Raw genomic sequence first — 54260 nt, forward strand, 5'->3', positions numbered from 1 at the left:
AGGATCGCATCGACCGCTTCCTTGTCGCCGTTCACCACCTGCAGCACGCCATCGGGCAGGCCCGCTTCCTTGGCGAGTTCCGCCAGACGCAGCGCGGTCGAGGGGCAGCGTTCCGAGGGTTTCAGCACCATCGCGTTCCCGGCCGAGAGCGCCGGGCCCATTTTCCACAGCGGGATCATCGCCGGGAAGTTGAAAGGCGTGATGCCGGCGACGACGCCGAGCGGCTGGCGCATCGAATAGATGTCGATGCCCGGGCCCGCGCCATCGGTGTATTCGCCCTTCAGAAGCGCCGGGGCGCCCATGCAGACCTCGATCACCTCAAGGCCGCGTTGCACGTCGCCGCGGCCATCCGCCAGCACTTTGCCATGCTCGACCGAGACGAGTTCGGCCAGCTCGTCCATATGGGCGTTGATCAGATCGGCGAATTTCATCATCACGCGCGCACGGCGCTGCGGGTTCGTCGCGGCCCAGCCCAGTTGCGCCTTTTCGGCCTCGGCGACGGCGGCGTCGAGTTCCGCCTTGGTCGCCAGCGCCACTTTCGCGCGCACTTCCCCGGTGGCCGGGTTCATCACATCGGTGAAACGGCCCGAGGTGCCCGCAACCATCTTGCCGTTGATCCAGTGTCCGATCTCTTTCATGTCGTCCTCCCTGACAGGTTTGCGGCATTTTACCCTTGCGAAAATGCCGTCAAAAGAGGAAGTCAGGCAAAAGCGTTTTGCAGTATTGCAAAGGGTGCGACGATGGACTGGGATGATCTGCGGGTGTTTCTGGCGGTGGCGCGGGCGGAAAGCCTGTCGGGCGCGGGCCGTCAGCTCAAATGCGATGCCGCCACCGTCGGGCGGCGGGTGGCGCGGCTCGAAGAAGCCGTGGGCGCGAAGCTTTTTGCGAAATCCCCGCAGGGCTATGCGCTGACCGCCGAGGGCGCGCGGCTGATGCCCCATGCCGAGGCGGCGGAAGCCGCCTTTGCGGGCGCGGCCGAGGAGCTTTCGGGCGGGGCCGGGCAGATCACCGGGCAGTTGCGCATCGGTGCGCCGGATGGCTGCGCAAATTACCTGCTGCCGCAGGTCTGCGCCGCGATCTGTGACGCGCATCCGGGGCTTGAGATTCAGATCGTCGCGCTGCCGCGGGTCTTCAACCTCTCGAAGCGCGAGGCGGATATGGCGATTGCGGTGTCGCCCCCCTCGGCCGGGCGGCTGACGGTGCAAAAACTGGTGGATTATCAACTGCATCTGGCCGCGCACGAGGCCTATCTGCGCCGCCATCCGCCGATCACCGAGCGGGCGCAGCTGAAGGGGCACCGGATCGTCGGCTATATTCCCGACATGATCTTTGACAAGGAGCTCGACTATCTGGCGCAGACCGGGGCGGACAAGGTCGAGCTCGCCTCGAATTCGGTCTCAGTGCAGATGCAGATGCTGCGGGCAGGGGCGGGGCTGGGCATCGTGCATGATTTCGCGCTGCCCTTCACGCCCGGGGTCGTGCGGGTTCTGCCCGAGGATATCGCGCTTTCGCGGGCGTTCTGGCTCATTCGCCATGCCGATGACCGCCGCTCCGAGCGGCTCGACCGGCTGGCCGAGGCTTTGGGGCGCGGCATGCGGCGCGAGGTGGCGCGGCTCGAAGCCCTGGCCGTCGCGGGCGAGGGCGTCGGCTCGCCCACGCGCGCGCTGTGACGCTGCGGCGCGGCAGGGGGTGCTTGCAAATCCCGCGCTGATGCTGTTGCTTGCGCTCACCTTTCGGTGAACGCGGTCTGAGGAGGACTGGATGCGGATCGGCCTTTACCCCGGAACCTTCGACCCGGTGACGCTTGGGCATATCGATATCATCGAGCGCGCTTTGGCGCTGGTGGATCGGCTGGTGATCGGGGTGGCGATCAACCGCGACAAGGGGCCGCTGTTTTCGCTCGAAGAGCGGGTGGAAATGTTGCAGGCCGAATGCGCGCCGATCACCGCGCGGCGCGGCGGCGAGATCATCGTGCATCCGTTCGAGAACCTGCTGATCGACTGTGCCCGCGATGTCGGCGCCGGGGTGATCGTGCGCGGGCTGCGGGCGGTCGCGGATTTCGAATATGAATTCCAGATGGTGGGGATGAACCGCGCGCTGGATGCCAGCGTCGAGACGGTGTTCCTGATGGCCGATGCGCGGCGGCAGGCGATCGCCTCGAAGCTGGTCAAGGAAATCGCCCGGCTCGGCGGTGACGTGTCGAAATTCGTCACGCCGATGGTGGCCGAGCGGCTCTCGTCGCGTCTGCACCGCTAGGCGGCCCGGTGTCGGGCGCGCGCGGATTTCATCAGATCTCCGGCCGCTTCTATCGCATCGTTCCGGCGGCTCATGTCGAAACCGCCCTCGATCCCGCCCCAAGCCGCGAGGGGCGGTTTCACCATGACTTCCAGCCGACGCTTTATGTCTCGTCACGGCGCGACTGGGCGGAGCATGCGGTGCGGGTCTATGTCGGCCCCGACGATCCGCCCCGGGTGATCTGCGAGCTGATCCTCGAACCGACCGCGGTGCTGGATCTGCGCGACGCCCGCCAATGCGCGGACTGGGGCCTTGATCCGCGGCTTGCGGCGGTGCCTTGGCTGCCCGAGCGCGCACTGGGCCTTGCGGCGTCAAGCTGGCAGGTGGCCGATGCGGCCCGCGCAAGTGGCGCGGCGGGGATGATCTACACCGCCCGCACTGCGCCCGAACGCTGGCATCTGGTGCTGTTCCATTGGACTGCGTGCGGGATCCGGGCGCGGCTGACGGGGCGGCGCTGGCCTGTCGATTTCGGCTGAGGCGATCAGCTTCACCGCGGGCCTCGGCGAGGCTCCTTTGGGCTGTGCTTTTATCTTGCCTTAAATATCTCGGGGGTCCGGGGGCAGAGCCCCCGGCTTGCCCGAGGCGAAAGACGTTCTCAGCCCTTCATCTTGAAGCCCTTGCCGATCTGATCGGAGGGTTTCACCGGATAATCGCCCGAGAAACAGGCGTCGCAATATTGCGGGCAGGCGTTGTCACGCCCGGCCTCGGCGCCTGCGGCCCGGTAAAGACCGTCGAGCGAAATGAATTCAAGGCTGTTCACCCCGATCCAGTCGCGCATCTCCGCGACCGACATCCGCGCCGCCAGCAGTTTGTTGCGGTCGGGCGTGTCGACGCCATAGAAGCAGGGCCAGGCGGTCGGCGGCGAGGCGATGCGGAAATGCACCTCGGCCGCGCCGGCCTCAAGGATCATGTCCTTGATCTTGCGGCTCGTCGTGCCGCGCACGACCGAGTCGTCCACCAGCACCACGCGCTTGCCCTTGATCAGGCATTTGTTGACGTTCAGCTTCAGACGCACGCCCATGTTGCGGATGTGCTCGGTCGGTTCGATGAAGGTGCGGCCCATGTATTGGTTGCGGGTGATGCCAAGCGCAAACGGGATCCCCGATTCCTGACTGTAGCCGATCGCCGCGGGCGTGCCGCTGTCGGGCACCGGGCAGACCAGATCCGCCTCGACCGGGGCCTCGCGGGCCAGTTCCACACCGATCTGACGGCGGGTTTCATAGACCGAGCGGCCGCCGATGATGCTGTCGGGACGCGAGAAATACACATGTTCGAAGATGCAGAACCGCGACTGCGCCGGATAGAACGGCCGCGTGCTTTCGATCTGGCCTTCGTGGATGATCACCATCTCGCCCGGCTCGATTTCACGCACCAGTTCCGCGCCGATGATGTCGAGCGCACAGGTCTCGGAGGCGAGCACATAGCCGCTCTCGCCCAGACGGCCGAGCACGAGCGGGCGCACGCCGAGCGGATCGCGCACGCCGATCAGTTTCGTGCGCGTCATCGCGATCACCGAGAAGGCGCCCTCGACGCGGCGCAAAGCATCGGCGATGCGGTCGGCATGGTTCGTCTGGATCGAGCGCGCCATCAGGTGGATGATGCATTCGCTGTCCGAACCCGACTGGAAGATCGCGCCGCGGTCGATCAGCTCGCGGCGCAAAGCATCGGCATTCGTCAGGTTGCCGTTATGGGCGATCGCACAGCCGCCCATCGAAAACTCGCCGAAGAAGGGCTGGATGTCGCGGATCACCGCGGCTTTCGAGCCCGCCGTCGAATAGCGCACATGGCCGATGGCCAGGGGCCCCGGCAGCGTTTCCATCAGCGAGGCCTTGGTGAAATTGTCGCGCACATAGCCGAAGCGATGCGCCGAGTTGAAGCCCTTGGCGGGATCATGGGCGACGATGCCGCCCGCTTCCTGACCGCGGTGCTGCAGCGCATGCAGGCCAAGCGCCACGAAGTTCGCTGCATCGGCCACGCCGATCACGCCAAAGACGCCGCATTCCTCCTTCAGCTTGTCGTCGTCGAACGGATGCGACAGGAAGGTCTTTTCGGCAGCGGTCATGGGAAGGCTCCAGAGGGTCGGGGGCTTGGCGCGGCTTTAACGCGAAACGGGGGGGCTGTTAAGCCCTCCCGCTCGGATTTCCTTACAAAGCTGTCACGATTTCGCGCGGGAGCCTCAGTTCGAGGCGGGCGGGGTCACGGCACCTGGCAGAACCGTGTCGGTCGCGGGAGCGCATTTCGCCACCAGCGCCTCGTAGCGGCCGACGATCCAGCCCGGCGCATCGTCGGGCATGGTGTCGTCCATCTGCCCGCTCAGCTTCGAAAACACCTTTGCCGAGCGCGAGTTGTCGACGATCGGCATCGCCTGCGCGGCAACGAGCTTGTCATAGACGATGAAGGCCACCGCGACGAGGATCACGCCCCGCGCGACGCCAAAGAGAAAGCCCAGCCCCTGATCAAGCCCGCCCAGAGCCGACCGCTGCACCAGCGTCGCAAAGAGCGGCGTCAGGATCGAGAACAGCACGAGCGACAGCGCGAAGACCGCGGCGAAGCCGCCGATCGTCGCCAATTCGCAGCTGTCGGCCAGAAACTTGTTCAGCACCGGCAATTGCGCGATCAGCGGCTTTGCGGCATCGGCGAAGGTGTAGGCCATCACCGCAGCGGCGATCCAGCCCATGATGGCAAGACCTTCGCGGACAAAACCGCGGCTGTAGGCGAGGATCGCCGACAGGATGATGGTGACCGCCACGATGGCGTCGACAATGGTGAACCCTTCCATGGTCCCGAACCCCCTGCGACGCTAGCCTGCGCCGAACATGTCCCCAACGAATGTCACGAGGTCGGGCAGCTTGCGCAGCACCATCCCCGCCCCGCCTTCAAGCTTGGTACCCACCGGCAGGATCGCCTGTGAGAAACCAAGTTTCTCGGCCTCTTTCAACCTGTTTTCCGCCTGTCCCACCGGGCGCAGCGCCGCAGAGAGCGAGATTTCCCCGAAAATCACCAGATCGGCCGGAAGCGCCACATCCTCGCGCGCGCTCAGAAGCGCGGCGGCGAGCGCCAGATCGGCGGCGGGTTCGAGCACCTTCAACCCGCCCGCGACGTTCAGGAAGACATCAAGCCCGGCAAAGGGAATGCCGCAGCGGCTTTCCAGAACGGCCAGAATGGTCGAGACGCGGCCCGAATCGAGGCCCACGACGGTACGCCGGGGGCTCGCGAGCGAGGAGGGCGCGACCAGCGCTTGAATTTCCGTCAAGACCGGGCGCGTGCCCTCGATGCCTGCGAACACCGCCGAGCCGGGCGCGGGCTGGCCGCGTTCACTGAGAAACAGCGCCGAGGGGTTGGCGACTTCGGCCAAGCCCCCGCCGGTCATCTCGAAAACGCCGATTTCGCTGGCCGGGCCGAAGCGGTTCTTCACCGCGCGCAGGATGCGGAACTGATGGCCGCGCTCGCCCTCGAAATAAAGCACGGTATCGACCATGTGCTCGACCACGCGCGGCCCGGCGATCTGGCCTTCCTTGGTGACATGGCCGACAAGGATCACCGAGACGCCGCGGGATTTCGCGAAAGTCACCAGCTCATGCGCGGCGGCGCGGACCTGAGAGACCGAGCCCGGCGCGGCTTCGACCATGTCGGCCCACATCGTCTGAATGGAATCGATCACGACGAGATCGGGCCGCTCGGCCTCCAGCGTCGTCAGGATGTCGCGCAGGTTGGTTTCGGCGCCAAGGCTCACCGGCGCATCGGCGAGACCGAGCCGCATCGCCCGCATCCGCACCTGCGCCGAGGCTTCTTCGCCCGAGATATAAAGGCATTTCAGGCCTTTGCGGGCGAAGGCGGCAACGGCCTGCAAGAGCAGCGTCGATTTCCCGATGCCCGGATCGCCGCCGACAAGGATCGCCGAGGCGGGCACAAGGCCGCCCCCCAGCACCCGGTCGAATTCCGCCATGCCGCAAAGTGTGCGCGGCGGCGGCGCCTCTTCATGGGCGAGCGTCGTCAGATCGATGCGCCGCCCCTTCGCCCCGCCCAAGCTTTTGCCCGCCGGGCCGGCCGACAGCGGGGCTTCCTCGACGATCGAGTTCCACGCGCCGCAGGCGTCGCAGCGCCCCGACCATTTGCGATGGACGGCACCACAGTCGGTGCAGGTGAATTGTGCGGATGCCTTGGCCATGCGCCCTTGTGGCAGAGGCCCGCGCGGGCGGCAAGCGCCGCCTGCAGGCGTCAGCGGATCGCGGCGATCGGGCCCTCGGCGCGGCCGTGAATGAATTGCGTCACGTAAGGGTCTGACGTTTCATCCATTTCTGCAATCGAGCCATGCCAGCGAATGAGCCCGTCATGCAGCATCGCCACCCGGTCGGCGATTGCCCGGACCGAGGACATGTCATGCGTGATGGTGATCGCGGTCGCGCCCATCTCGCGCACGACCGAGTTGATCAGATCGTTGATGACGCCGGACATGATCGGATCAAGGCCGGTCGTCGGCTCGTCAAAAAAGATCACCGTCGGATCGGTGGCGATGGCACGCGCAAGGCCGACGCGTTTTTGCATCCCGCCCGAGAGCTCGGCCGGGAACAGATCTGCGACCTCCGGGCCAAGGCCGACGCGGGCGAGTTTCTCGACCGCCACGGCACGGGCCTCGGCCTTCGCGCGTTTCTGCGGACCGCGCAGCAGCCGGAAGGCGACGTTTTGCCAGACGGTCAGGCTGTCAAACAGCGCGGCACCCTGAAACAGCATGCCAAAGCGCGACAGGAACTCCTCGCGCGCTTCGATCACGGGGGCGCCGTTGACCCGGATTGTGCCCGCATCCGGCGCCACAAGGCCAAGGATGCATTTCAGCAGCACCGACTTCCCGGTGCCCGAGCCGCCGATGACGACAAGGCTTTCACCACGCTCGACCCGCAGCGAGACGCCGCGCAGCACCGTCTTCGACCCGAAGGATTTGTGGAGGTTTTCGATCTCGATCATTTGGAGAAGAACACCTCGGTCAGCAGGTAGTTGGAGGCGAGGATCAGCACCGAAGCCGCGACGACCGCGGATTTGGTGGCCCGGCCCACGCCCTGCGCGCCGCGGCCCGAATTCATGCCGTAATAGCAGCCCATCAGCGCGACCAGAAAGCCGAAGGCCGCGCCTTTGACGAGGCCCGAGCCGACATCCCAGCCCTCGAGATATTCCCAGGTGTTGCGGATGTAGCTGGCCGAGTTGAAGCCCAGCCGTTCGGTCCCAATGAGCCAGCCGCCCATGACGCCGATCACATCGCCCACGGCGACGAGCAGCGGCACCGAGAGCGTCGCCGCCAGAACGCGAGGAACAGCAAGATATTTCAACGGGTTGGTGGACAGCGTCACGAGCGCGTCGATCTGCTCGGTCACCTTCATCGTGCCGATCTCGGCGGCGATGGAACTGGCCACCCGCGCGGCAACCATCAGGCCGCCCAGCACCGGGCCAAGCTCACGCACCATCCCGATTGCGACGATCGAGGGCACGACGCTTTCGGCCGAAAACCGCGCCCCGCCCGCGTAGATCTGCAGCGCCAGCGCCGCGCCGGTGAAGAGCGCGGTCATGCCGACGACCGGCAGCGACAGCCAGCCGATCTGCAGCATCGCCTGCAGGAATTCGCGGCTGTAAAACGGCGGGCGCGCCAGATGGCTCAGCACCGCGCCGGTGAAAAGCGCAACCCGGCCCGCGCCCGCAAGCGCCGAAAGAACGGTGCGGCCAAGCGCGGCCAGAGCAGACAGGATCACACCAATCCCCCGGCATAGACGCGCTGGTAGCGATGGCCGAGCGAGGTCAGGATTTCATAGCCGATCGTGCCCGCGACATCGGCGAGCGCATCGACGCCCTGATGCGGCCCGAGGATATCGAGGCTGCGCGGGGGCTCGGCCAGATCGGTGACATCGACGGTGATCAGGTCCATCGAGACGCGGCCGACAAGCGGGCAGGGGGTGTCGTCGGCCCAGAGCGTCGCCTTGCCCGAGAGCCTGCGCGACAGCCCGTCGGCATAGCCCGCGGCGACGGTGGCGATGCGGCTGACCCGCGTTGCGGTCCAGCTGTTCGCATAGCCCACGGTCTCGCCCGGTTCGACGGTGCGGATCTGCACCACCGGCAGCGAGAGCCGCACGACCGGGCGGGCTTTCTCGAAGGGCTGACCGCCATAAAGGCCGATGCCCGGCCGGGTGACGTCGAAATGATACTCGGGGCCCAGCAGGATGCCGCCCGTGGCCGAAAGCGCGCGTTTCAGCCCCATCCCGTCGGTCATGTCGCGGAAGGTCTTCAGCTGCAGCGCATTCATCGGGTGATCCGGCTCATCCGAACAGGCAAGGTGACTCATCACAAGCTTCGGCCCGGCGGCCAGAATCTCGGTGGAAACCGCGGCCCAATCGGCGGGCTCGAGCCCGAGCCGGTTCATGCCCGTGTCCAGTTGCACGCCGAAAGCCGCGCCGGGCAGGGCGTCGAAATGGCGCTTCACCTGTTCGGCCGAATTCAGCATCGGCGTCAGGGCCAGATCGCCGATCATCTCGGTATCGCCCGCCATATGGCCGGAGAAGACGAAGATCTCGGGGCCTTCGCCAAGCGCCTGGCGCACGGCCGCGCCTTCCTCGGCGGCGGCGACAAAGAACTTGCGCACCCCCGCCTGAGCCAGAACCCGCGCCACCTTGGCGGCGCCAAGGCCGTAGCTGTCGGCCTTGACCACCGCCCCGGTCTCGGTGGCGGCGGAAGTCATTGCGTCAAGCGCCCGCCAGTTGGCAAGCACGGCGTCAAGATCGATGCGGAGCGATGCTGTGGTCATGCGGTTTTCTTGAGCCTGAGGGGCAGAAGGTCAAGCGCAAACATCCGTGAGCGGATGCGCCTGCGGCAGATGTGGCAGGGGGGCTCTGCCCCCCGTCCGCAAGCGGACTCCCCCCGGGATATTTGTCGCAAGATAAAACCAAAGGTTTCCCTTTATCTTGCCACAAATATCCCGCGGGGGTCCGGGGGCGCGAAGCCCCCGGCTTTGGCTCAGAACCCGTCCGAACCATCGCCCTGCCAGGGCCGGGCCAGGTCCGAGAACCGGGTGAAGCGGCTTTCAAACGCGACTTCGACGGTGCCGATCGGTCCGTGGCGCTGCTTGCCGAGGATCACCTCGGCCTTGCCATGCACGCGCTCGGCCTTTTGCATCCATTCGGCGAATTTCGGATCGTCTTCCGGCGGCTTCAGGCGTTCGTGGTAATATTCATCGCGATAGACGAACATCACCACGTCGGCGTCCTGTTCGATCGAGCCCGATTCGCGCAGGTCCGACAGCTGGGGCCGCTTGTCTTCGCGGCTTTCCACCGTCCGGCTGAGCTGCGACAGCGCCATCACCGGAATGTTCAGCTCTTTCGCAATCGCCTTCAGGCCCATCGAGATCTCGCCGATTTCCTGCACCCGGTTGTCGGTCCGCCCGGAACCGCGCAAAAGCTGCAGGTAGTCGACGATCACCACGTCGAGCCCATGCGTGCGCTTGAGCCGCCGACAGCGCGCCGCCACCTGCGAAATTGGCAGGGCGGGGGTGTCGTCGATGTAAAGCGGGCAGGTTTCGAGCGCCTTCGCCGCCTCGACGAAGCGGCGGAACTCGGCCTCGGTCATGTCGCCGCGGCGGATCTGTTCCGAAGGCACTTCCGAGGCTTCCGAAAGCACCCGCGCGGCGAGCTGCTCGGCGCTCATTTCGAGCGAGAAGAAGCCGACGACGCCGCCCTCGACCGCGCCTTCGGTGCCGTCATGGCGCATCCCGCGCTTGTAGGCCTTGGCGATGTTGAAGGCGATGTTGGTGGCGAGCGAGGTCTTCCCCATCGAGGGACGACCGGCCAGGATCAGAAGGTCGGAGGGGTGCAGACCGCCCAGCTTGCGGTCGAGATCGCGCAGGCCGGTCGAGACGCCCGCGAGCCCGCCCTCGCGCTGGTAAGCGGCGTTGGCCGATTGCACGGCCTCGGTCACAGCCTTGAGAAAGCTCACAAATCCCTTGTCCGCCGTGCCCGATTCTGCAAGCTTGTAAAGCGCGCCCTCGGTTTTCACGATCAGGTCTTCGGGTTCCAGCCCGACCTCGACCTTCTGCGCCGAGGCAGACAGATCCTTGCCCAGCCGGATCAACTCGCGCCGCAGCGCAAGGTCATGGATCATCTGCGCATAGTCGCGCGCCGCATAGGACGAGATCGCCGCCCCGGCCAGACGCGCCAGATAGGTGGCGCCGCCAAGCGCCTTGAGCCCCTCGTCGTCCTCCAGATAGGCCTTGAGCGTCACCGGCGAGGCGAGCGCGTTCTTTTGAATCCGCGCCGCCGCCACTTCGAAAATCGTGCGGTGCACGGGTTCGAAGAAATGCTCGGCCCGCACCACCGAAGCGATGCGGTCCATGACGTCGTTGTTCGTCAGGATCAGCCCCAGAAGCTGCTGTTCCGCCTCGATGTTATGCGGCAGCGCTTCCTCTTCGGGAAGGGCAGGCAGGTCGGATTTGATCGGTGCAAGCGTGTTCATTTCTGCCTCGTGACCCAACACCCGGGGGGTCTTCTAACGGGAGATGGGAAGAAAGCATACCCGAGCGCGGGATCGGATAAGCCTGGGGATAAGCCGGGCGGGATGGCCCAGCTTAGCGCATTCATAGGTGAAAACACAGCGGCAACCCCAAGATACGGTGCAAAGAAACCGGCCTGCGCGAGTCGCCGTGACCTGTCCCCAATTCATCCACAGCCGTATCCCCGGGGTTGTCCCCGGAAATCTCAGGCCTTCTTGTGGGCGTCCTGCCAGGCGCGCGGGGCGCTGAGAAACGCCTCGACCTCGTTCAGGGTCGCGGCGTCAAACGCGCCCTGCGCGCGGGCCTCGGCCAGCACGTCCCACCAGGTGCAGAGGTGGTGCAATTGCACCCCATGCGCGGCAAGCGTCGGCACGGTTTCCGGGAAGATGCCATAGTAGAAAATCACCGCGGTATGGGCGCAGGAGGCGCCGGTTTCGCGGATCGCATCGACGAAGCTCAGTTTCGAGCCGCCATCGGTGGTCAGATCCTCGACCAGCAGCACGCGCTGGCCCTCGGTCATCGCGCCCTCGATCCGGGCATTGCGGCCGTAGCCCTTGGGCTTCTTGCGTACATAGGTCATCGGCAGCGCCAGCCGCTCGGCCACCATCGCGGCGAAGGGAATCCCCGCGGTTTCGCCGCCGGCGATGTTGTCAAACGCCTCGAAGCCCGCATCGCGCAGCACGGTGACAGCAAGGAAATCCATCAGCGTCGAGCGGATGCGCGGGTAGCTGATCAGCTTGCGGCAGTCGATATAGGTCGGCGAGGGCAGGCCCGAAGCCAGCGTGAAGGGCGTCTCGGCGTTGAAATGCACCGCCTTGATTTCCAGAAGCATCCGCGCGGTCAGGCGGGCGATTTCTTCCTTGGCGGGATAGGAGGAGGGGATCATGTGCGTGTCCTCATGCTGTTTTTCCTGGCTCAAATACGCCTCTTTTCGACCGTGGCGCCGTGTGCGCGGGTGGAAAAGAGCGTATTTGGGCCAAGAAGAAGGATCAGTCGATTGCGTGCCAGAAGACCGGGAAACCCGGGTCGAAGACGGTGACGGGACCGGCGCCGGTCTCGATCTTGGCGGGCCAGGTCGCGGCGCTGGCGGTCTTTTCGAGCGTCAGCGTTTCTTTGTTCACCGGCAGGCGATAGAAACGCGGCCCGTTTTCCGAGGCGAAGGCGGCGAGATTGGCGAGCTTGCCCTCTTCCTCGAAGACATGGGCGAGAAGGCTCATCGTGTTCGTCGCGGTGAAGCAGCCCGCGCAGCCGCAGGCACATTCCTTCAGCGGGTCGACATGCGGCGCGGAATCGGTGCCAAGGAAGAACCGTGCCTCGCCGCTGGTCGCCGCTGCGCGCAGGGCAAGGCGGTGATGTTCGCGTTTCGCCACCGGCAGGCAGTAGTAATGCGGCTTGATGCCGCCAACCAGAATGTGGTTGCGGTTGATGATCAGGTGATGCGTGGTGATCGTCGCGCCCAGATCGTCGCCTTGCGAGCGGGCATAGTCCACGCCGTCCTTCGTGGTGATATGTTCCATCACCACGCGCAGGCCGGGGGTCGCGCGGCGGATCGGATCAAGGACGGTCTCGATGAACACCGCCTCGCGGTCGAAGATGTCGACGGCGGGATCGACGACCTCGCCATGCACGCAAAGGGGCAGGCCGATCTCGGCCATTTTTTCCAGCACGCCGCGGACCTTGTCGAAGTCGCGCACGCCCGAATGCGAATTCGTCGTCGCCCCGGCCGGGTAAAGCTTCACCGCTTTCACCAGCCCCGAAGCCGCCGCCGCCGCGACATCGGCCGGATCGGTGGTCTCGGTCAGGTAAAGCGTCATCAAGGGGTCGAAGGTCGCGCCTTCGGGCATCGCGACCAGGATGCGGTCGCGATAGGCCGCAGCCTCGGCCCCGGTCACCACCGGCGGCACCAGATTGGGCATCACGATGGCGCGGGCGAAATGGCGCGTGGTTTCGGGCAGGACACCCGAAAGCATCGCGCCGTCGCGCAGATGCAGGTGCCAATCATCGGGGCGGGGAAGGGTGATGCGGGTCATGGCTTCCGATACACAATCGGGTCCGGCATTTCCAGTGCCAAGCGGCGCAGGCGGCTTCGCGCTGATGTGACCGCGGGGCTCTGGACGGCGGCTTCCCCATGCGTCACCCTGCAGGGGCCTCGGGGGAGGATGGAGAGACATATGACGACACGGTTCATCGCTTTGGCGGGCCTTGCCGCCGCCACCGCCCTTGCGGGCTGCAACGACCCGGGCTTTCGCGGCGTGCCCGAAGTGCGCATCGCCACCTCGGCCGAGGTGATGCAGTGCAGGATGACAAGCACGATCACCAACGAGCCCGGGCTTTATGGCCCGCTCGTCGGGCACGAGGCAGAGCGCTACGCCCGCAACAAGATCCTCGACATGGCGAAGGGCGACGGCGCCAACACCGTCGTCTTCGATCCGGTGATCCCGGGCGAGCCGGTCTATCAGCTTTCGGCCAAGGCCTATCGCTGCTGAGGCGCGCGGCGGCTCACGCTGCGTTGCAGAAAACGCAGGGCGGGGTTTCGGCAATCGCGATTGTCGGGCCTCGGCCCGCCCCCTATGGTGCCGCGATGGGAGGAAACATTCTGTCACCCTGTCAGGAGGTTTCCATGACTTTTGTCGAACTGCACGACGCGCCGGCCAAGACACCGTTCAAGGGCATCGCCACGCGTCTGAGCCGTCTCCCCGCGGCCTTGGGCGAGGGGCTCGTTGATGTGCTTGAAACCGGCGCGCGTCTGCGCGAGGTGTCGCGCCTGCGCGCGATGTCGGATGCCGAACTGGCGCTGCATCACATCACCCGCGAGGAGATCGTGCCGCACGTCTTCCGCGACCGCTACTGCTACTGAGCCCCCCTGCGGCGGCCAATCCTCTTGCGCGGGGCTCGCGCGCGGTCGATACTGGCCGCGATGAAGATTGCGGAAGGAGCGGGCGATGTCGCAGGAAACCCTGACCGAAGTGCGCGGTGATCTGGTTTTGGCGGCGCTTTGCGTGGGACAATTCCGGGCGCCCTGCCAGATCGAGGCGGAACGGCTGCTGGTGCGGGCCGATGAAGCGCTGATGCAGGCGCTGCGCGCGCTCGGGCTCGATACCACCGCGGTCTTCGAAGCCTTCACCCCCGCGCCGCTCTTCGCGCCCGACGATGTGATCCTGGATCAGGTGGCGCGTGGCATCATCCGCCGTCAGGTCACGACGCATGTCTTCCGCCCGCATGATGACGAGACCGCCGAGGAAGACAGCGATTCCGTGGTGGCCGCGGTCTGAGACCCGGCACCTGAGGTTCGCCCAGCCTCAGGCCGGGGTGCGCCCCACTGCGGGTCCGGGCAGGGGATGGCCCGATTTTTCCAGCTGATCCTCGAGCGCGACCAGACGGTTGCGGAACCGCGGACCGCCGAGGCGTGTCACCACATTGCGGCACAGGAGCGCCTCGAGCCAGGGGCGGCCGGAGCTGTCGAGATAGCCCGCCAACCGGCGCAGATAGCGCGTCGCATTGCGCCGTCCGCGCCAGAGTCGCCAGAATGCCGACGCCGTGAACGTGCCCGCGCAAGCCTGCGCCAGCAACGGTTCGATCGCGTCGATCTCGGCCAGCGCGGTTTCGGGCGTGCTGCCCAGATTGCGGCAGGGCAGCAGCGTCACATGCGGACGCGCCATCAGCGCGGCGTGCATCGCGTCTTCGGCGATCAGCGGATCGTAGATCACATAGGCAGCCCCGGCCCCGTCAAGCATGTCGGGGGCAAAGCCGTAGCGATCGGTGAAATTCTGCCGCCGCCGCCGCCGGAAGCGGTCGTCCCAGGCGGTCAGCCGCGCCTCGAGCGTGGCCTGCGGGGCAAGCATGATCACCGTCGCCCCGGGGGCCGTCACGGAATAGGCCGCCGCCGCATAGCCGCAGCTGCCCGCGCCGTAAAACACGACGCGGTCGAAATCTTCGAAGAACGCCTCGTCCACGAGACGGTCGAAATAGGCATAGACCCTCGGATCGCGAAACCAGCTTTCGTCATGACCGATGATCGTCAGGCTGGAATGGCCATTTGCCTCGGCAATGGAAAAGCCGATTGGCAACTGTTCCTCCGACCGGGCGCGGATCGCGGCGCGAATCTCGAAGCTGACCAGAAGCACCGGGCCGCGATCGGCAAAGAGCACCGAATGCGCTTGACCGAGCGGCTCGCAATAGCCCTCGAGATCGCCGAGTTCCTCGATATGGTGCAGCCAGTCGCTGTCGCTGAGATCCCGCATGGCTTTGGTTTCCAGTTTTCCCGCGTCCATTGCAGCCCTCCCGCGCATCGCTGCAAGAGAGTGACCTGAACAAGGTTAATCTATCATTGCTCCAGCCTGTCGGAAATGCAGGGAGGCCGGGAAAATGTGTCGGATTGTAACGGATCGCGCGTCAGTGCCGTTTTGCGGGGCGCTTTGTTTCCATGCAGTTTACACTGGCGCCGACTTCGCTGCGGCCGCAAGGCCGAGCGCCTGCATCCGCGCCGCCAGCGGGGCGGGCAACGGGCGCGAGGGCGGCGTCAGCATCAGCCGCCCGAAAAGCGCGCGGAAGGGTTCCTCGGCCATCAGGTCGGCAAAGCGTCTCTGCCGCCAGACGACGCCCGCGCGGTGCAGCCGGTCGACCTCGGGATCGGCGCGCAGCCGGGTGATCGCTTCGGCGGTGGCGGGGGCATAGCGGGCGATGCTGCGATCTTCGATGTCGCAGAAATTGCGCTCGACCCAGTAGCTCAGATCGAAGGTCGAGGCCTCGCGATTCGCCCGGCCGCGGTCGCATTTGAGCACATAGCCCTGCATCGACCCAAGCGCGTAGTGATTGAGCTGCACGAGCTGCCAGGGGTCCTCGCCCAGCGGCGTGAAGAGCCGCCCGGTGCGGTAGGTCTCGGGCAGCGCCCGGCCGCTGCCATCGACCCAGACCGCCTGCTTCAGCCGGTCATGATCCGGCGCGCGGGGGCGGTGCACGCCCAGCTTGCCGTAGACGCCATCGTTGCGAAAGAGCGTCTTGATCAGGCTTGCGCGCCAGGGCCAGGTCATGCCCGGGGGCGCGGCACGGGTGAATTGCGCGGTCACCGGGGCATCGCGAAAATCGACCACGCCCGCATTGCCGAAAAGCCGCCAGGTCAGCGCGATGGCGGTGGCCTGTGGCAGCGCGGTCCAAAGCGCCGAAAGCGTGCCGTCGCCCGCATGGATGTTGACGAATTCGTCGATATCCGCGACCAGAATCCAATCGGCGGCGCGGGTGAGCGGGTGTTTGTCGGCTAGCTTCAATGCCGCCCATTGCGGCCCCTCGCGCCATGGCCCCGGGTTGCGGACATGGGTCAGTTCTCCCATCGCCTGCAGCCGGTCCAGAAGCGCATCGGTGCCATCGCTGCAATCGTTCGAAAACACCAGAAAATCTGTGAAGCCCACGGCGCGGTGATGGGCGAGCCATTCGAGCAGGAACGCCGCCTCGTTCTTCACCGTCAGGATGGCCAGCGCGCGCATCAGTGGTTTGCCTCGCCCTCGTGCTCGACGGTGAAGAAGAAGCCGGGCGGCAGGTTGTCGAGCGGCATGTCGACCGGGATCACCCCGGGACCGGCGTTGAACACGGCCGAGCCGAAGACATGGAGAATACGCGAGAGCTTCTCGAACCGCTCCGAACACAGCTCGGCGTAGAAATTCGCGTAAGCCTCGGTCGCGCGCAGCTCCGCGATCTTTGCCCGATGCGCGGCGACGGAAAACTCATGCGCGGCGCGGATTTCCGGATCGGCCAGAAGCCGGTCGAACTCGGCCCGGGCTTGCGGGATCATCCGCTGGATCGAGCGATCTTCCACCGCGTTGTGGTTCATCCGGAACCAGTAATTCAGCCCCTGATCGCGATCGACATGGTTCACCCGGCCGCGGTCGCGCTTGACCAGAAAGCTTTCGGCCGAGCGCACGGCGTAATGGTTGAGCTGCACCCAGTCATAGCCATAGGTCGTCGCGGTCGAGCGCCAGCCGTTGCGATACATCTCGCGCGGCATCGGCTTGCCCGATCCGTTCAGCCAGATCACCTGATCCCAGAGGTCGGGCAACAGCCCCTTCGGCCGGTGCACGCCCAGCTTCTTGTAGATGTCGATGTTGCGAAACAGCGTCTTGAACCCCCAGGCCTGATGCGGCTTGCGCACGATCTCGGGGGCGCAGGTGGTGAATTGCTCGATCAGGAAGCGGTCTTCGTAGCCGTGCACGTCGCAATTGCCGAAAAGCCGCCAGGTGAGGGCGATCATGTTCGCCTCGCCCATCGCCTCATACAAAGCGCGCAACGTGCCGTCGCCGATCTTCACGTCGATGAATTCATCGACATCCATGCAGATCGCCCAGCCGCAATTCTGAATCAGCGGCTCTTTCTCGGCGCTTTCCAAGGCCGCGTGCTGGGGCGGCATGTCCATCGTCCGAAACGGGTTGTCGCGGTGCTGGCAGATCCCCTTCCTTTGCAGCAGGTCGAGCATCGTGTCGGTGCCGTCGGTGCAGTCATTGGTGTAGATCAGGAAATCATCAACGCCGATGGCGCGGTGATAGGCGATCCATTCGAGGATGAACGGACCCTCGTTCTTCATCGTGGTGACGATGCAGGTGCGTCCGGCCTCGGTGGCGCGTTGGGGCGCGGGGCGCGGTTTCGAGATCGGCGGGCGGATCGGTTTCGCGCCCCAGATCCCGGTTGCGGCCTGCAACAGTTCGGGGTCTTCGATCAACGAGGTTTTCGGCGCCAGTTCCGAGGCCGCCCGTCCCGGCACCCGCAGTCCCATCGCCCGCCAGAACGGAAAGAGGCTCGCCGGATCGGGCTTCGTATAGGCGATGCGCAGAAGCCGCCACGTCGCGTCAAGGCCGGTCTTGCCGGGCGCGACACCCCAGCGGGCAATGCCGCGCGTCGCATCGAATTGCCGGCACAGGTGATCGGAAAACCGCGTTTCGGCCCCCGCGCGCACCCGCCACGGATAGATGCGCCGCCCGACGAGCGTGACCATGCCGGTGGGGGCAGCCAGACAGGCCTCGAAGGCCGAGGGGGCGCCTTCGGGGCGTGGTTGCAGGATGTCGGTCACGTCCAGCTGCAAGACGACGCGGGCGCGGGCGAGGAAGCGCCATTTCGCCAGTTCCAGAACGATCCCCTGACCGAGCGGCGCCCGCCACGGGTCGTTCGGCGGCACCTCCATCCGGTCCTTGCCGGGCGCGTCGGGGGCGTGGAAGGGATGGTTCTCCGGCCCGTGGTCGGGTTTGCCCAGAGGCACGGGGGAGTGCAGCACGACGACGGTCATCGCCATCTCGCGCGCCTCAAGCGCGCGCGCCACTGCCGCTGCCAGATCGGCGCCATGCAGGGAAGCGCTGTCGGGCGGCGAGCGGTCAAGGATCAGCGCCGCCTCGGCCCCGTGCAGGTCGTGATGCCAGCTCAGCCAATCGGCGATGCAGAGCGCGCTTTCCTCAAGCCGTTGCGCGAAAAGACAGAACTTGCCCGCGAAGAGATCGGTCTCGGCCACGGCGGGGGCGATCTCGACCGGCAGCACCGGGCCTTGCGGCGCCTCGACGGCGGCGGGGGCGTCGCTCTCGCCCTCGACCTTCACCGGGCGCTGCGCCTCGGGGCATAAACCAAGCACCAGCGGGCCTTCCGGCGCGGCGCGACCATGCACCATCAGGCCGCCCGCCACTTCGCGCCGGTCGATCACCTCGATCCCTCCCGCGGGGGAAATGGCGGCAATCTGCCCGGCAAAGGCGGGATGGGCGAAAAAGAGCCGCAGCGTGCGCCCCGGACGGCCGTTGCGCAGCTCGGGCCAGATCACGGCGTCGAGCAGTCGCAACCCCTCGGGGCCGCCCTCGAAGGGGCTTGTCTGCATCTGCCGCGCGACGACCGTCGATCCCACCATCTGCACTCCGGGTTTTTCCCTGTCTTATCAGGGCCGCGCCAGTTTTCAAACAAGGGCTGGGCGCGGCGGCAACTTTGCCCGGCGGTTCGGGCGATTGTTGTGCATGGGTCAACAGCGATCCAAAATTGTCGCGCATCTGGGGATGCCCGGAAATTGCCCGAAAATCGCTGCCGTTTCGGCCAATGCCCGTGGTTTCACCGGGCCAAGGGCGCTCTCCTTGCCAAGCCATGGGGAGCGGATAGAATGCGAAAGCAGAAAACAAGAGGGTGGGCAGCATGGACGAGTCAGGCAAACCGGTGGGATTTCGCCGCAATCCGGGGCAGAAATACAGCCTGTTTCTGGACGATCTGCACAGCCGCATGGTCTTTGACTGGTATATGGAGATCGGCTGCCGCGCCGGGCGCAGTTTCGCGCCGGTGACGGGCAAGACGATTGCGGTGGATCCCTTCTTCAAGGCCGAGGCGAACATCATCGGCGCCAAGCCGCAGCTGTTCATCTTCCAGCAGACGAGCGACGATTTCTTTGCCTCCGGCATGCTTGAACGCATGGGGATCAAGCTGTCGCTGTCGTTCCTTGACGGGATGCATCTCTTTGAATTCCTGCTGCGCGACTTCATGAACACCGAGGCACTTTCGGACCCGAACGGGGTGATTGCGCTGCATGACTGTGTGCCCTTCAACGAAAAGATGCTGACGCGCGATCTGAAGAACCTGCCGAAGGGACCGTGGACGGGCGATGTCTGGAAGCTGATCCCGATCTTGCGCAAATATCGCCCGGATCTGGAGCTGACGGTGCTGAACTGCCGTCCGACCGGGCTGGTGTTCGTCTCGAACCTTGATCCGACGAATACCGTGCTGCGCGACAATTACGAGGCGATTCTGGCCGAATGGACCTCGGTCGATCTGGTGCCCTATGGCGTCGGGCGGTTCTACGATGCCTTTGAAAGCGTCGATGCCGAGGCTTTTGCCGCTGCAGATTACCCGATCTTTTCGAAGATCCGGCAGGCGCCGACGACGATTCGCAAGCCGACCAAGGTCACGAAGTAACCGCGGGGGGTCAGATGGTTGCCCACGAAGACGATCCTTGCAGCGCCCCGCAGCCGCTTGGTGGCTGGTCCACGAAGATCGTGACCGTGCCGCAGGCGCTGGTCGTGCCCGCGACCGTGTCCGACATGGTGCAGCCGATGGGCATCTTCGACGCCGACGGCGCCTATGTGCATGAGGGGGTGCTTTGGCGCGGCCGTCGCCTGATGGTCGAGCCGGAGCCGCGCCCCGAGCCCTTGGCCGCGTTGCCCGGGCGCTGGATCTGGGCCGGTGTCCTGCTCAATCACTTCGGCCATTTTCTCGTTGAAAGCACGCCGCGGCTCTGGGCGCTCGATGCGCTGAAGGGGGCGGTCGATGGTCTCGTCTTCACCGTCAAGCGCGAGACGCTCGAGGTCGCGGGCGAGCTGAAGCTGCAGCCGTTCCAGCGGCTTTTCTTCGATCTTCTGGGGATCGACGTGCCGATCCGCATTCTTGCACAGCCGACGCGGGTCGAATGTCTGGAAGTGCCCGGACAGGGCTTCGGCCTTGGCGCGATTGCAGCCGGGACCGAGCCGTTCCGCGCCTTCTTCCAGTCCCGCTTCGCGCGCGATATCGCGCCGCAAGGGGCGGAAAAGCTTTACATTTCCCGGTCCGCGCTGGGCGCCAGTCGGGGTGGCGTGCTGGGCGAGGACCGGATCGAGGCGGCGCTGGCTGCCGCTGGCTACGAGATTTTCCACCCGCAGAAACACAGCCTTGAAGCGCAGATCGCCCATTACAAGGCGGCGCGGCAGGTGGTGGCGCTCGACGGCTCGGCGCTGCATATGGTGGCGATGGTGGGGCGCCGCGATCAGCAGGTGGCGATGATCCGCCGCCGGGTCAGTGACGTGTCCGACAGCATCGTCACCCATCTGACCGCCTTCACCGGGCAGGCGCCGCTGGTGATCGACGTGATCGAACAGGATTGGGTGCGCTCGGACCGCAAGCGCGCGGATCGGCATTCGGTCGGTCAGCTTGATCTGCCCGCGCTGGGGCGCGCGCTGGTCGCGGGCGGCTTCCTGCCCGAAGGCACCGAGATCCCGGCGATGTCCGAGGCCGACATTCAGGCGGGCGTGCATCTGTTCGAAGATGCGCTGAGCGGCAAGCTCACGTTCGAGCCGCTGGCGCGCGGCGCCCGGCGCGAGTTGCCCGAGGCCGACAACGGTGCGCGGCGGCGCAAGGACAAGCCCGGCACGAAGCCGGGCAAGGAAGGCAAGCTCAAGGGCGAGGAACGCCGGGCGGCGCGGATGGCGCGGCAGGCGGACAAGACCGAGCGACGCGAAAAACGCGCGGCGGCCCGGCCCGAGGGCTGAGGCCGCCTGAGCCTGTTTCCGCCTTTATTTTCGGCGCTTTGCCCGGCGTTCTTCGCGCGCGGCCTTGCGTTCCTGACGCTCGGCCCGGCGCGCGGCGCGGTCTTCGCTCGGGGTCTCCTCGACGGCCTCGATCGGCGCGGCCGCGTCCCCCAGATGCGCGCGGGTAAAGACCGCCATCACCTGCGCCACCGACGCCTCGCGCACCGAGCGCAGGTTCGGCTCGAACCACGCCCCCCCGGCCTTCACCGAGGTGACCAGTTCATAGGAGGGGAAATAATCCACCTCCGGGTGATCGGCCTGCATCTCGCCCGCGACGGCGCGCAGCACGGATTTCGAGAGCGTGGTGGCCGTCAGCACATGCGCCTCCGAAGCGGTCGCGGTCAGCGGCACCGGCGAGACGGTGAGCAGCACCCGCAGCGCCGGGTTCAGCGCCTTGAGCCGGGCGAGCGCGGCTTCCAGATCGGCCTTCACCTCGGCCGTGCGGAAATTCGCGAAAGCATGGATCTCGGGGTCGTAGCTGCCCGCGATCGTGCCGGGCGCGGTCGCATAGACCTGACCCGAGGGCTTGTGCAGCCAGGCCTCGGTCAGGCCCAGCGTGAAGATGAAGACATCGGCTTGGCCGAAGACCTCGCGCACCTTTTCAAGGTGCTTTGCCCGCTCCGCCTTGACCGCTTCGGCGCTGGCAAAGCCGCTCGGTTCGATATTGGGGCGCAGCGCGTCGTAGAAGCGGCCGTCCTTTTCCCAGATCGCATCGAAATCGCGGGGGCTGCCCCAGGCCTCCTCGATCAGCTGGCGCAGCTGGCGGGTGGTGTAGAGGTTGCCGTACCGCGCCGAATACATGTCATAGCCGTGGTTCGGCCCGTCTTCGGGGGCGATGTGGCCCGGGCGCGGCTCGGCGTCAAGCACGTTGAAGCCGTTTCTGCGCAAGGCCCGGCCGACATGCTGGGCAAAGCAGGACCCCGCGGTGACGATGCGGTCGGTCTTTGTCAGCTCCCAGCGCGGGCGATAGAGGTCGGGCGGCGGATAGGCGGCCTCGGCCATGCCGGTGCGCCAGAAGGCGCGGGCGTCGATGCCTTGATAGGGCGAGCGGGTCATGCGGGCACTCCTTCAATATCGCAGGCCGCGGTCAGGGCGGGATGGATCGCCGCCCAGCAGGCCAGTCCGAAATCGGCATTCATATGCGAGGCGTCGGTGCCGCCGCCCTCGCCGGAAATCAGCCGCGAGGCCTCCTTGTTATAGGCGCCGCGGGTGGTCACGCCATCGGCGACGGTCTCGGGCGGTTGCGGCACGAAGATCGCATGGGGCGCAAGCGCCGCACCGACCGCGCGCAGGAACATCTCGCCGATCGCCGGACCGTCGCCCGCGCGGATCGCCTTGTCCCAGCCGTAATCCGAGACCCCCTCGGGCGCCTGTCGCGCCCAGTCGGCCCAATGCGGCTCGGCCAGCGCCAGAACCGGTTTGTCGGTGGCGCCGCGCAACCGCTCCGCATGCTCGAAAAGCTGCGTGCTGCGATAGCGTTCGGTCAGGAACGCCTCGGCGAAGGCCGGATGCACCAGTGTCTTGCCCGCCGTGCCCGAAAGCCCGACCCAGGCGTGGCTCTTGTAAAAGCGCAAGATGCGCTTCGAGGACATGTTGAGCCCGATCAGCAGGAAGGCGTCGAAGCGCGCCAGATCGATCCGGTCATAGCCGCCCGACAACTGGCGGAAATGGCTGGTGATCTTTTGCCGCGTCGGCACGAGCGCGCCGTCTTGCAGCGCGACATGGCGCATCCCGTCCGAGGGCGCGCCGAAGAAGGTCGGCTCGATGGCGTCCCAGCCCGGAACCGCCTCGGCCATCAGCCGGTCCCAGCCCAGTTTGATCGCCCCGATATGGGAATTGCCGATCACGCACAGCCGCAGGGTCATTTCGAAAACGCCTCCAGCAGCTCGTCTTCGCACATCACTTTCGCGGTTCTTCCCTTGTCCCTTGCTTCGGCTTTCGCCTTGCGTTTGGCGCGGCGCTCGGGGTCTTTCTGCCGGGCCTTGCGGTCTGTCTCGGGCGGGGGGGCGAGCGGTGCCGCCGTGCCCTCGACCAGATCGAGCAGATCCGCCCCGCCACAGAGCCGCGTGATCAGCGTGGCAAGGCGGTCGAAATCACGGCCCTCGGCGGGCAGAGTGGCAAGCCGCGCCACCAGCGCATCCAGCACCGGGTCCTGTGCGACACGGTCTTCGGCGCGCGCCCAGGCGGCGGCCCGGGACGCGACAAGGGCATGGGCGGCCCGCGTCTCGCTCGAGGCCTCCGCCGGGGCGGGCAGCACGATCAGCCGCAGCGCCGCCTTCGGGGCCAGTGTCGTCAGCGCCGCTTGCAGCCGGGCAAAGCCCGCGTCAAGCGCGTCGGCTGTTCCCGGCGCCTCGGGCCAGCCGGGGGGGACGACGCCCGGCGCCGGGCGGGGCGCGAGGCGCCCGCTCTGCGGATCGCACAGAAGCACGGGGGCGGAAAGCGGCAGGATCAGCGTTTCAGTCTCGCCCAGAAGCTTCGCCAGCGCATCAAGATGCGCCGCGCGATAGGCGGTGGCGGCCGCCACATCGGGCAGGCCCGCCGGATCGACTTCGGGACGGGCGGCATCGATCTGCGTGCCATCGGGCTGCGGCCAGAGGAGCGGGGCAGGGCGAGCCGCGACCTCTTCAAGCAACTGCGCGATCAGCCGCACATCGCCCAGACGCCCGGCGCGGGCCGAAGCCAGCCCATAGTGAAACCGCGCCAGAAGCTCTGCCGAGGCCTGTTTCGGCCCGGGTTCGGCATCGGCGAGCGCGGCCCCGCCGCGTCGCAGCGCCTGCGCCAGCGGCAGGGCGGGATCGGCGCCCAGAAGGCTGAGCCGGATCGTGCCCGCCACCACAGGCGCTGCCGGCGCGTCCACGGCGTCGGTGTCGGGCTCGTCATCTGCGTCGGTCATCTGTCCTGCCTTCTTTTCGCTGCAGAGTATGCGTCGTGCCCGCAGTTTGAAAGCCAATCATGGACAATTCAGGGCAAAGCCGGGGTTCTTTGCGACGCTCTGCGGGGCGTCGCGATGCTGCGCTGCCAAAATGTCGCAGCGATCGTTAACGGCGTATTGACCTATGTCAAAGTAGTTTCGCCCCCGAAGCCGCTAGAAACGGCCCATCAGGTTCCCGATCTCCCTGAAACGGCGCAAGCCAGCGGAACCTGAACAAAGAACCCGGACGTTCTCCCTCGTCGGGTTCCAAATAACGCGCTGCGGGCCTCCCTCCCGCAGCGCTTTATTTTTGGCCCATCGCTTTCGGGACGGGGTCAGAGCACCTTCACCTGCGTGCCGACAGGGCAAAGCGGATAGAGCACCTCGACCTGCGCGTTGAAGAGCCCGATGCAGCCCGACGAGCTTTTGCGGCCGATCTTGCGGGTGTCGTGGGTGCCGTGGATGATGTAGGCGGGCCAATCGAGATACATCGCCCGCGTGCCCAAGGGATTGTCCGGCCCCGGACCCATCGGATGCAGGCTCGGATCGGCGGCCATCATCGAGGCAGTGGGCGTCCAGCTTGGATTTTCGCGCTTGCGCACGATCTCGGTATAGCCGGTGCGGGTCAGTTCCGGGCTTTTCGGCACCGAGGTCGGATAGACGCGGTAATCCGCCCCCTCGGCCGCCCAGTAATGCAGCGCCTTCGACACCGTGTCGGCGATCAGCGTCACCCGGTCGAGCCGGTCGAAATGCTCGCGCCAGTCGATCGTGCGGAAGGCCGAGACATTGGCGCGCGTCGGCGGGGCCACGATCGCGGGCTGGGCGGCCATCGGCACGTCCTGCGTGCCCGCCCGCAGAACCGACGGCGCGAACAGCGCGACGGCGCCGGAACCGATGAGCAGACGACGGGTGAGACGGGGCATCCTTGCCTCCTGAATTATGAATATTGCAGATGCATAATTCGAAAAAGGCGGGGCGGGTTCCAGTCAATTCCTGTCACGAGCGAGTGAGAGGGGGACGAGATGAAAAAGGCCCCCCGGACGGGAGGCCGTTTTTCGTGCCGAGATCGCAGCGCTTATTTCGGCGCGATCATCATCACCATCTGGCGGCCTTCAAGCTTCGGCATCGATTCGACCTTGCCGGCATCGCCGACATCGCCCACGACCCGGTTCAGAAGTTCCATGCCAAGCTGCTGGTGCGCCATCTCGCGGCCGCGGAAGCGAAGGGTGACCTTCACCTTGTCGCCTTCCTCCAGGAATTTCATCACCGAGCGCATCTTGACCTCGTAGTCATGCGTATCGGTGCCCGGGCGGAACTTGATTTCCTTGATCTCGATGACCTTCTGCTTCTTGCGAGCTTCGGCCTCTTTCTTCTGCTGTTCGTATTTGAACTTGCCGAAGTCCATGATCTTGCAGACCGGCGGAACGGCGGTCGGCGAGATTTCCACGAGGTCGAGCCCGGCCTCTTCGGCCATCTGCATCGCACGGGCGGGCGTGACCACGCCGACGTTCTCCCCATCCGCCCCGATCAGGCGGATTTCAGGCGCGCGGATGCGGTCGTTGATCCGGGGGCCGGTCTCGCGTTGCGGCGGGGCATTGTGCGGTCTGCGGGCTATGGCTCTGATCCTTTTGTGGTGAGCGAATGGCGCGCAAAATAGGGGCAGGGGCCTTGTCTTTCAACCGGATTCCGCAGCCGTCTCGGCGGGAATCGGCTTGTGCTTCGAAAAAGGCGGCAATGCGACACGTTTCCTTATTCCCAAGTGCAGGCGATAGTTGGAATTGTTGATCGTTCCCATGAGAATCCCAACATGAAAAGGGGGGAAGAATGACCGAAGTGAAATGGAAAGACCTGCCGCAAAATGCCAAGGCGACGCTTGGCATTATCGGCGGGGGGATCCTGCTGGCCCTGATCCTTGGCCTGATGTCGCCGGGTCGCACCGTGGTCACCGTGCCCGTTGACGAACTGCCGCCGGGTGTTCCGGCGACCCCGGCCGCCGCGGCTCCGGCTCCGGCCGCTGAAGCTGCTGATCCGGCCGCTGAAGCTGCTGCTCCGGCCGCTGAAGCCGCTGCCCCGGCCGCTGAAGCTGCTGCTCCGGCCGCTGAAGCTGCCGCTCCGGCCGCTGAAGCTGCCGCTCCGGCCGCTGAAGTTGCCGCTCCGGCCGCTGAAGCTGCTGCTCCTGCCGCTGAAGCCGCCGCTCCGGCTGCTGAAGCCGCTGCTCCGGCCGCTGAAGCCGCCGCCCCGGCCGCTGAAGCTGCTGCTCCGGCTGCTGAAGCTGCTGCCCCGGCTGCTGAAGCCGCTGCCCCGGCCGCGGAAGCCGCCGCCCCGGCCGCGGAAGCCGCTGCCCCGGCCGCTGAAGCCGCTGCTCCGGCTGCTGAAGCTGCCGCTCCGGCCGCTGAAGCCGCTGCCCCGGCCGCTGAAGCCGCTGCCCCGGCTGCTGAAGCCGCTGCCCCGGCCGCTGAAGCCGCTGCCCCGGCCGCTGAAGCCGCTGCTCCGGCCGCTGAAGCCGCTGCTCCCGCCGCTGAAGCCGCTGCCCCGGCTGCTGAAGCTGCTGCTCCGGCCGCTGAAGCCGCCGCTCCGGCCGCTGAAGCTGCCGCTCCGGCCGCTGAAGCCGCTGCCCCGGCCGCTGAAGCCGCTGCTCCGGCCGCTGAAGCCGCTGCTCCGGCTGCTGAAGCTGCCGCTCCGGCTGCTGAAGCTGCTGCCCCGGCCGCTGAGGCCGCTGCCCCGGCCGCTGAAGCTGCTCCGGTTGCCGAAGCTGCTCCGGTTGACCCGGTCGCCGCTGCGCTCGCCGCTGCCGAAGCTGCCAAGGTTGCCGCTGCTGCCGCCACTGCTGCCGCTGCCGCTGCCGAAGCCGCCGCTGCCGCCGTCGCGAAATAAGCGCCACGCGCTTGACCTCGGAAACGCCGCCCTTCGGGGCGGCGTTTTCTTTTGCCCCGCCCGAACCCGGCCAAAGAAAAAGGCCGCCCCGAGAGGGACGGCCCGTTTCGATCCTGTCGTCAGGCTCAGATGCCTTCGCCGACGAAGGCCTTTTCCACAACGAATTCGCGCGGCTCGGAATTGGCGCCTTCGCGCAGGCCGTAGCTTTCCAGAACCTTCATCACGTCGACGTTGAAGGCGAGCGAGCCGCAGACCATCGCGCGGTCGGTTTCCGGGTTCATCGGCGTGATGCCCAGATCTTCGAACACCTTGCCCGAGGCGAGGTTGTCGGTGATCCGGCCCATGTGATGGAAATCTTCCCGCGTGGTGGTCGGGTAGTATTTCAGCTTGCCCTCGACCATCTCGCCGATCAGCGGGTCATCTTGCAGCGCCTCGACCAGTTGGCGGCCGTATTCCAGCTCGGCCACGGTGCGGCAGGTGTGCATCATGATGACTTCATCGAATTTCTCGTAGGCCTCGGGCTCGCGCATCAGCGAGGCGAAGGGCGCAATGCCGGTGCCGGTGGCCAGGAACCACAGCCGCTTGCCCGGAAGCAGCGCGTCGATGACGAGCGTACCGACGGGTTTCGGGCGCAAGATGATCTGCTCGCCCACCTGGATGTGCTGCAGACGCGAGGTCAGCGGGCCATCCGGCACCTTGATCGAGTAGAATTCGAGTTCCTCGTCCCAGGCGGGCGAGGCGATCGAATAGGCACGCATGATCGGCTTGCCGTTGTCGTCCAGAAGCCCGATCATCACGAACTCGCCCGAGCGGAAGCGCAGCGTCTGCGGACGCGTCACGCGGAACGAAAACAGCGTGTCGGTCCAGTGCCGGACAGAGGTCACCGTCTGCGCATCGGGCAGGACTTTCGCGGGGGCAATCGGGGTGGTCTCGTTCACGGTCGTCTCGTCTTTGAGGCCCGAAGGGGCGATGAAGAAGCGCCGCACCGGCGCGAAGGCGGCGCGGCAGGAAACATGTGCCGCAATTACCACAAAAGGCGGCGGCGTGCCATGACTATGGGCAAATGCCCCCTGCGACCTTTCGCGTCAAGCGATCACGCTGTCGCAACCGAGCCGAAGAGGCGTGCGCGATAGTCATGCGCCTGCCAGTCTGCGCGGGCGAGCCATTGCGCCTCGCCCTGACGCGCGGCCAGATCATCGGGGATTTCCACCTCGTCAAAGCCAGACCGCCGCGCCATGCCGTATTGATCGGCGATGAGCGGCCCGGTGGCGCGCAGACGGCCGGTATAGCCCGCATCGCGGATCAGGCGACCAAGGGTGAAACCGCGGCCATCCGAGAAGCTCGGGAACAGCACCTTCACCAGCGCGGCCCCCGCGACCAGATCGGCCAGCGCCTCGGGGGCGGTGGTCGGGGGGATCTCGATCGCCACCCCGGTGAAATCCTCGGGCGCAAAGCCCGTGTCGCGCACGATCACACTCATGCCACCTTGTCCTTGTCGCTGCTGTCGGCGGTTTCCTCGGCTTCGGCCGGTTTGACCCGCACCATCTTGCCGCCGATGAAGTGGATGCCGCATTCGGTCTTTTGCGAGCCGCGCCAACGGCCTGCGCGCGGGTCTTCGCCCGGTTTCACCGGCGAGGTGCAGGGCGCGCAGCCGATCGACGGGTAGCCCTTGGCCACCAGAGGATGCCGCGGCAGGCGGTTTTGCACCATGTATTCTTCCAGATCCTCGCGGCCCCAATGCGCCAGCGGATTGATCTTCATCCGCGTGGGCGTTTCGACTTCGAAGAAGTCGATATCGGCGCGGGTCGAGCCCTGATAGCGCTTGCGCCCGGTGATCCAGGCGTCAAAGCCCGAAAGCGCGGCTTCCAGCGGCACCGTCTTGCGCAAATTGCAGCAGGCGTCGGTGTTGAACTGATGCAGCGTGCCATCGGGGTCGTCGATCGCGAGCGCGGCTTTCGTCGCACGGATGGTGCGGATCTCCGACAGGCCGAGCTTCGAGGCGACCTCCTGCTGATAGGCCAGCGTCTCGGGGAAAAGCATCATCGTGTCGACGAAAAGCACCGGCGTCGCCGGGGCGATCAGCGAGACCATGTGCAACAGCACGACCGATTCTGCGCCGAACGAGCTCACCATCGCGACGCGCCCGGTGTCGGGATCGGCCAAGGCCTTCTCCATCACCGAGATGGCGGCATGGTGGCGGTAGCGCTCGTTCAGCCCCGCAACGCGGGGGCCGATGTCAGGCAGCATCTTGGGCCTCTCCATATAGCGCCAGGCGGAAGGGCTCGCGGCCAAGCCGGTGGAGCGCCGCAAGGAAGGTTTCGTCCGCCGAAAGCCTTTGCGCCAGATAGGCGCGCACCAGCCGTTCGATCGCGGGCACGACGGCGTCATAGGCAAAGCCCGGCCCCATCTTTTCGCCGATCGAGGCCTCGGGCCCTTCCGAGCCGCCAAGGGTGATCTGGTAGTTTTCCGCCCCGGCGCGGTCGAGACCAAGGATGCCGATCGCGCCCAGATGGTGATGGCCGCAGGCGTTGATGCAGCCCGAGATCTTCAGCGGCAACGGGCCGATCTCTTCGACCAGACCCAGGGTCTCGAAATGCTGCGCGATCTCTTGTGCGAGCGGGATCGAGCGCGCGGTGGCCAGTGCGCAGTAATCCATGCCCGGACAGGCGATCATGTCGGAGATCAGCCCGATATTCGCTGCGGCGAGACCAACCTTGATCAGCGCCGCATGCAGTGCGGGCAGATCGGCGCGGGCGACATGGGGCAGGACGATGTTCTGCATGTGGCTGATGCGCAATTCGCCATAACCGTAAAGGTCGGCAAGGTCGGCCACCGTGCGCATCTGGTCGGCCGAGACATCGCCCGGTTCTTCGCCCGGGGTCTTGACCGAGATCGTCACCACCGCATGATCGGTGGCCTTGTGATCGGTGACCGAGTGCTTCGCCCAAGCCGCGAAGAGCGGATCGGCCGCCAGCGTCGCGGCATAGGGGGCCGGGTCTTTCGACACCAGATCGGGCAAAGCGAAATGCGGGGTGATCTCGGCCAGAAGCGCCTGATCGGCGCCGCTGAACTGCGGCTTGATGCGGGCGAATTCCTGCTCGACCAGATCGCGGAAGGGCTCGATCCCGGTCTCGAAGACGGTGATCTTGATGCGCGCCTTGTATTTGTTGTCGCGCCGCCCGATCAGGTTGTAGGCGGCAAGGATCGCTTCCAGATAGGGCAGCAGATCGGCCTTGGGAAGGAAGTCCCGCAGCTCGGGCGCCAGCATCGGCGTGCGGCCAAGCCCGCCGCCGACCAGCACGCGGAAGCCGGTCTCGCCATGACGGCGGATCAGTTGCAGACCCACGTCATGGGCGCGGATCGCGGCGCGGTCGTCGGGGCTGCCAGTGATCGCGATCTTGAACTTGCGCGGCAGGAACTGGAATTCGGCGTGATCCGAGGACCATTGCCGGATGAGCTCGGCATAGGGGCGGGGGTCTTCGATCTCGTCGGCGGCGGCGCCGGCAAAGGCGTCGGTCGTCACGTTGCGGATGCAGTTGCCCGAGGTCTGGATCGCATGCAGCCCGTCCTCGGCCAACCGTTCCAGAATGTCGGGCGTGTCGGTCAGCTTGATCCAGTTGAACTGGATGTTCTGGCGCGTGGTGAAATGGCCGTAGCCGCGGTCAAAGCGCTCGGCCACATCGGCGAGCGCCCGCATCTGGTTCGACGAGAGCGTGCCATAAGGGATCGCCACGCGCAGCATGTAGGCGTGCAGCTGCAGGTAAAGCCCGTTCATCAGCCGCAGCGGGCGAAATTCGTCTTCGGTCAGACTGCCGTCGAGCCGTCGCGCCACCTGATCGCGAAACTGCGCCACGCGGTTGCGGACGAAGGCTTCGTCGAAGTCGGAGTATTCATACATGTGCGGCTTCCTTGGCGGCGGCTTCTTTCGTCGGGCGGATCGAGGGGCCCTTGGCGCGGAACTGCTCGCGCAGGGCGACCGGAACCGGGCCCTGCGGTCCGGGCGTCACATCGACCAGATAGACGCCCACCGCAACCGTCTTGTGACCCATCGCGGTGAGCAGGCGCAGCTGCGCCTCGGCCTCGTCGGTCAGGACCTCGGCTTCGGCAATGTCGCGCACCCAGTCTTCGGCGGCCGAGAAATAGACGACGTGACCGGCGCGCAGATCATTGGCGCTGACGACTTTGGGAACGAAGGAACGACTCATATCACGGCCTCGAGCGATTGGGCGGCGGCCAAGCGGGGCGCGAGGCCGAACAGGATGACGGCGGGACCTTCCAGACGCACGGCGGCGGCGGGCAGATCGGCAAGGGTTGTGGCAAGCACGCGCTCCTCGGCGCGGGAGGCGTTTTCTACGAGTGTGACCGGGGTCGTGGCAAGGGCGCCGTGCATCATCAGACGCCCCTGAAGGAAACGTGCGGCTTTCTTGCCCATGTAGATCGCGGCCACGCTGCCCGGACGGGCGAGGCTCGCCCAGTCGGCCTCGTTGAAGCCCTCGGCATCATGGCCGGTGACGATGCGCAACTCCTTGTTGCGGCCGCGCTCGGTCAGGCTCTGGCCAAGGCTCGCCGCGGCGGCCGAGGCGGCGGTGATGCCGGGCAGGACGGTATGAGCGACCCCCGCCGCATCGAGCGCATCAAGTTCTTCGCCCAGCCGTCCGAAGATGCCCGGATCGCCGGATTTCAGCCGCAGCACGTTGCGCCCGTCGCGCGCGAAGCCCAGCATCAGCGCGATGATCTCGTCTTGCGGCATGTGCGCGCCAAAGCCGGTCTTGCCGGTCTCGATCAGCAGCGCCTGCGGCCCGGCCAGCGCCAGCACCTCGGCCGAGACGAGCGTGTCGTGCAAGATCACATCGGCCGACGCCAGCGCCCGCGCCACCGCAAGCGTCAGATGATCGACGGCGCCCGGACCTGCCCCGGCCAGCGTCACATGTCCAAAGCCCTGAGTCTCGGAAGCGGTCTGGGTCATGGCGGTCTCCTTTGGACGCCAATATAGGAAATTCTTCCCCTCGAACGCCATGCCCCCTTGCGAATAAGGAACTTCGTTTCCTATTCTGGCCGCGGCAGAGGAGATTTCCTGCAAAATGGGGGAAAAGACGAATGGCAGTCCGGCTCGACGAGATGGATCGGAAGATCCTGTTCCAGTTGCAGGACGATGCGAGCCAGTCGCTGGATGAAATCGCCCGCAAGGTCGGCTCGTCAAAGACCCCGGTCTGGAACCGCATCCGCAAGATGAAGGATCTGGGCGTGATCGGGCGGCAGACGGTGCTGCTTGATGCCGAGGCGCTGGGGCTCGAAGCCTGTTTCTTCGTGCTGATCCGCACCTCGGAACACGAGGCGGACTGGCAGCGCCGGTTTCTGGCGACGCTGCGGGCACGGCCCGAGGTGCTCGAGGCGCATCGGCTGGCGGGCGATATCGATTACATCCTGAAGGTGCGGGTGAAGAACGCGCGCGCCTATGACCTCTTTTATCAGGCGCTGATTTCCGAGGTGAAGATCTACAACGTCACAGCACTTCTGAGCATGGAAGAGATCAAGTCGACGACGATCCTGCCGGTCTAGGCGGGGAGAGGCCCACCGTCGCGCCCGGTGCCTTGCGACACGGCCGATGCGCAGAAAACCGCGCACCGGCCGTGTTGTGCCGCAAGCCAGGGCGCCAGAGCGCCGCGTCAGCTTGCGCGGCGCCGCGCCCGCAATGCCCCCAGCAGACCGAGCGCACCGACCAGAAGCCCGCCCGCTGCCGGAACGGGGGCTGGCGTCGGCGTGATCTCGGTGATCGTGAAATCGCTGACGATATGCATGATCGTTCCGGGGTCGAGCGGATCGAAATACAGATTGATGTAGTGATATCCGCCCTCTGTCCGACGCGTCACGCGCAGGTTTTCGGGGGGGATGCTGGTGACAACGATGATATCGTTGAGCTCGTCCGGACCGGCGGTGGCTGCACCAACCGGAATTCGAAAGTGCAGATCGCCCCACCAGAAGGTCGTGACGAAATACTCATCCCAGTCGAACAGAAAATATCCTACCCCCGGGGTGGTCCAGACATGTGGCGATGCATCCCCGGTTCCCGAAGCGCCTTCAACGGTGATGGTGGAGGCCTGCGCTGCGGACGGGTTGGTGCCAAGGGCTGCAATGCCAAGGGCCAGCGCACAAGCAAGTGTCGTTCTCAACTTCATTTGAGGTTCTCCCAAATTGTGCCTGTGATGTGAAACGAAATGGGCCGGGTGATTTTCACCCGACGCAAAACTCCCATGCCCGCTACCGCTTGGCAAGAAAAGACACACCTTAAAGTTGTGCGCCGACAAACAGTGCATCACGAAGTTGTGCCTTGCGGCGCCAAGCACGGCTCATGCAGTCGCCCTGTGCAAGGCACAGCGCGCGCCGACGCGAGGCGAAAACGAAAGGGCGCCCGAACCGAGCGCCCTTGGGCTTCATCTTGCCGAAAATACCTCGGGGGTCTGGGGGCGGCGCCCCAAGCCTGCCTCAGGCCGCCCCCAAGGCTTGCCTCAGGCTGCGTCGAGCGCGCTCAGGATCGCGCCGAAATCGGCGGCCTTGAGCGAGGCGCCACCGACGAGCGCGCCATCGACGTTCGAGGTCGCAAAGATCTCGGTCGCGTTCGAGGGTTTCACCGAACCGCCGTAAAGAAGCCGCATGCCTTCGCCCTCGGTGCCGAAGCGCGCGACGAGTTCGGCGCGCAGGAAATCATGCACTTCCGCGATCTGTTCCAGCGTCGGCGTGCGGCCGGTGCCGATCGCCCAGACAGGTTCATAAGCGATGACCGTATTCGCGGCGGTGGCGCCGTCGGGCACCGAGCCCGCGAGTTGCGCGCCAACGAGCGCCAGCGTCTCGCCCGCATCGCGCTGCGCTTCGGTTTCGCCCACGCAGATCACCGCGACGAGACCGGCGGCGCGGGCCGCGGCGGCCTTGGCGCAAACCATGTCAGAGCTTTCGCCGTGATCGGCGCGGCGTTCCGAATGGCCAAGGATCACATGGCTCGCGCCGCAATCGGCCAGCATCTCGGCCGCGATATCGCCCGTATGCGCGCCCGAGGCCTTCATGTGGCAATCCTGACCGCCGACGGCGATCTTGCCCGCAGCCGCCGTCGCCATCGCGGCCACAAGGGTGGCGGGCGGGCAGAGCAGCACCTCGGATTTCGGACTGGGATGCGCCGCGATCAGCGCCGCCACTTCGGCGAGGCTCGCCTTCGTGCCGTTCATCTTCCAGTTGCCCGCGGCCAGTTTTCTGCGCATCGACGCCTCCTTGTCAAAGTCGGGCGCAGATTAGGCGGGCGCGCGGCCCGTGCAAGCAAGAAATGGGCCTCAGCCCGCGGGGGCGTCGCGGAATTTTACCGACTCGCCGCAGCCGCAGCTTTCGACGACATTCGGGTTGCGGAATTTGAAGCCCGATTCGAGCATCGTTTCCTCGTAGTCGATTTCGGTGCCGATCAGGAACATCTGCGCCAAGGGCGCGATCAGCACCCGCGCCGGGCCTTCCTCGACGACGATATCCATCGGATCGGCCTCGGCTGCGATGTCCATCGTGTATTCCATGCCCGCGCAGCCGCCCTTCTTGACGCCGATGCGAAAGCCTGCCGCGCCCTCGCGTTGCATCAGGGCGGCGATCTGCTCGACGGCGGCGGGGGTCAGGGTGACGGGCGGTTTTCCGGGGATGGCGAACATGGGAAACTCCTTTCGCCTCAAGATAGGCGGGCGGGGGCGGTCCGGCAAGCGCGCCGGGCCGCCCGGAAGATCAGGCGAGGAACGGATAGTCGGTGTAGCCCTCGGCGCCGCCGCCATACATCAGCGCCAGACGCAGCGGGTTCCACTCGGCATCGCGGTCAAGCCGCGCCACCAGATCGGGGTTGGCGATGAAGGGTTTGCCGAAGGCGATGGCCGCCGCCTGACCGCCGGCCACCGCGGCCAGCGCGCTCGCGCGGTCATAGCCGTTGTTGGCGATATAGGGGGCGCGGATCGCCTCGCGCAGCGCTTCGAGTTCGCCCGCGGGCCAGTCGCGCGGACCGCCGGTCTGGCCCTCGACCATGTGAACGTAAGCCAGCGGCCGGTCGTTCAACGCCGCGATCGCCGCGCCGAACAGCGCGGGCGTGTCGCTGTCGAGGCCGACATTGTTGGCGTTGGAATAAGGCGAGAGCCGCACGCCGACCCGTCCCGGGCCCCAGACCGCGACGCAGGCATCGATGGCGCCTGCGAGGAAGCGGATGCGGTTCGCGATCGGGCCGCCCCAAGCGTCGGTGCGCTTGTTCGCGGTGTCGCGCAGGAACTGGTCGATCAGATAGCCATTCGCCGCATGCACCTCGACCCCGTCAAAGCCCGCCTGTTTCGCCAGCTGCGCGGCATGGCCGTAATCGAGGAAGGTGCGCTCGATGTCTTCCTCGGTCATTTCGCGCGGCATCCCGGTTTCGACGAAGCCGGTGCCGTCGAAGGTCTTCGAGGCGGCCGAAATCGCCGAAGGGGCGACCGGGGTCACGCCGTCGATGATCGAGGCGTGCGAGACGCGGCCGACATGCCAGAGCTGAATGACGATCTTGCCGCCCTCTGCATGGACGGCCTCGGTGACCTTGGCCCAAGCCGCCGCCTGCGCCTCGGTATGGATGCCCGGCGTCCAGGCATAGCCCTGGGCCACGGGCGAGATCTGCGCGCCCTCGGTCACGATCAGCCCCGCCGTCGCGCGCTGCCGGTAATACTCCACCGTCAGATCGGTGGGCATCCGGTCGGGGGCACGGTTGCGGGTGAGCGGCGCCATGACGACGCGGTTGGCGATGGAAATATCCCCGAGCTTGCCGGGGGAAAACAGGGTGTCGGTCATCTGACCCTCCGTTCGAGAAGACCCTCAGCCTAAGCGATCGGCAAGGTCAGGCAAGGGCCGGGCTGCACAGAGGCGCTGTCCGCCCTGCACAATCACATGAAGCCGAGTTCGAGCCGGGCTTCGTCGGACATCATGTCCATGCCCCAGGCGGGGTCGAAGGTCATCTCGATCTCGCAGCGCTGCACGCCCTCGACCGCCTCGACCGCATCTTGCAGCCATTGCGGCATCTCGCCCGCCACCGGACAGCCCGGCGCGGTGAGGGTCATGGTGATGGCGACGACGCCATCTTCGCCGATCTTGATCGTGTAGATCAGGCCCAGATCGAAGATGTTGACCGGGATTTCCGGGTCGAAGACGGTGCGACAAGCTTCGACCACCGAGGCGTAAAGCGGGTGCTCGAGGTCGGAAGGCGCAATCAGCGGGGCCCCTTCGGGGAGCGTCTGTTCGGTGCTGGTCATGACTCTCTCGGACGATTTCCTAGAGTTTATATAGGGTATCTGGGGGCGAGGTAAAGGCCGACAGTGCAGAGCGCAGAGGGTGTGCCAAGTGGTGTTTCGCCGAGGCCTTGCCTCGGCGACCCGGCGGGGGGCGCTGCCCCCCGCACCCCCCGGGCGTATTTTGCCAAGGAAAAGCAGGGCGTTCAGCCTGTTGCCGGGGCTCACATGCAAACACATGCGGCTGCTGCGTCCGGTTTTTCTTCTTGGCGCAAATACGCCGGGGGTGCGGGGGCGGAGCCCCCGCCCCGGTCGCCTCGGGCTTGCCTGAGGCGAAACCCCTGCCGCCGCTGAAACCCTGCTTGCGCGCCTCGCTTTCCCTTTTGGCGCATCACTGCTACATGCGCGGCAAAGGAGCGCCCGATGACCCAGTTCAGCTTCAGCCTTTCCGCCACCGATGGCGCCGCCCGCGCCGGGGTGATTCATACGCCGCGGGGCGAGATTCGCACCCCCGCCTTCATGCCCGTCGGCACCGCTGCGACGGTGAAGGCGATGATGCCTGAAAGCGTGCGCGCGACCGGCGCCGACATCCTGCTGGGCAACACCTACCATCTGATGCTGCGCCCCACCGCCGAGCGCATCGCGCGGCTGGGCGGGTTGCACAAGTTCATGAACTGGGAGCGCCCGATCCTGACCGACTCGGGCGGGTTTCAGGTGATGAGCCTGGCTTCCTTGCGCAAGCTGACCGAGGAAGGCGTGACCTTTTCCAGCCATATCGACGGCTCGAAGCACCATCTGAGCCCCGAACGCTCGATGGAGATCCAGAAGCTTCTGGGCTCCGACATCGTGATGGCCTTTGACGAATGCCCGGCGCTGCCTGCCGATGATGCGACGGTGGCGAAGTCGATGCGGCTTTCGATGCGGTGGGCCGAGCGAAGCCGCGATGCCTTTGGTGATCGGCCCGGGCATGCGCTGTTCGGCATCATGCAGGGCGGTGTCACGCGCGAACTTCGTGAGGAAAGTGCCGAGAAACTCAAGGAGATCGGCTTTGACGGCTATGCGGTCGGCGGCCTTGCCGTGGGCGAGGGGCAGGAGGCGATGTTCTCGGTTCTCGACTATGCGCCGGGGTTCCTGCCCGCAGACAAGCCGCGCTATCTGATGGGCGTGGGCAAGCCCGACGACATCGTCGGCGCGGTCGAGCGCGGCATCGACATGATGGATTGCGTGCTGCCTTCGCGTTCGGGGCGGACCGGGCAGGCCTGGACCCGGCGCGGCCAGATCAACATCAAGAACGCGCGCCACATGGACGACCCGCGCCCGCTCGACGAGGCTTGTGGCTGCCCGGCCTGCCGGAACTATTCCCGCGCCTATCTGCACCATGTCTTCAAGGCGCAGGAGATGATCTCGGGCATGCTGCTGACCTGGCACAACCTGCATTACTATCAGGATCTGATGGCCGGTCTGCGCGAAGCGATTGCGGCCGGGCGGCTCTCGGCCTTCGTGGCCGAGTTCCATGCCGCGCGCGCGGAAGGCGATATCGATCCGCTTTAATGCCCGGCGATCAGGATGACGGCGGCGTAATGCGTCGCCGCCGCCGCGATCACATGGCCGTGCCAGATCGCGCGGGAAAACGGCATCCGCTTCAGCTTGTAGAACACCGTGCCGATCAGATAGACCGCGCCGCCGATGCCGAGAAGGATCAGCACGGCGAGCGGCAGCCGCTCGATCAGCGGCCAGATGGCGACGAGGCCCAGAAGCCCCATCACGAGGTACAGCAGAAATCCGGCCTTTTCGGCGGTGTGGAAGAAGCCGAGCTTCATCACCATGCCGATCACCGCCAGCGCCCAGATCGTCACGGTCAGCGCGATGCCGACCTTGCCGCCGAGCCCGATCAGCGCCATTGGCGTGTAGGTTCCCGCGATCAGCAGATAGATCGCGGCGTGATCGAAGCGGCGCAGCACCGCGCGGGCGGGGGCGTAAAGCGTCAGGTTGTAGCCGGCCGAAAAGCCGAAAGAGGCGATCAGCCCCACCGCATAGACGACGAGCGGCCAGATCTTCGGCCCAAGCCCCGCCATCGCCGCCCAGACCATCAGCGCCGAGACGGCGGCGACCGCGAAGGTCACCCCCAGAACATGCATCACGCCATCGGCGAAATGCTCGCGAAAACTGTGGGCCAGCTGGTGTCGGGTCATGGTTGCCTCCGGGGATCGAGCCAGTCTAGCACCCGCCGCGGGCACACCAAAGGCTGACGCGGCGTAATCTGGCAAAGGGGCAGGGGGGCGCTGCCCCCCGTCCCTGCGGGACTCCCCCCGGGATATTTGAGGCAAGATAAAACAGTCCCGGCTTTTATCTTGTCTCAAATATCTCGGGGGGCCGAGGCATCGCCTCGGCGGGGGCAGAGCCCCCTTTGCCTCAGAGCTTGTAGATGGCGGCGTATTTCGTTTCGAGATAGTCGAGCAGCGGCTCTTCGGTGGGCTCGAACCCGCAGGCGGTCACGATCGTTTCGCGCGGGGGGCGCAAGCCGCCGTGGCGTTGCAGCGTGTCGCGCAGCCAGTCGGTGGCGGGTTTCGCCGACCCCCCGGCCAGCGCCGCGTCGATCCCCGGCACGGCCGCGCGCATCGCCTTGTTCAGGCAGCCTGCATAGACGTTGCCCAAGCTGTAGGTCGGGAAATAGCCGAAGAGGCCACAAGACCAGTGCACATCCTGCAAGAAGCCCTGCGAGGGCTTTTCGACCGCGACGCCGAAATCGGACAGGAACCGGGCGTTCCAGGCCGCTTCCAGATCGGTGACCTCGAGCTTGCCGGTGATCAGATGCCGCTCCAGATCGAAGCGCAGCATGATGTGCAGGTTGTAATGCAGCTCGTCGGCCTCTGTGCGGATGAAGCCCGGATTGACCCGGTTCACCACCGCATGGAAGGCCTCGGCGCTGGTCACGCCGAAATCGCCGAAGGCGTCGACCATGCGCTGATAGAGCCAGCCGGTGAAGGCGGCCGAGCGGCCGAGCTGGTTTTCATAGATCCGGCTCTGGCTCTCATGCACCCCCATCGAAACGCCGCGGCCCAAGGGCGTGAAGGCATACTCGGGCGAAATCCCCTGTTCGTAGCAGGCGTGGCCGACCTCGTGGATGGTCGAATAGAGGCAGTTGAAGGGCTCGCTTTCGCACACGCGCGTGGTGATGCGCACATCGCGCCCCGAGCCCGAGCAGAACGGATGCACGACGAGATCCAGCCGCCCCTGCGTCCAGTCGTACCCGAAAGCCGAGGCGCAGATGCGGGCGATGCGCAGCTGCGTCGCCTCGGGGAAGACATGGGTCAGTTCGGTCGGCTGGTGTTCCGATCCGAGCACCTTTTCGCGCAGTGCGACAAGGCGCGGCCGCATCCGGTCGAACATCGCGCCGATTTGGCGATGCGTGGCGCCCGGTTCGTAATCATCCAGCAGCGCGTCATAAAGATCGCCCTCGGAGAGGCAGGCGGCTTCCTCGCGCTTCAGCGCCACCATCTGCGCCAGCGTCGGCAGGAAGGCGGCCGGGTCTTCGGCGGCCCGCGCCTCAGCCCAGACGCCCTGCGCCAGCGAGGTCAGGCGGGCAAGTTCGGTGGCGAGCCGCGCCGGAATGCGGGTCGCGCGGTTGTAATTGCGCCCGGCGAGATCGAGCAGCCGGGCCTCGGCCGGGGTCGTCGCCTCGGCGCGGGCGAGCCAATCCTCGATCCGCGGATCGGTGCGGCGCGCATGCAGGATCGATTCCATCGCCGCCAGTTCCTCGGCCCGCTGTTCGGCGGCGCCCCGCGGCATCATCGTTTCCTGATCCCAGCCCAGACGCTCGGCCACATAGGTCAGCGCCTCGGTTTCGCGAAGGTAAGCTTTCAGGTCGGCCAGAGCACTCATTTGATCCCCCGGATCGATTGCACGCGCGGATAGCGCGCGAGGAAGCGCGCGCGAATGAGGAAGAGCCACAGCGCCAGCGCGCCGCCCAGATGCGCAAGGCGCAGGTGCAGCGGATCACCATGCAAAAGCGTCACGACGCCCAGCACCGCCTGCAGCCCGATCCAGACCGTGGCGAGCACGAAGGCCGTGCGCGTCACCCCATGCACCGAGCGGCGCGAGCGGAGCAGCGCGAAGAGCCCGAGCGCCAGAAGCAGATAGCCGAGCGCTCGGTGGCTGAACTGCAAAAGCCCCTGATTTTCCAGCGCATTGCGCCACACAGGTTCAAGCGAAAGCAGATCGGGCGGCAGCCAGGCCCCGCCCATCATCGGCCAATCGGTGAAGACCGCGCCCGCGCCGATGCCGGTGACAAGCCCGCCGACGAGCAGTTGCAGGAAGCTCAGATGCATCAGACCCGTGGCCAGCCCGAACAGCCCCGGTTCCGCCTGACGACGGGCCGAGATCAGCGCGGCCTCGGTCCGGGCTGCCAGAAGCGCATACCAGAAGGCAAAGCCCACGAGCGCGAAGGCAAGGCCAAGGCGCAGCGTGGCGAAGGGGGCGGTGCCGATCGTGGTCTTGGCAAGATTGATCTTTGCCACGGCGAGGTCTGCGGCCTTTGCCACCTGCTCTTGCGGGGTGGGCGGGGCGACCACGGGGGCTGCGACAGGCGCAGGCGTCGGCGGCGTTGCGGGCAGGAGTTGCAGCGGCGGCAGCGCGCCCGTCTGCGGCAGCACCTCGGCCGCAGGTTCGGGCGACAAGGCCTTGGAAAGCTGGGAGATCGGCGTGGGGTCCGAGGCCGCGAGCAGCAGGCAGCCAAGGCCCAGCCCGGCGACGCGCATCCCCCAGCCGGGCGGCAGGCGGCGGCTGACAGCCAGACCGAGCGCGCCAAGCGCCCAGACCGCGAAGAGCGCCAGCCCGGTGTAGGGCTGGACCAGATCGAGTTCGGCAATGCCGAAGCCCGGCGTCGCATCAAGGCCGAGTTGCAGCACCGCCAGCACGATCAGCGAAACCATCCAGAGCATCAGCGCCTTGCGCGCGCCTTTCGGCCGCGCGTCGATCATGCCGCCTTTCGGCGCCACGGGCATCTGTTTCGGGGTCTCGACGCCCACCTCTTCGAAGATCGCACGAGAGCGGTTCTTGGCGGGTTTCATCCCCATGCGCGGGCCTCCTGTCGCTTTGGCGCGACACTAGGGCGCGGCACGGGCGGGGGCAAGGGGATTGGCGGGCGGCTCGAGCGCGCGCGTGCCGTCGATCACCGCCCAAGCCCCGCTCCAGCCGTCATTTTTCGCCATCCATCCCAGCATGGCGCAGGCCGCTTCGGCGTAAATGTCGCGCTCTTTTGCCGCCCGTCGCAGCCAGTCGCCCGCGGTTTCGGGCAGATCGGGGCGCGGAGGTTTATGGCAGCGCGCGGGACCGGTGCCCGGGGCCAGATAGCGCGGATCGTCCGAGACGATGACCGCCAGACCCTCGTCGGCCCAGGCGGGCAGGCGGTCGGCCAATTGTCCGGTGAAGCCCATGCGGGCGTGCACGGCGACATGGGTCAGCTCATGCGCAAGGATCGTGGTCGAGAGCCCGCGCGGCGAGAGGCGAACGACGGCAACGGGGCCAAAGGAATAGGTCACGGCTGCCGCGCCGCGCCCGCCAAGGCTGCGGTCGCAGGGCGCGGATTGGCAGGCAAGCAGGCGCAGATGGCCCCGGGTCGGGCCAAGGGCCTGCGCCACCTGCGCCTCGGCGGTGGTGATCTGAGCGATCAGGCGCAGCCGGTCGGGGGCGGGCATCGCGGCCTCGACCCAGAGCCTGTCGCTGACTTGCACGAGCCCGAAGCAGCTGGGGCAGAGCGCGGCGCGCAGCGCGGGCAGGACCGCGAGCAGCGCCACAAGACCCAACAGGCTGCCCAGTCCCAGCGCCAGAAGCGATCGCGTCAGAAGGTGTCGCATCGGCGCAGGATGGCGGGAGAGCGGGGGCGGCGCAAGTCTGCCCTTGCTTGGGTCGGGCGGAAAAGGAAACGCGATCCGCGTTTCCCCGCCCGCTGTGCAACGGCGGTCGCAAGACCGTTTCCATCAAGGGCAACAGAGGCCGGCGCATGCCCCGGCGGGCGAGAAGCGCCCGCCGATGGCGGGGCGGGCGCAGGCCGAGTGCCTGTGGGCCCTCGGCGGTCATGGGGCCAATCTTGCGCGTGACCTCGGCGATGGCCTCGGTCAAATCTGCGTCCGCCTCAATCCCGGTTGCGCAGAAGCTGCCGCAGCATCCCGTGCAGCGTCTGCACATCCGCCCGCGTCAGGCCGAACCGGCTCCACATGTTGCGCAGATTGCGCTTCATCATCGGTGCCTTGCCCTCGGGGAAGAAGAACCCGGCCGCCTCGAGCCTTTCCTCGTAATGATCACCGAGTTTCTCGATTTCGAGCGCATTGGCCAACTCGGCCCCGGCCAGACCGGGGTCGATCGCGGGGGCCGCATTGCCCTGACGGGAAAATTCGTAAGCGGTCAGCAGCACCGCTTGCGCAAGGTTCAGCGAGAAGAATTCGGGGTTCACCGGCACGGTGATGATCGCATTCGCCCGGATGATGTCGTCGTTTTCAAGCCCGGTGCGCTCGGGGCCGAACATCACGCCGACGCGCTGACCGGCGGCGATCCGCGCCCGCGCCTCGGCCATCGCGGCCTCGGGGGTGTAAATGGGCTTCGTCAGTTCGCGCCCGCGCGCCGTCGTCGCAAAGACGAAGTCGCAATCGGCAATCGCCTCGGCGGTTGAGGCGAAGACCCCGGCATGATCCAGCACCTTGCCCGCCGCACCCGAGGCCATCGCAACGGCTTTCGGGTTCGGCCAGCCATCGCGCGGATCGACCAGCCGCAGCACGGACAGCGAAAAGTTCAGCATCGCCCGGGCGGCGGCGCCGATGTTTTCGCCCATCTGCGGACGGATCAGGATGAAGACGGGAGGCAGCTTCTGGGTCATGCCCCCCGATACAGAAGCGCAAAGCCGCTGGCAAGGCGGGGCCGCCTGCGCTAGAAGGCGCGAAACCCGAAAGGAGGCCCCATGTCCGAGGATCGCCCGCAGCTTTACCTGCTTACCCCGCCGAGCTTCGATCTCGAGGTCTTCCCGCAGCTTCTCGCCCGCGTGCTGGGCGCGCAGGAGGTGGCCTGCATCCGTCTGGGTCTCGCGACGAAAGACGAGGACAAGGTGATGCGCGCGGCCGATGCGGTGCGCCAGATCGCGCATGAATTCGACGTCGCGCTGGTGATCGAGAACCACATCGCGCTCGTGGAACGCCACGGCCTTGACGGCGTGCACCTGACCGACGGCGCCCGCACCGTGCGCTATGCCCGCAAGGAGCTCGGCACCGAGGCGATCGTCGGCAGCTTCTGCGGCGCCTCGCAGCATGATGGCATGAGCGCGGGCGAGGCCGGGGCGGATTACATCTGCTTCGGTCCGGTGGGCGAGACCGGGCTTGGCACCGGCACCCGGGCCGATCGCGATCTCTTCCAATGGTGGTCCGAGGTGATCGAGGTTCCGGTCGTTGCCGAAGGCGCGCTGACCGAGGCGCTTGTCCGCGACTTCGCCCCGGTCACCGATTTCTTCGCCGTGGGCGAAGAGATCTGGACAACCGAAGATCCGGTGGCCGCGCTTGGCCGCCTTGTCGCGGCGATGGGCTGATGGCGGAATTCTGGCTCGGTGATTCCAACGGTCCGATGGGCGACGTTGGCGCCTTCATGGGCTCGGAGCTGCGGGTCGACCGCGCCGATCTGGCGGGCCATATCGGGCAGCTCGGGGACGAGCGCGTGCTGGTGGCGCTGGTCGGCGCCCCCGGTTCGGGCAAGTCGCATCTGGCGGCGGAACTGGCCGAGGCACTCAATGCCCGCATGCCGGGCCGCGCCGCGATCCTGCCGATGGACGGGTTTCACCGCGACAACGATTGGCTGGAGGCGCAGGGCCTGCGCGCGGTGAAGGGCAATCCCGACACTTTCGACGTTGCGGGCTTCGCCGCCTGCCTGTCGGCGGTCAAGGCCGCGACCGGCGATTGTCCGGTGCCGACCTTTGACCGGGAAGCCGATGCCGTCGTGCCCGCGGGTGCGGTGATCCCGGCTGCGGCGCAGGTGATCCTCGTCGAGGGCAATTACCTGCTGCTGACCCGCCCGGGCTGGCGCGATCTGGCGCCGCTTTTCGATCTTTCCGTCCGCCTCGCCGTGCCCGAGGCCGAGCTGCGCCGCCGCCTGATGGCACGTTGGGCCGATCTGCCGCTTGCGGAAGCCACGCGCCGGACCGAGGAAAACGATCTGCCGAACGGGCGGTTGCTGATCAGCGAAAACCGGGCCGCCGATCTGGTGATCTTCGGCTGAGCGGGGAGAGGGGGCAGAGCCCCCTCATCCGGTGCTGGTGAACCTGTTCGCCGGAATTTCGATCACGCTTTTCGAGGGCGGCGTCTCGGCAAACCGCGCCTTCAGCGTCAGCGGTCCCGCGGTGATGCGGAAGTAGTCGTAGACCCCGGGCCGGTCGAAGGCGCAGAGATACTGGAAATGCAGCCGGAAGAAGCGCCAGCGCAGCTCTTTCCAGCGTTTGGGCGAGAGCGTCTTCGTGAAGGCGGCCGAGAGGATCAGCGGCTGGATCTGGCCCGCGGGGCCGACGCCCGAGACCTTGACCGGATCGCACAGCGCAAAGGCGCAGCCATCGCCCGGCGCGGTGACATCGACCCACGCAAGCTCCGGTCGGGTGCAGAGCCAGGCCAGATCGCCGCGCAGCCGTTTCGCTTCCGGCAGGAAGCTCACCATCGGCACGACATGGCCGAGCGACAGGAAGCCGAGGCTTGGCCCCGTCGCGGGCACGCGGCCCGCCCGGATCAGATCGGCAAGGATCGAGACCGCCAGATGCGCGCCCGAGGAATGGCCGACGACGAGCACCTCGTCCCAGTCCTCGCTCAGCGCCTGGGCGATCGTGTCGCCAAAGGCCGCCATCCGGGTTTCCAAAGCCTCCGGGTTGGCGCCGCCCCAGCGCGCGGTGAAGGCGTAGTCGTGCATCAGGTAATAGGCGTAAAACTTGCCGTCCTGCTTGCGAAACCATCTGAGCACCGCCCAGGTCATCCCGGCGCAAAGCGCAAGGCCGAGCCCCCGGTCGAAGGGGAAATCAGGGAGCGGCCAGAGCAGCAGGGCGGCCAGCGCCCAGCCAGCGCCCAAGCCCGCAAGCGCCTGCGCGATCAGCGCCAAGATCGGATAGAGCGCCGCGATCACCGGGCCTTTCCGTAGCCGCATCAGCCGGAACAGCGCCCCCGAGCCGATATAGGCCGAGGCCGTGCGGACGAGCTGCAGATAGGTCGCGGGGATCGATGCCTCCATGCTGTCGCGCACGATATCGGCCCAGACCAGCACCTCGACATCGGCCTCGACCGTCGTGCCGTCCTGCGTCGAGTTGACATGCCAGCCATAGGGGCCGCCCGCGCGCTTGGGCGCAAGGCTCAGCGCATAGCCCGAGATCGCGGCCTGCGCCGTGCCCTCGGTGCGGTAAAGCTCGCGGTAACGGCGCGGGTGGATCGGATCGTAGCCGGGGATGTAGAACACCCGGCGGCGGCGGACGGTCTGAGAGCGGTGCATGGTCATCCTTCGTGGTCCCGTGCCGCGACGCTAGCGGAAAAATCCGCGCATGGCTGTGACTTACGCCGCAGTCCAGCGCAAGACATTGGCGCGGATGGCGGCGATGCGGCGCTCGGTCTCGGGGTGCGAGGAGAGCCAGGCCGGGGCGGCGCCGCGCCCGCCCGCAAGGCTGTCGAGCCGGGCAAACAGACTCAGCTGCGGCTCGGCGCCGATCCCGGCCTTGATCAGCAGAGCGGTGGCGAAGGCATCGGCTTCGTATTCGTCGCGCTGGCTCAGCTGCGCGGCGATGGCGGCGATGATCAGATTGGCGAGCCAGACGCCTGCCACCGGGATGATCCGGCCAAGCACGCCCACCAGCACCATCTGCAGCACGTTCTGCCCGGTGAAATCGATCATCCGCCGTTTCGCATGGCCGCTGGCCACATGGCCAAGCTCATGCGCGATGACCGAGGCGATTTCCTCGGCCGTCACCTGACCCGAGCGGTAAAGCGCCATGAAGCCCTCGGTCAGGAAGACCCGGCCATCGGGGGCGGCAAGGCCGTTCACCGTGGGCTCGGCATAGACGAAGACCGGCAGGCTGGGCACGCCCAGGGCCGCGCGCAGGCGGGCGAGCACCGGGGCAAGGCCGGGATCGGTGAGCGGGGCCGAGCGGGCAGAAAGCTGGCGCAGCAGGTTGCGCGACGAGAAATGCCACATCGCGAGCGCGGCGAGGAGAACGAGAAGGAAGGGGAGAAGGCGCAGGATCATGGGGGGAAGATGGGGGCGCGGCGGGGCGTGGTCAATCCCCGGCGCGCAGGGGGGCGGGGCGGCGCAGCGCGCGGATCAGCCAAAGCCCGAGCAAGAGCGCGATCACTCCGCTCGCCATCAGGCCAAGGGCGTTGCCCGCCAGATCGGCGGCGGCCTGAAGATTGGCGCCGAAGGTGATGCCCAGCCCGACATAGAGCGTGACCCAGATCGCCTCGCCCGCGATATCGGCGAGCGTGAAGCGGGCATGGCCGTATCCCGAGGCGCCCGCGGCCAGGTTCACCCAGGGGCCAAGTGCGGAAAAGAGCCAGCGCGTCAGGAAGATCGCCACCGCGCCGTTCTTCGCAAGGCTGTCGAGCGCCGTGGCCACCAGTCCCGCGCCTTTCGGGCCGGGCGCGGGCAGAAGATGCGCCGCCTTGCGCCCGATCCAGTAGCCGACCTGATCGCCCGCGAGCGCGCCGCCAAAGGCCGCGCCTGCGACCGGCGCCAGCGCCAGATCGCCCGACCCGACAAAGGCGCCCGCCGCGATCATCGTCAGCGACGAGGGGATCGGCAGGGCAAGGCAGCTGAGAAACGTCGCAAGCCCCACCAGCCAGATCCCGCAAAGCGGCAGCTGCGCCAGAATCCAGTCGGTCATTGTGGCGATCGGGGCGGGGTCTGCGGCAGGCCCGCGTCAAGCTTCGCGATCAGATCGGCGACCGGCACATCAAGCTTTTCCGCGATGGCTTCGAGCGTCGGACGGTCGTCGTCGACCAGTTTGCGCGCATCCTCGATGCCGAGGATCGCATCGACCGCCTCGACATCGACATGCCAGCTGCGCGCGATGTAGTCCGGCGTCATCCAGGCCTCGGGCGCCTGCTGGTGATGCGCCGGATCGGACCAGAACAGCGCCCGGCTGATCATCCGCCCGCCAAAGAACCCGGCCAGCGACAGCGCGACGAGAAAGGCCACCAGCGCCAGCCGCTGTTCCGCCCAAAGCCGCCGCAGCGCGGTCATCCGAGCACCTTCATCGCCCGGGTGATGCCGTCGAGCGTCAGCGGATACATCCGCCCCTCGAACGCCGCCTCGATCATCGCGATCGACTGGGTGTAGCCCCAATGCTTCTCCGGCACCGGGTTGAGCCAGACATGATCGGGCCATTGGGTGCGCGCACGGTCGAGCCAGACCACGCCCGGTTCCGGGTTCCAATGCTCGTTCGCGCCGCCGACATGGCTGATCTCATAGGGCGACATCGAGGCGTCCCCGACGAAAATGCATTTGTAATCAGGCCCGTAGCGGTTGAGCACCTCCCAGGTGGGGGTCACATCCTCCCAGCGGCGGCGGTTTTCGCGCCAGACGCCTTCATACAGGCAGTTGTGGAAGTAATAATGTTCGAGATGCTTGAACTCGGCCCGGGCGGCGGAAAAGAGCTCCTCGACCAGCTGCACATGCGCGTCCATCGAGCCGCCCGAGTCGAGAAACAGCACCACCTTGACCGCATTGTGCCGCTCGGGTCGGGTCTTCACGTCGATATAGCCCCTTTCGGCGCTGGCGCGGATCGTGCCGGGCAGGTCGAGCTCTTCCTGTGCACCGTGACGCGCCCATTGCCGCAGCCGCTTCAGCGCCACCTTGATGTTGCGCGTGCCAAGTTCGACCCGATCGTCGAAATCGCGAAACTCTCTTTTGTCCCAGACCTTTACCGCGCGTTGGTGACGGCTTTCAGCCTGCCCGATCCGCACCCCTTCGGGGTTGTAGCCATAGGCCCCAAAGGGCGAGGTGCCCGCGGTGCCGATCCATTTGTTGCCGCCCTGATGGCGGCCTTCCTGTTCTTTCAGCCGTTCGCGCAGCGTCTCCATCAGCTTCTCGAAGCCGCCAAGCGCCGCGATCTGCGCCTTTTCTTCCTCGCTCAGATGCTTTTCGGCCATCTTGCGCAGCCAATCCTCGGGCAGTTGCAGGGCATCAAGCACCGCCTCGGCCGGGATCGCGTCCAGGCCGCGGAAACTTTCCGCAAAGGCCCGGTCGAAGCGGTCAAGGTGGCGTTCGTCCTTCACCAGAGCGACACGCGCGAAATAGTAAAATCCGTCGATGTCATAAAGACAAAGGCCCGCTGCGAGACCTTCGAGGAACGACAGGTATTCGCGCGGGCTGACCGGAACGCCATTGCGGCGCAAAGTGTCGAAGAAAGGCAGGAACATCAAAACCCCCCGCGCCGCTGCCAAAGGCGCGGGGGCAAGCCGAGCCTCAGTTGTACCGAGCCCCGGCCCTCGCCAAGGCTGCCACCTCGGCAGCTCGCGAGCGCACGGCGGCATCCGAACCGAAACCGTACCGCGCCCATTGTCCCGAGTCGAGCCGCGCCTGCTGGGCGAGCGCGGCATTGCCCAGCGTCTCATAGGCTTCCGCGCGGATCAGATAGAGCGTCGCCATCAGCGCCGCATTTTCCCCCGACAGCGCCTGCGGGATCGCCCGGTTCACCAGTGCGATCGCATCCGAGGCCCGGCCCGACGACAGCGCGAAGGCCGCCAGCTGCATGTCGACATGGGCCGACTGGATGCCCGCGCCGGGCGTGGCGCGATAGATCGCCCCCGCATTGGCAAAGGCCTTCAGCGCGGTATCGGGATCGTCATAGACGCTCAGACGACCCAGCGCGAACCAGCCGAAGGCGGCGCGGGTGTCATGCCAGCCCTGTCCGGCCGAAATCTCGATCGCGGTGGTCGCTGCGGCCTTGCGGGCGCCTTGCGAGCCGTGACCGATGGCGCGTTCCAGCGCATTGACGAAGGCGCGCGGCGTCGGGTCCTCGCGCAGCTGGGCGACCTTGCCGCCGCCCGGATTGATATGGGCGAAAACGGCGGGCAGTTTCGCCTGCACCTCGGGGATCGACATGCCGGAATGCAGGTCCGGCGCATAGACGGCGCGCAGCTGCATCATGTCAAAGCGGGTCAGAACGGCGTGGAAGTTGTCGTCGTTCCAGACCGAATCCGAGAGCCGGTAGAGGTCGTTCAGCGGCCCGAGGGCCTGGCTCGTTTCCTCGTGCAGGCAGTCGCGCACTTCCTGCGGCGTCGATTCCGCGGGAATGAAGACGGTGGCGGCGGTGCGCTGGCGCACCAGCGTCCAGTCGCCCTTCGCAGTGCGGCGGTTGGCGCGGTACTCGTCCCAATTCGCGGCATTGGGCACGACGAAACAGGCGGCATTCGGCACTTCGCTGGTCATCTCGCGACGCGGCACGAAGGCGATGGTGATATGGTTGGCGGCGCCCGAATTGGTCGAGATCGGGATATGCGCCTCGGCGTTCAGCCGATGCACCAGACGCGACAGTTCCGTCGCGGCCGTGGGTGGCACGGCGCCCTGCAGGCTGACGCTGATCGGGCCTTCGAAGCGCGAGAATTGCGGGATCGGGCGGCCCGATTCCAGAAAGAAATTCAGCTCCATGAAGTCGCGCGCCAGAACGCTGTTGGAGGGCAGAACCTCGGCGCGGGGCGCAGGTGGTTCAAGCCCGATCGTCGGATCGGCGAGCGGCATGTCGATGGCCGCCGTCGAGGCGCGCGTGGCAGGCGCGTCCTTGACCACCGGCGCAGAAGCGCAGCCGGCCAAGGCCGTGGCAAGGGCCAGCCCGGACAGGCTGACAAGGGAGCGATCGGCCCGAAGCGCAGCAAAGCGCCCGGGCCGGGCAGTCTCTGCGGTGGCAGCCGCAGAAACCGCCCGTAGCGGCAGACAGTTCAAACGCATGGCAGTGCGTATCCCAGGTTGTGGTGCCAACAATAGGCACAGGTCTTAACAGCGACCAGTAATTCTTTGGTTTCCATTGGGATTTTAATGTGGCGACTCCAGATATAGTGCCAAGGGACCGACAAGTACACGCCTTATTGTTGCCACAATTCAATCCCTTACGCAGGCATTGAGGGCGCGGGGGAAACAGACCGTCGCGCAAAGGCCGAATCGATCCGCCAAACGCGCCGATGCGTGGCCGCCGTGTTTCCGGTTCCGAAACGGCGGCATTTGAAAGAAATTGTTAATATTTGTGTCGCGGGCTGTGGCGCGCGTCGATCCCTGCGCAGGGGCTTCGGCATTGATCGCGCCGCTGCGGCCAATCGGGGGGGATTACAGGCCTGCCCGGAAACGAAACGCCCCGGCAAGGCCGGGGCGCTCAGATCTGTCAGCGAATCGCGGGCGATCAGCGGGCGCGGCGGCGTCCCCCCCGACCGGACGAAGCAGCGGCGGCCGCGGCGGCTTCGGCAAAGCTCGCGCCTTCCTTCATCGCCTCGAGCACCTTCGACAGCTTGATCCAGTCCATCGCGTTATCATCGTGGTTCATCAACAGGTTGGCGGCACGAATGGCCTCCATCTCCTGGTTGCGGACCGGGTTCATGATCGCCGAGGTCATGCCCGCGCCAATCGCCATCGGCAGGAAGGCGGCGTTGACGCCGTGACGGTTCGGCAGCCCGAAGCTGATGTTCGACGCGCCGCAGGTGGTGTTCACGCCCAGTTCGGTGCGCAGGCGCTGCACCAGCGTGAAGACCTGACGCCCGGCCGAGGCCATCGCGCCCACCGGCATCACCAGCGGGTCAACGACGATGTCATGTGCCGGAATGCCGAAATCGGCCGCGCGCTCGACGATCTTCTTGGCGACGGCAAAGCGCACGTCCGGGTCTTCCGAAATCCCGGTGTCGTCGTTCGAGATCGCCACGACCGGCACGTTGTATTTCTTCACCAGCGGCAGCACGCGCTCCAGACGCTCTTCTTCCCCGGTGACCGAGTTCAGGAGCGGACGGCCTTCGCAGGCGGCCAGACCGGCTTCGAGCGCGGCCGGAACCGAGCTGTCGATGCACAGCGGCACGTCGGTGATCGCCTGAACCCGCAAGATCAGGTCGCGCATCAGCGGCGGCTCGACGAAGTTGTTGTCGGCATAGCGCGGATCTTCCGCCATCTTGTTCGAGAAGACAGCGCCCGAGTTGATGTCGAGCACCGTCGCCCCGCAGGCCACCTGCTCGAGCGCATCCTTTTCGACGGTGGTGAAATCGCCCAGCTCCAGCTCGGCCGCGAGCTTCTTGCGCCCGGTCGGGTTGATACGCTCGCCGATGACGCAGAAGGGCTCGTCGAAGCCGATCACCACGGTCTTCGTCTTGCTCTCGAGTACGGTGCGGGTCATTCGTCAGCCTTTCGTTTTTTCTGCGATCCAGGTCGCATTGGTCTTGATACCGCCGAGCGGGAAGAAATGCACCGCCTCGATGCCGAAATCGGGATGCTTGGCCTTGTGCTTGGCCAGCTCCATCAGCAGCTCGGTGGGCTCGAACGGGGTGAGGAGTTTCGTCACGTCCTTGGCGCGCTTTTGCAGCACTTTCAGCGAGGGGCCGACGCCGCAGGAAATCGCGAACTTGAGCAGCGTCTGCAGCTTCGCCGGACCGGCGATGCCGATATGGACCGGCATCTTGATGCCTTCGGCGGCCAGACGGTTCACCCAGTCGATGATCGGGCCGCCTTCAAAGGCGAATTGCGTCACGATGGCCGTGTCGGCATCGGTGGTGTCGGCGAATTTCTGTTTCAGCTTGAGCGCTTGCATGACGATCTTGTCGGTGCCGTCGCTGTCGATGTCGCGGTTCCCCTCCGGGTGACCGGCGAAGTGCAGACGCTCGAAGCCCGCGAAGGCGCCAGTTTCGACCAGCTGCATCGCATTGTCGAGATCGCCAACCGGGGTCTTGACGCCCCCCCCCAGCAGCAACGCCTGTTTCACCCCGGCTTCGCCCTTGTAGCGGGCCACCCAATCGCGCAGTTGCAGCGCGTCGCGGATGATGCGGGCGGGGAAATGCGGCATCGGCTCGAAGCCTTCTTCGCGCAGACGTTTCGCCGTGGCGACCATTTCCTCGATCGGCGTGCCCTCGATATGGGCGACATAGACGCGGGTGCCCGCGGGCAGGAGGGCGCGGAAGTCTTCGACCTTCTCGGCGGTGCGCGGCATCACCTCCATCGAGAAACCGTCAAGGAAGGCGGTCAGGGTGCCGTTGGTGGGGGTCTCGGCCTCGCGGCGGAAGTTCAAAAGCGCCATCAGATCTCTCCGTCAGTGGGGCGGGCCTGTTCCCAGCCATCGTTGCCAATCAACCGCACCAAAGCGGCCGTGTCGTAGTCGGAGAGAACCCGGGCGAGTTCGGCCTCGGCCGCTTCGGCATCGTTGCCGTCGCGGGTGCCGATCACCACCTTGCGCCATTCGGCCAGGTAAGCGTCGCTGTCCTTGGCGCCGATCTTCATCGCACAGCGATCAATCGCCTGCTCGAAGCGTTCGGGCAAAGGTTTCTTGACGGCCTTGCGACCGGTCCCGGCAATGATTTGCGCCGGGATGTCGCGCCAGAAGACGATCGTGATCTCAGCCATTTGCGTGATTCCCTCTGAGATATGGATACGCCCGTTTGCGACGCGCCCGGTGACGGATTTCGACATGTTGCGCCAAGTTGGCGACAACCGTGCAGGTTCCTTAACCCTGCGTTGCGGCTTGGTGCATCTTCAAAAGATGCATCAAGATGATGAGGGGCGCTCAAGAGGCCCGCCGCGCGCCCGGCCCCGCGCGGCGGAGCCTCCGGCGGGGATATTTGAAGCAAGATAAATCCGCCCTCCTTTATCTTGCCTCAAATATCCCGGGGGGAGGCCGCAGGCCCCGGGGGGCAGCGCCCCCCGCCCTGGCTCGGAGCGGGCAGCGCCCCCCGCCTTTCGTGCGTCACGAACATGTCATCCGGTCCTTGATCCTTCTGCCCTCGCACGCTACCTAGGGGGTAACTTGAAATCGGAGGGCGTAAGATGGCGCCCAGGCGTCCTCGGGCTGCGGGCGCGATCCCGAAACCGGTCGAACGCGCCGCACCCACCCCCGCCGAGTCGGGCGAGCTTTATGCTGCGCTCGATCTCGGCACAAACAGTTGCCGGATGCTGATTGCCCGACCGAAGGGCGATCAGTTTCAGGTCGTCGACAGCTTTTCCAAAGCTGTCCAGCTTGGTCAGGGGCTTGAAGCCTCGGGCCGGCTTTCGCGTTCGTCGATGGCGCGCACCGTGCAGGCGCTGCAGATTTGCCGCCGCAAGATCGAAACGCATGGTGTGAAGCGGATGCGGCTCGTCGCGACCGAGGCCTGCAGGCGCGCGGGCAATGCGCGCGATTTCATTCGCTATGTCCGGCGCGAAACCGGCCTGCCGCTGGAAATCATCCCGCCCGAGGAAGAGGCACGCTTGGCCGTGATCTCCTGTGCCTCGCTCGTCAATCCGCGCACGGAACAGTTGCTCGTCGTCGATATCGGCGGCGGCTCGACGGAACTGGTGTGGATCGACATTTCAAAGGTGCCGCCGTCGGATCGGCCGCGCTCGATCATGCGGCTGTCGGGGGGCTTCGATCAGCCCGAGGGTGACATTCCGCAGGCCCGCGTGGTGGACTGGATTTCGGTGCCGCTGGGCGTCGCGACGCTGAAGGACCAGTTTGGTGACGTCGAGGATGACGCGGCGCGGTTTGCGCTGATGTCGTGGTTCTTCGAGGAAAAGCTGGCCGATTTCTCACCCTATGCGTCGGGCACGCCGCAGGAGGGGTTTCAGGTGATCGGCACCTCTGGCACCGTGACCACCGTCGCCGCCTGCCATCTGGGGCTGAAGCGCTATGACCGCAACCGGGTCGATGGGCTGACCATGACCTCGACCGAGATCGATGCGGTGATCCGTTCGTTCCTCAATCTTGGTCCCGAGGGGCGCCGCGCCGATCCGCGTATCGGGCGGGACCGGCACACGCTGATCATGTCGGGGGCGGCGATCTTGCAGGCGCTGATGCGGGTCTGGCCGACCGACAAGATGTCGGTGGCCGACCGCGGCCTGCGCGAGGGCCTGCTTTACGCGCAGATGGCCGAAGATGGTGTGATCGAAGAAATGAAGCCGATCGAGGGAGA

57 protein-coding genes (2 of these 57 running past the window's edge) are annotated in these 54260 nt (G+C 66.3%); 14 read left to right on the top strand and 43 right to left on the bottom strand.

What is annotated here, in order from left to right; genetic code table 11:
* Positions 1 to 638, bottom strand: the start of a protein-coding gene (locus C8J30_RS01055) for a CoA-acylating methylmalonate-semialdehyde dehydrogenase (protein ID WP_110803879.1). Its footprint begins 862 nt before the window's first position; the window shows 638 of its 1500 coding nt (coding positions 1-638); the start codon lies at positions 636 to 638; the stop codon falls past the left edge of the window.
* Between the two features lie 102 nt (positions 639 to 740).
* Here C8J30_RS01055 and C8J30_RS01060 point away from each other — a divergent pair, with 102 nt between their 5' ends.
* The 3 genes from C8J30_RS01060 to C8J30_RS01070 all read left to right on the top strand — a co-directional run bounded on the left by C8J30_RS01060 (position 741) and on the right by C8J30_RS01070 (position 2771).
* Positions 741 to 1670, top strand: a complete 930-nt coding sequence (locus C8J30_RS01060) for a LysR family transcriptional regulator (RefSeq protein ID WP_110803880.1) — start codon at positions 741 to 743, stop codon at positions 1668 to 1670.
* A gap of 91 nt (positions 1671 to 1761) precedes the next feature.
* Positions 1762 to 2256 carry a pantetheine-phosphate adenylyltransferase gene (gene coaD, locus C8J30_RS01065; RefSeq protein WP_110803881.1) on the top strand — a complete coding sequence of 165 codons (495 nt, stop codon included), beginning with the start codon at positions 1762 to 1764 and terminating at the stop codon, positions 2254 to 2256.
* A gap of 8 nt (positions 2257 to 2264) precedes the next feature.
* Positions 2265 to 2771 (top strand): RES family NAD+ phosphorylase, encoded by a 507-nt coding sequence (locus C8J30_RS01070; RefSeq protein ID WP_181420724.1) that lies wholly within the window; start codon positions 2265 to 2267, stop codon positions 2769 to 2771.
* 119 nt (positions 2772 to 2890) lie between these two features.
* On the opposite strand, the gene purF is transcribed toward C8J30_RS01070, so the two are convergent.
* The 9 genes from purF to pyrC all read right to left on the bottom strand — a co-directional run bounded on the left by purF (position 2891) and on the right by pyrC (position 12846).
* Positions 2891 to 4357: an amidophosphoribosyltransferase gene (gene purF, locus C8J30_RS01075; protein WP_110803883.1), complete on the bottom strand. Its 1467-nt coding sequence runs from the start codon at positions 4355 to 4357 to the stop codon at positions 2891 to 2893.
* Positions 4358 to 4471: 114 nt separating this feature from the next.
* A complete protein-coding gene (locus tag C8J30_RS01080) occupies positions 4472 to 5074 on the bottom strand; it encodes a CvpA family protein (RefSeq protein ID WP_110803884.1) in 603 nt (200 codons plus the stop codon).
* A gap of 21 nt (positions 5075 to 5095) precedes the next feature.
* Positions 5096 to 6463 carry a DNA repair protein RadA gene (radA, locus tag C8J30_RS01085; protein ID WP_110803885.1) on the bottom strand — a complete coding sequence of 456 codons (1368 nt, stop codon included), beginning with the start codon at positions 6461 to 6463 and terminating at the stop codon, positions 5096 to 5098.
* 50 nt (positions 6464 to 6513) lie between these two features.
* On the bottom strand, positions 6514 to 7257 hold the full coding sequence (locus C8J30_RS01090; RefSeq protein ID WP_110803886.1) for an ABC transporter ATP-binding protein: 744 nt from the start codon (positions 7255 to 7257) through the stop codon (positions 6514 to 6516).
* A complete protein-coding gene (locus tag C8J30_RS01095; protein ID WP_394341899.1) occupies positions 7254 to 8030 on the bottom strand; it encodes an MlaE family ABC transporter permease in 777 nt (258 codons plus the stop codon). The genes C8J30_RS01090 and C8J30_RS01095 overlap by 4 nt, the downstream gene beginning before the upstream one ends.
* Positions 8030 to 9079: an alanine racemase gene (gene alr / locus C8J30_RS01100; protein ID WP_110803887.1), complete on the bottom strand. Its 1050-nt coding sequence runs from the start codon at positions 9077 to 9079 to the stop codon at positions 8030 to 8032. Before alr ends, C8J30_RS01095 begins: the two co-directional genes overlap by 1 nt.
* Before the next feature lie 209 nt (positions 9080 to 9288).
* On the bottom strand, positions 9289 to 10779 hold the full coding sequence (locus C8J30_RS01105) for a replicative DNA helicase (protein WP_110803888.1): 1491 nt from the start codon (positions 10777 to 10779) through the stop codon (positions 9289 to 9291).
* 242 nt (positions 10780 to 11021) lie between these two features.
* Positions 11022 to 11702: an orotate phosphoribosyltransferase gene (locus C8J30_RS01110; RefSeq protein WP_110803889.1), complete on the bottom strand. Its 681-nt coding sequence runs from the start codon at positions 11700 to 11702 to the stop codon at positions 11022 to 11024.
* 103 nt (positions 11703 to 11805) lie between these two features.
* Positions 11806 to 12846, bottom strand: coding sequence for a dihydroorotase (gene pyrC, locus C8J30_RS01115; protein ID WP_110803890.1), 1041 nt, complete (start codon positions 12844 to 12846; stop codon positions 11806 to 11808).
* Positions 12847 to 12987: 141 nt separating this feature from the next.
* Here pyrC and C8J30_RS01120 point away from each other — a divergent pair, with 141 nt between their 5' ends.
* From C8J30_RS01120 to C8J30_RS01130, 3 genes are all read left to right on the top strand, one after another.
* Positions 12988 to 13302: a hypothetical protein gene (locus C8J30_RS01120; protein WP_146227842.1), complete on the top strand. Its 315-nt coding sequence runs from the start codon at positions 12988 to 12990 to the stop codon at positions 13300 to 13302.
* A 134-nt stretch (positions 13303 to 13436) separates the two neighbouring features.
* A complete protein-coding gene (locus C8J30_RS01125) occupies positions 13437 to 13673 on the top strand; it encodes a DUF1127 domain-containing protein (RefSeq protein WP_245909677.1) in 237 nt (78 codons plus the stop codon).
* An 85-nt stretch (positions 13674 to 13758) separates the two neighbouring features.
* Positions 13759 to 14088 carry an urease accessory protein UreE C-terminal domain-containing protein gene (locus C8J30_RS01130; RefSeq protein WP_110803892.1) on the top strand — a complete coding sequence of 110 codons (330 nt, stop codon included), beginning with the start codon at positions 13759 to 13761 and terminating at the stop codon, positions 14086 to 14088.
* A 27-nt stretch (positions 14089 to 14115) separates the two neighbouring features.
* On the opposite strand, the gene C8J30_RS01135 is transcribed toward C8J30_RS01130, so the two are convergent.
* The 3 genes from C8J30_RS01135 to C8J30_RS01145 all read right to left on the bottom strand — a co-directional run bounded on the left by C8J30_RS01135 (position 14116) and on the right by C8J30_RS01145 (position 18686).
* Complete coding sequence (locus C8J30_RS01135) at positions 14116 to 15057, bottom strand: phosphoadenosine phosphosulfate reductase (RefSeq protein WP_220033683.1); 942 nt, start codon at positions 15055 to 15057, stop codon at positions 14116 to 14118.
* A 189-nt stretch (positions 15058 to 15246) separates the two neighbouring features.
* Positions 15247 to 16296, bottom strand: coding sequence for a glycosyltransferase family 2 protein (locus tag C8J30_RS01140; RefSeq protein WP_110803893.1), 1050 nt, complete (start codon positions 16294 to 16296; stop codon positions 15247 to 15249).
* Positions 16296 to 18686, bottom strand: a complete 2391-nt coding sequence (locus tag C8J30_RS01145; protein WP_110804267.1) for a glycosyltransferase family 2 protein — start codon at positions 18684 to 18686, stop codon at positions 16296 to 16298. Before C8J30_RS01145 ends, C8J30_RS01140 begins: the two co-directional genes overlap by 1 nt.
* Before the next feature lie 275 nt (positions 18687 to 18961).
* On the opposite strand from C8J30_RS01145, the gene C8J30_RS01150 reads away from it, so the two are divergent.
* Both C8J30_RS01150 and C8J30_RS01155 read left to right on the top strand, forming a co-directional pair.
* Positions 18962 to 19732, top strand: coding sequence for a class I SAM-dependent methyltransferase (locus C8J30_RS01150; protein WP_110803894.1), 771 nt, complete (start codon positions 18962 to 18964; stop codon positions 19730 to 19732).
* 14 nt (positions 19733 to 19746) lie between these two features.
* Positions 19747 to 21057 (top strand): glycosyltransferase family 61 protein, encoded by a 1311-nt coding sequence (locus C8J30_RS01155; RefSeq protein ID WP_110803895.1) that lies wholly within the window; start codon positions 19747 to 19749, stop codon positions 21055 to 21057.
* A gap of 24 nt (positions 21058 to 21081) precedes the next feature.
* Here C8J30_RS01155 and C8J30_RS01160 read toward each other — a convergent pair whose 3' ends face one another.
* From C8J30_RS01160 to infC, 5 genes are all read right to left on the bottom strand, one after another.
* Entirely contained in the window at positions 21082 to 22152 is a 1071-nt protein-coding gene (locus C8J30_RS01160; RefSeq protein ID WP_110803896.1) for a GSCFA domain-containing protein, read from the bottom strand.
* Positions 22149 to 22961 carry a hypothetical protein gene (locus C8J30_RS01165; RefSeq protein WP_110803897.1) on the bottom strand — a complete coding sequence of 271 codons (813 nt, stop codon included), beginning with the start codon at positions 22959 to 22961 and terminating at the stop codon, positions 22149 to 22151. The genes C8J30_RS01160 and C8J30_RS01165 overlap by 4 nt, the downstream gene beginning before the upstream one ends.
* On the bottom strand, positions 22958 to 23989 hold the full coding sequence (locus C8J30_RS01170) for a hypothetical protein (protein WP_110803898.1): 1032 nt from the start codon (positions 23987 to 23989) through the stop codon (positions 22958 to 22960). The genes C8J30_RS01165 and C8J30_RS01170 overlap by 4 nt, the downstream gene beginning before the upstream one ends.
* Positions 23990 to 24342: 353 nt before the next feature.
* A complete protein-coding gene (locus C8J30_RS01175) occupies positions 24343 to 24930 on the bottom strand; it encodes a L,D-transpeptidase (RefSeq protein WP_110803899.1) in 588 nt (195 codons plus the stop codon).
* 152 nt (positions 24931 to 25082) lie between these two features.
* The gene (gene infC, locus C8J30_RS01180) at positions 25083 to 25670 is read right to left on the bottom strand and encodes a translation initiation factor IF-3 (RefSeq protein WP_449421195.1); all 588 of its coding nucleotides are present in this window, start codon (positions 25668 to 25670) and stop codon (positions 25083 to 25085) included.
* Positions 25671 to 25961: 291 nt separating this feature from the next.
* On the opposite strand from infC, the gene C8J30_RS01185 reads away from it, so the two are divergent.
* A complete protein-coding gene (locus C8J30_RS01185) occupies positions 25962 to 27116 on the top strand; it encodes a hypothetical protein (protein WP_181420726.1) in 1155 nt (384 codons plus the stop codon).
* Here the strand turns inward: C8J30_RS01185 and C8J30_RS01190 are convergent.
* The 6 genes from C8J30_RS01190 to cobA form a co-directional block, all read right to left on the bottom strand.
* Positions 27007 to 27819 carry a ferredoxin--NADP reductase gene (locus C8J30_RS01190; RefSeq protein WP_181420727.1) on the bottom strand — a complete coding sequence of 271 codons (813 nt, stop codon included), beginning with the start codon at positions 27817 to 27819 and terminating at the stop codon, positions 27007 to 27009. The two genes, C8J30_RS01185 and C8J30_RS01190, sit on opposite strands and share 110 nt — an antisense overlap.
* A gap of 155 nt (positions 27820 to 27974) precedes the next feature.
* Positions 27975 to 28361: a DUF934 domain-containing protein gene (locus C8J30_RS01195; RefSeq protein WP_110803900.1), complete on the bottom strand. Its 387-nt coding sequence runs from the start codon at positions 28359 to 28361 to the stop codon at positions 27975 to 27977.
* Positions 28358 to 29128: a phosphoadenylyl-sulfate reductase gene (locus C8J30_RS01200; RefSeq protein WP_110803901.1), complete on the bottom strand. Its 771-nt coding sequence runs from the start codon at positions 29126 to 29128 to the stop codon at positions 28358 to 28360. The genes C8J30_RS01195 and C8J30_RS01200 overlap by 4 nt, the downstream gene beginning before the upstream one ends.
* On the bottom strand, positions 29118 to 30779 hold the full coding sequence (locus C8J30_RS01205) for a nitrite/sulfite reductase (RefSeq protein ID WP_110803902.1): 1662 nt from the start codon (positions 30777 to 30779) through the stop codon (positions 29118 to 29120). The genes C8J30_RS01200 and C8J30_RS01205 overlap by 11 nt, the downstream gene beginning before the upstream one ends.
* Complete coding sequence (locus tag C8J30_RS01210; RefSeq protein WP_110803903.1) at positions 30772 to 31086, bottom strand: DUF2849 domain-containing protein; 315 nt, start codon at positions 31084 to 31086, stop codon at positions 30772 to 30774. Before C8J30_RS01210 ends, C8J30_RS01205 begins: the two co-directional genes overlap by 8 nt.
* Complete coding sequence (gene cobA, locus C8J30_RS01215) at positions 31083 to 31847, bottom strand: uroporphyrinogen-III C-methyltransferase (RefSeq protein WP_110803904.1); 765 nt, start codon at positions 31845 to 31847, stop codon at positions 31083 to 31085. Before cobA ends, C8J30_RS01210 begins: the two co-directional genes overlap by 4 nt.
* Positions 31848 to 31978: 131 nt before the next feature.
* On the opposite strand from cobA, the gene C8J30_RS01220 reads away from it, so the two are divergent.
* Positions 31979 to 32440 carry an Lrp/AsnC family transcriptional regulator gene (locus C8J30_RS01220; protein ID WP_110803905.1) on the top strand — a complete coding sequence of 154 codons (462 nt, stop codon included), beginning with the start codon at positions 31979 to 31981 and terminating at the stop codon, positions 32438 to 32440.
* A gap of 107 nt (positions 32441 to 32547) precedes the next feature.
* On the opposite strand, the gene C8J30_RS01225 is transcribed toward C8J30_RS01220, so the two are convergent.
* The 5 genes from C8J30_RS01225 to C8J30_RS01245 form a co-directional block, all read right to left on the bottom strand.
* Positions 32548 to 33057, bottom strand: a complete 510-nt coding sequence (locus C8J30_RS01225; protein ID WP_110803906.1) for a hypothetical protein — start codon at positions 33055 to 33057, stop codon at positions 32548 to 32550.
* 330 nt (positions 33058 to 33387) lie between these two features.
* Positions 33388 to 34131, bottom strand: a complete 744-nt coding sequence (gene tpiA / locus C8J30_RS01230; protein WP_110803907.1) for a triose-phosphate isomerase — start codon at positions 34129 to 34131, stop codon at positions 33388 to 33390.
* A 69-nt stretch (positions 34132 to 34200) separates the two neighbouring features.
* Positions 34201 to 34560, bottom strand: a complete 360-nt coding sequence (locus C8J30_RS01235; protein ID WP_110803908.1) for a HesB/IscA family protein — start codon at positions 34558 to 34560, stop codon at positions 34201 to 34203.
* 70 nt (positions 34561 to 34630) lie between these two features.
* Entirely contained in the window at positions 34631 to 35704 is a 1074-nt protein-coding gene (locus C8J30_RS01240) for an alkene reductase (protein WP_110803909.1), read from the bottom strand.
* Between the two features lie 92 nt (positions 35705 to 35796).
* Entirely contained in the window at positions 35797 to 36162 is a 366-nt protein-coding gene (locus C8J30_RS01245; RefSeq protein WP_110803910.1) for an SUF system Fe-S cluster assembly protein, read from the bottom strand.
* 399 nt (positions 36163 to 36561) lie between these two features.
* On the opposite strand from C8J30_RS01245, the gene tgt reads away from it, so the two are divergent.
* Entirely contained in the window at positions 36562 to 37689 is a 1128-nt protein-coding gene (tgt, locus tag C8J30_RS01250) for a tRNA guanosine(34) transglycosylase Tgt (protein ID WP_110803911.1), read from the top strand.
* Here the strand turns inward: tgt and trhA are convergent.
* The 5 genes from trhA to C8J30_RS01275 all read right to left on the bottom strand — a co-directional run bounded on the left by trhA (position 37686) and on the right by C8J30_RS01275 (position 43009).
* On the bottom strand, positions 37686 to 38330 hold the full coding sequence (gene trhA / locus C8J30_RS01255; protein ID WP_110803912.1) for a PAQR family membrane homeostasis protein TrhA: 645 nt from the start codon (positions 38328 to 38330) through the stop codon (positions 37686 to 37688). The two genes, tgt and trhA, sit on opposite strands and share 4 nt — an antisense overlap.
* A 220-nt stretch (positions 38331 to 38550) precedes the next feature.
* Positions 38551 to 40020: a carboxypeptidase M32 gene (locus C8J30_RS01260; RefSeq protein WP_110803913.1), complete on the bottom strand. Its 1470-nt coding sequence runs from the start codon at positions 40018 to 40020 to the stop codon at positions 38551 to 38553.
* Positions 40017 to 41213, bottom strand: coding sequence for a COX15/CtaA family protein (locus tag C8J30_RS01265; RefSeq protein WP_146227843.1), 1197 nt, complete (start codon positions 41211 to 41213; stop codon positions 40017 to 40019). The genes C8J30_RS01260 and C8J30_RS01265 overlap by 4 nt, the downstream gene beginning before the upstream one ends.
* A 30-nt stretch (positions 41214 to 41243) precedes the next feature.
* Positions 41244 to 41993: a hypothetical protein gene (locus C8J30_RS01270; protein WP_110803915.1), complete on the bottom strand. Its 750-nt coding sequence runs from the start codon at positions 41991 to 41993 to the stop codon at positions 41244 to 41246.
* 278 nt (positions 41994 to 42271) lie between these two features.
* Positions 42272 to 43009, bottom strand: a complete 738-nt coding sequence (locus C8J30_RS01275) for an RNA methyltransferase (protein ID WP_110803916.1) — start codon at positions 43007 to 43009, stop codon at positions 42272 to 42274.
* Between the two features lie 81 nt (positions 43010 to 43090).
* Here C8J30_RS01275 and C8J30_RS01280 point away from each other — a divergent pair, with 81 nt between their 5' ends.
* Both C8J30_RS01280 and C8J30_RS01285 read left to right on the top strand, forming a co-directional pair.
* Positions 43091 to 43708, top strand: coding sequence for a thiamine phosphate synthase (locus tag C8J30_RS01280; protein ID WP_110803917.1), 618 nt, complete (start codon positions 43091 to 43093; stop codon positions 43706 to 43708).
* A gap of 35 nt (positions 43709 to 43743) precedes the next feature.
* Positions 43744 to 44391, top strand: coding sequence for a nucleoside/nucleotide kinase family protein (locus tag C8J30_RS01285; RefSeq protein WP_245909678.1), 648 nt, complete (start codon positions 43744 to 43746; stop codon positions 44389 to 44391).
* Between the two features lie 24 nt (positions 44392 to 44415).
* Here the strand turns inward: C8J30_RS01285 and C8J30_RS01290 are convergent, their stop codons facing one another.
* The 9 genes from C8J30_RS01290 to C8J30_RS01330 form a co-directional block, all read right to left on the bottom strand.
* On the bottom strand, positions 44416 to 45636 hold the full coding sequence (locus C8J30_RS01290) for a hypothetical protein (protein WP_110804270.1): 1221 nt from the start codon (positions 45634 to 45636) through the stop codon (positions 44416 to 44418).
* 60 nt (positions 45637 to 45696) lie between these two features.
* The gene (locus tag C8J30_RS01295) at positions 45697 to 46380 is read right to left on the bottom strand and encodes a M48 family metallopeptidase (RefSeq protein ID WP_394341900.1); all 684 of its coding nucleotides are present in this window, start codon (positions 46378 to 46380) and stop codon (positions 45697 to 45699) included.
* Between the two features lie 34 nt (positions 46381 to 46414).
* A complete protein-coding gene (locus tag C8J30_RS01300; protein ID WP_110803919.1) occupies positions 46415 to 47017 on the bottom strand; it encodes a DedA family protein in 603 nt (200 codons plus the stop codon).
* Entirely contained in the window at positions 47014 to 47376 is a 363-nt protein-coding gene (locus C8J30_RS01305; RefSeq protein WP_110803920.1) for a hypothetical protein, read from the bottom strand. Before C8J30_RS01305 ends, C8J30_RS01300 begins: the two co-directional genes overlap by 4 nt.
* A complete protein-coding gene (locus C8J30_RS01310) occupies positions 47373 to 48554 on the bottom strand; it encodes a vWA domain-containing protein (protein ID WP_110803921.1) in 1182 nt (393 codons plus the stop codon). Before C8J30_RS01310 ends, C8J30_RS01305 begins: the two co-directional genes overlap by 4 nt.
* A 46-nt stretch (positions 48555 to 48600) precedes the next feature.
* Entirely contained in the window at positions 48601 to 50082 is a 1482-nt protein-coding gene (locus tag C8J30_RS01315) for a DUF2927 domain-containing protein (RefSeq protein ID WP_245909679.1), read from the bottom strand.
* Between the two features lie 445 nt (positions 50083 to 50527).
* Positions 50528 to 51502 carry a methyltetrahydrofolate cobalamin methyltransferase gene (locus C8J30_RS01320; protein WP_110803922.1) on the bottom strand — a complete coding sequence of 325 codons (975 nt, stop codon included), beginning with the start codon at positions 51500 to 51502 and terminating at the stop codon, positions 50528 to 50530.
* A gap of 3 nt (positions 51503 to 51505) precedes the next feature.
* Positions 51506 to 52396 (bottom strand): methylenetetrahydrofolate reductase, encoded by an 891-nt coding sequence (locus C8J30_RS01325; RefSeq protein ID WP_110803923.1) that lies wholly within the window; start codon positions 52394 to 52396, stop codon positions 51506 to 51508.
* Positions 52396 to 52719, bottom strand: a complete 324-nt coding sequence (locus C8J30_RS01330; RefSeq protein ID WP_110803924.1) for a virulence factor — start codon at positions 52717 to 52719, stop codon at positions 52396 to 52398. Before C8J30_RS01330 ends, C8J30_RS01325 begins: the two co-directional genes overlap by 1 nt.
* 420 nt (positions 52720 to 53139) lie before the next feature.
* Between C8J30_RS01330 and C8J30_RS01335 the strand changes: the two genes are divergently transcribed.
* Positions 53140 to 54260 carry the 5' portion of a Ppx/GppA phosphatase family protein gene (locus C8J30_RS01335; RefSeq protein WP_110803925.1) on the top strand. It continues 10 nt past the right edge of the window, so 1121 of the gene's 1131 nt are visible here — the first part of the coding sequence; its start codon is at positions 53140 to 53142; its stop codon lies beyond the right edge, outside the window.

Origin of the sequence: Rhodobacter viridis (assembly GCF_003217355.1) — a bacterium.
GTDB classification, from domain to species: domain Bacteria; phylum Pseudomonadota; class Alphaproteobacteria; order Rhodobacterales; family Rhodobacteraceae; genus Rhodobacter; species Rhodobacter viridis.

What these genes read in the sequence shown, in the direction of transcription:
- coaD (WP_110803881.1), top strand. Translation starts at nt 1,762, where the DNA reads ATGCGGATCGGCCTTTACCCCGGAACCTTCGACCCGGTGACGCTTGGG.
- C8J30_RS01060 (WP_110803880.1), top strand. Translation starts at nt 741, where the DNA reads ATGGACTGGGATGATCTGCGGGTGTTTCTGGCGGTGGCGCGGGCGGAA.
- C8J30_RS01275 (WP_110803916.1), bottom strand. Translation starts at nt 43,009, where the DNA reads ATGACCCAGAAGCTGCCTCCCGTCTTCATCCTGATCCGTCCGCAGATG.
- C8J30_RS01320 (WP_110803922.1), bottom strand. Translation starts at nt 51,502, where the DNA reads ATGACCCGCACCGTACTCGAGAGCAAGACGAAGACCGTGGTGATCGGC.
- C8J30_RS01210 (WP_110803903.1), bottom strand. Translation starts at nt 31,086, where the DNA reads ATGAGTCGTTCCTTCGTTCCCAAAGTCGTCAGCGCCAATGATCTGCGC.
- C8J30_RS01140 (WP_110803893.1), bottom strand. Translation starts at nt 16,296, where the DNA reads ATGCGCGCGCTGGCCATCCTGACGGTGAAGAACGAGGCGGCGTTCCTG.
- C8J30_RS01120 (WP_146227842.1), top strand. Translation starts at nt 12,988, where the DNA reads ATGACGACACGGTTCATCGCTTTGGCGGGCCTTGCCGCCGCCACCGCC.
- C8J30_RS01300 (WP_110803919.1), bottom strand. Translation starts at nt 47,017, where the DNA reads ATGACCGACTGGATTCTGGCGCAGCTGCCGCTTTGCGGGATCTGGCTG.
- C8J30_RS01330 (WP_110803924.1), bottom strand. Translation starts at nt 52,719, where the DNA reads ATGGCTGAGATCACGATCGTCTTCTGGCGCGACATCCCGGCGCAAATC.
- C8J30_RS01150 (WP_110803894.1), top strand. Translation starts at nt 18,962, where the DNA reads ATGGACGAGTCAGGCAAACCGGTGGGATTTCGCCGCAATCCGGGGCAG.
- C8J30_RS01305 (WP_110803920.1), bottom strand. Translation starts at nt 47,376, where the DNA reads ATGACCGCGCTGCGGCGGCTTTGGGCGGAACAGCGGCTGGCGCTGGTG.
- C8J30_RS01130 (WP_110803892.1), top strand. Translation starts at nt 13,759, where the DNA reads ATGTCGCAGGAAACCCTGACCGAAGTGCGCGGTGATCTGGTTTTGGCG.
- C8J30_RS01090 (WP_110803886.1), bottom strand. Translation starts at nt 7,257, where the DNA reads ATGATCGAGATCGAAAACCTCCACAAATCCTTCGGGTCGAAGACGGTG.
- C8J30_RS01220 (WP_110803905.1), top strand. Translation starts at nt 31,979, where the DNA reads ATGGCAGTCCGGCTCGACGAGATGGATCGGAAGATCCTGTTCCAGTTG.
- C8J30_RS01110 (WP_110803889.1), bottom strand. Translation starts at nt 11,702, where the DNA reads ATGATCCCCTCCTCCTATCCCGCCAAGGAAGAAATCGCCCGCCTGACC.
- alr (WP_110803887.1), bottom strand. Translation starts at nt 9,079, where the DNA reads ATGACCACAGCATCGCTCCGCATCGATCTTGACGCCGTGCTTGCCAAC.
- C8J30_RS01170 (WP_110803898.1), bottom strand. Translation starts at nt 23,989, where the DNA reads ATGACCGACGCAGATGACGAGCCCGACACCGACGCCGTGGACGCGCCG.
- C8J30_RS01310 (WP_110803921.1), bottom strand. Translation starts at nt 48,554, where the DNA reads ATGTTCCTGCCTTTCTTCGACACTTTGCGCCGCAATGGCGTTCCGGTC.
- C8J30_RS01280 (WP_110803917.1), top strand. Translation starts at nt 43,091, where the DNA reads ATGTCCGAGGATCGCCCGCAGCTTTACCTGCTTACCCCGCCGAGCTTC.
- C8J30_RS01240 (WP_110803909.1), bottom strand. Translation starts at nt 35,704, where the DNA reads ATGACCGACACCCTGTTTTCCCCCGGCAAGCTCGGGGATATTTCCATC.
- C8J30_RS01265 (WP_146227843.1), bottom strand. Translation starts at nt 41,213, where the DNA reads ATGGGGATGAAACCCGCCAAGAACCGCTCTCGTGCGATCTTCGAAGAG.
- C8J30_RS01135 (WP_220033683.1), bottom strand. Translation starts at nt 15,057, where the DNA reads ATGCGGGATCTCAGCGACAGCGACTGGCTGCACCATATCGAGGAACTC.
- radA (WP_110803885.1), bottom strand. Translation starts at nt 6,463, where the DNA reads ATGGCCAAGGCATCCGCACAATTCACCTGCACCGACTGTGGTGCCGTC.
- C8J30_RS01155 (WP_110803895.1), top strand. Translation starts at nt 19,747, where the DNA reads ATGGTTGCCCACGAAGACGATCCTTGCAGCGCCCCGCAGCCGCTTGGT.
- C8J30_RS01125 (WP_245909677.1), top strand. Translation starts at nt 13,437, where the DNA reads ATGACTTTTGTCGAACTGCACGACGCGCCGGCCAAGACACCGTTCAAG.
- C8J30_RS01225 (WP_110803906.1), bottom strand. Translation starts at nt 33,057, where the DNA reads ATGAAGTTGAGAACGACACTTGCTTGTGCGCTGGCCCTTGGCATTGCA.
- C8J30_RS01290 (WP_110804270.1), bottom strand. Translation starts at nt 45,636, where the DNA reads ATGCACCGCTCTCAGACCGTCCGCCGCCGCCGGGTGTTCTACATCCCC.
- C8J30_RS01175 (WP_110803899.1), bottom strand. Translation starts at nt 24,930, where the DNA reads ATGCCCCGTCTCACCCGTCGTCTGCTCATCGGTTCCGGCGCCGTCGCG.
- cobA (WP_110803904.1), bottom strand. Translation starts at nt 31,847, where the DNA reads ATGACCCAGACCGCTTCCGAGACTCAGGGCTTTGGACATGTGACGCTG.
- C8J30_RS01195 (WP_110803900.1), bottom strand. Translation starts at nt 28,361, where the DNA reads ATGAGTGTGATCGTGCGCGACACGGGCTTTGCGCCCGAGGATTTCACC.
- C8J30_RS01315 (WP_245909679.1), bottom strand. Translation starts at nt 50,082, where the DNA reads ATGCGTTTGAACTGTCTGCCGCTACGGGCGGTTTCTGCGGCTGCCACC.
- C8J30_RS01165 (WP_110803897.1), bottom strand. Translation starts at nt 22,961, where the DNA reads ATGACCCTGCGGCTGTGCGTGATCGGCAATTCCCATATCGGGGCGATC.
- C8J30_RS01205 (WP_110803902.1), bottom strand. Translation starts at nt 30,779, where the DNA reads ATGTATGAATACTCCGACTTCGACGAAGCCTTCGTCCGCAACCGCGTG.
- C8J30_RS01200 (WP_110803901.1), bottom strand. Translation starts at nt 29,128, where the DNA reads ATGCTGCCTGACATCGGCCCCCGCGTTGCGGGGCTGAACGAGCGCTAC.
- C8J30_RS01145 (WP_110804267.1), bottom strand. Translation starts at nt 18,686, where the DNA reads ATGGTGGGATCGACGGTCGTCGCGCGGCAGATGCAGACAAGCCCCTTC.
- C8J30_RS01270 (WP_110803915.1), bottom strand. Translation starts at nt 41,993, where the DNA reads ATGCGACACCTTCTGACGCGATCGCTTCTGGCGCTGGGACTGGGCAGC.
- C8J30_RS01160 (WP_110803896.1), bottom strand. Translation starts at nt 22,152, where the DNA reads ATGACCCGCTCGCCCTATCAAGGCATCGACGCCCGCGCCTTCTGGCGC.
- C8J30_RS01105 (WP_110803888.1), bottom strand. Translation starts at nt 10,779, where the DNA reads ATGAACACGCTTGCACCGATCAAATCCGACCTGCCTGCCCTTCCCGAA.
- purF (WP_110803883.1), bottom strand. Translation starts at nt 4,357, where the DNA reads ATGACCGCTGCCGAAAAGACCTTCCTGTCGCATCCGTTCGACGACGAC.
- trhA (WP_110803912.1), bottom strand. Translation starts at nt 38,330, where the DNA reads ATGACCCGACACCAGCTGGCCCACAGTTTTCGCGAGCATTTCGCCGAT.
- C8J30_RS01245 (WP_110803910.1), bottom strand. Translation starts at nt 36,162, where the DNA reads ATGACCAGCACCGAACAGACGCTCCCCGAAGGGGCCCCGCTGATTGCG.
- C8J30_RS01260 (WP_110803913.1), bottom strand. Translation starts at nt 40,020, where the DNA reads ATGAGTGCTCTGGCCGACCTGAAAGCTTACCTTCGCGAAACCGAGGCG.
- tpiA (WP_110803907.1), bottom strand. Translation starts at nt 34,131, where the DNA reads ATGCGCAGAAAACTGGCCGCGGGCAACTGGAAGATGAACGGCACGAAG.
- C8J30_RS01235 (WP_110803908.1), bottom strand. Translation starts at nt 34,560, where the DNA reads ATGTTCGCCATCCCCGGAAAACCGCCCGTCACCCTGACCCCCGCCGCC.
- C8J30_RS01080 (WP_110803884.1), bottom strand. Translation starts at nt 5,074, where the DNA reads ATGGAAGGGTTCACCATTGTCGACGCCATCGTGGCGGTCACCATCATC.
- C8J30_RS01325 (WP_110803923.1), bottom strand. Translation starts at nt 52,396, where the DNA reads ATGGCGCTTTTGAACTTCCGCCGCGAGGCCGAGACCCCCACCAACGGC.
- C8J30_RS01285 (WP_245909678.1), top strand. Translation starts at nt 43,744, where the DNA reads ATGGGCGACGTTGGCGCCTTCATGGGCTCGGAGCTGCGGGTCGACCGC.
- tgt (WP_110803911.1), top strand. Translation starts at nt 36,562, where the DNA reads ATGACCCAGTTCAGCTTCAGCCTTTCCGCCACCGATGGCGCCGCCCGC.
- pyrC (WP_110803890.1), bottom strand. Translation starts at nt 12,846, where the DNA reads ATGACCCGCATCACCCTTCCCCGCCCCGATGATTGGCACCTGCATCTG.